Annotated in this window: 28 protein-coding genes (1 of these 28 only partly in view); 23 read left to right on the top strand and 5 right to left on the bottom strand. The window is 27.8% G+C overall.

Features of this window, described 5'->3' with window-relative positions:
• Both V2E24_RS01265 and lepA read right to left on the bottom strand, forming a co-directional pair.
• Window positions 1–321, bottom strand: partial view of a hypothetical protein gene (locus V2E24_RS01265; RefSeq protein ID WP_330500618.1) — the 5' portion only. 2,040 nt of this gene lie to the left of the window's left edge; only the first 321 of its 2,361 coding nucleotides appear in the window; it begins with the start codon at window positions 319–321; the stop codon falls past the left edge of the window.
• 128 nt (window positions 322–449) lie between these two features.
• Window positions 450–2,252, bottom strand: coding sequence for a translation elongation factor 4 (gene lepA, locus V2E24_RS01270; RefSeq protein WP_330500619.1), 1,803 nt, complete (start codon window positions 2,250–2,252; stop codon window positions 450–452).
• A 253-nt stretch (window positions 2,253–2,505) separates the two neighbouring features.
• Between lepA and V2E24_RS01275 the strand changes: the two genes are divergently transcribed.
• From V2E24_RS01275 to V2E24_RS01290, 4 genes are all read left to right on the top strand, one after another.
• A complete protein-coding gene (locus V2E24_RS01275; protein ID WP_330500620.1) occupies window positions 2,506–4,986 on the top strand; it encodes an MAG1360 family OppF-related protein in 2,481 nt (826 codons plus the stop codon).
• Window positions 4,987–5,051: 65 nt separating this feature from the next.
• Entirely contained in the window at window positions 5,052–6,029 is a 978-nt protein-coding gene (gene pfkA / locus V2E24_RS01280; protein ID WP_330500621.1) for a 6-phosphofructokinase, read from the top strand.
• A gap of 115 nt (window positions 6,030–6,144) precedes the next feature.
• The gene (locus V2E24_RS01285) at window positions 6,145–6,441 is read left to right on the top strand and encodes a hypothetical protein (RefSeq protein ID WP_330500622.1); all 297 of its coding nucleotides are present in this window, start codon (window positions 6,145–6,147) and stop codon (window positions 6,439–6,441) included.
• A 135-nt stretch (window positions 6,442–6,576) separates the two neighbouring features.
• Window positions 6,577–7,632, top strand: a complete 1,056-nt coding sequence (locus tag V2E24_RS01290) for a hypothetical protein (RefSeq protein ID WP_330500623.1) — start codon at window positions 6,577–6,579, stop codon at window positions 7,630–7,632.
• A 28-nt stretch (window positions 7,633–7,660) separates the two neighbouring features.
• On the opposite strand, the gene V2E24_RS01295 is transcribed toward V2E24_RS01290, so the two are convergent.
• On the bottom strand, window positions 7,661–9,781 hold the full coding sequence (locus tag V2E24_RS01295) for a lipoprotein 17-related variable surface protein (RefSeq protein ID WP_330500624.1): 2,121 nt from the start codon (window positions 9,779–9,781) through the stop codon (window positions 7,661–7,663).
• Between the two features lie 216 nt (window positions 9,782–9,997).
• Here V2E24_RS01295 and gmk point away from each other — a divergent pair, with 216 nt between their 5' ends.
• The 11 genes from gmk to V2E24_RS01350 all read left to right on the top strand — a co-directional run bounded on the left by gmk (window position 9,998) and on the right by V2E24_RS01350 (window position 34,460).
• Window positions 9,998–10,585, top strand: a complete 588-nt coding sequence (gene gmk, locus V2E24_RS01300) for a guanylate kinase (protein WP_330500625.1) — start codon at window positions 9,998–10,000, stop codon at window positions 10,583–10,585.
• The gene (locus tag V2E24_RS01305; protein ID WP_330500626.1) at window positions 10,585–11,331 is read left to right on the top strand and encodes a PP2C family protein-serine/threonine phosphatase; all 747 of its coding nucleotides are present in this window, start codon (window positions 10,585–10,587) and stop codon (window positions 11,329–11,331) included. Before gmk ends, V2E24_RS01305 begins: the two co-directional genes overlap by 1 nt.
• A complete protein-coding gene (locus V2E24_RS01310) occupies window positions 11,318–12,310 on the top strand; it encodes a serine/threonine-protein kinase (RefSeq protein ID WP_330500627.1) in 993 nt (330 codons plus the stop codon). The genes V2E24_RS01305 and V2E24_RS01310 overlap by 14 nt, the downstream gene beginning before the upstream one ends.
• A gap of 11 nt (window positions 12,311–12,321) precedes the next feature.
• Entirely contained in the window at window positions 12,322–13,161 is an 840-nt protein-coding gene (rsgA, locus tag V2E24_RS01315) for a ribosome small subunit-dependent GTPase A (RefSeq protein WP_330500628.1), read from the top strand.
• Between the two features lie 3 nt (window positions 13,162–13,164).
• A complete protein-coding gene (locus tag V2E24_RS01320) occupies window positions 13,165–13,830 on the top strand; it encodes a ribulose-phosphate 3-epimerase (protein ID WP_330500629.1) in 666 nt (221 codons plus the stop codon).
• A 147-nt stretch (window positions 13,831–13,977) separates the two neighbouring features.
• A complete protein-coding gene (gene gap, locus V2E24_RS01325) occupies window positions 13,978–14,979 on the top strand; it encodes a type I glyceraldehyde-3-phosphate dehydrogenase (protein WP_330500630.1) in 1,002 nt (333 codons plus the stop codon).
• 119 nt (window positions 14,980–15,098) lie between these two features.
• Entirely contained in the window at window positions 15,099–16,091 is a 993-nt protein-coding gene (locus tag V2E24_RS01330; RefSeq protein ID WP_330500631.1) for a folate family ECF transporter S component, read from the top strand.
• 173 nt (window positions 16,092–16,264) lie between these two features.
• On the top strand, window positions 16,265–16,969 hold the full coding sequence (gene deoD / locus V2E24_RS01335; RefSeq protein ID WP_330500632.1) for a purine-nucleoside phosphorylase: 705 nt from the start codon (window positions 16,265–16,267) through the stop codon (window positions 16,967–16,969).
• A gap of 5 nt (window positions 16,970–16,974) precedes the next feature.
• Window positions 16,975–18,270, top strand: coding sequence for a thymidine phosphorylase (locus V2E24_RS01340; protein ID WP_330500633.1), 1,296 nt, complete (start codon window positions 16,975–16,977; stop codon window positions 18,268–18,270).
• Between the two features lie 44 nt (window positions 18,271–18,314).
• The gene (gene deoC / locus V2E24_RS01345) at window positions 18,315–18,983 is read left to right on the top strand and encodes a deoxyribose-phosphate aldolase (RefSeq protein ID WP_330500634.1); all 669 of its coding nucleotides are present in this window, start codon (window positions 18,315–18,317) and stop codon (window positions 18,981–18,983) included.
• Between the two features lie 420 nt (window positions 18,984–19,403).
• Window positions 19,404–34,460: a hypothetical protein gene (locus V2E24_RS01350; RefSeq protein ID WP_330500635.1), complete on the top strand. Its 15,057-nt coding sequence runs from the start codon at window positions 19,404–19,406 to the stop codon at window positions 34,458–34,460.
• A 294-nt stretch (window positions 34,461–34,754) separates the two neighbouring features.
• Here the strand turns inward: V2E24_RS01350 and V2E24_RS01355 are convergent, their stop codons facing one another.
• The gene (locus V2E24_RS01355) at window positions 34,755–35,840 is read right to left on the bottom strand and encodes a M42 family metallopeptidase (RefSeq protein WP_330500636.1); all 1,086 of its coding nucleotides are present in this window, start codon (window positions 35,838–35,840) and stop codon (window positions 34,755–34,757) included.
• Window positions 35,841–36,145: 305 nt separating this feature from the next.
• Here V2E24_RS01355 and V2E24_RS01360 point away from each other — a divergent pair, with 305 nt between their 5' ends.
• Window positions 36,146–40,102, top strand: coding sequence for a transglutaminase domain-containing protein (locus tag V2E24_RS01360; protein ID WP_330500637.1), 3,957 nt, complete (start codon window positions 36,146–36,148; stop codon window positions 40,100–40,102).
• A 45-nt stretch (window positions 40,103–40,147) separates the two neighbouring features.
• On the opposite strand, the gene V2E24_RS01365 is transcribed toward V2E24_RS01360, so the two are convergent.
• Window positions 40,148–43,441, bottom strand: coding sequence for an AAA domain-containing protein (locus tag V2E24_RS01365; RefSeq protein WP_330500638.1), 3,294 nt, complete (start codon window positions 43,439–43,441; stop codon window positions 40,148–40,150).
• A 364-nt stretch (window positions 43,442–43,805) separates the two neighbouring features.
• Here V2E24_RS01365 and V2E24_RS01370 point away from each other — a divergent pair, with 364 nt between their 5' ends.
• From V2E24_RS01370 to V2E24_RS01400, 7 genes are all read left to right on the top strand, one after another.
• Complete coding sequence (locus V2E24_RS01370; RefSeq protein ID WP_330500639.1) at window positions 43,806–44,750, top strand: LacI family DNA-binding transcriptional regulator; 945 nt, start codon at window positions 43,806–43,808, stop codon at window positions 44,748–44,750.
• 41 nt (window positions 44,751–44,791) lie between these two features.
• Window positions 44,792–45,619: a deoxyribonuclease IV gene (locus tag V2E24_RS01375; RefSeq protein ID WP_330500640.1), complete on the top strand. Its 828-nt coding sequence runs from the start codon at window positions 44,792–44,794 to the stop codon at window positions 45,617–45,619.
• Complete coding sequence (locus tag V2E24_RS01380) at window positions 45,619–47,352, top strand: GIY-YIG nuclease family protein (protein ID WP_330500641.1); 1,734 nt, start codon at window positions 45,619–45,621, stop codon at window positions 47,350–47,352. Before V2E24_RS01375 ends, V2E24_RS01380 begins: the two co-directional genes overlap by 1 nt.
• A 127-nt stretch (window positions 47,353–47,479) precedes the next feature.
• Window positions 47,480–48,604 carry a pyruvate dehydrogenase (acetyl-transferring) E1 component subunit alpha gene (gene pdhA / locus V2E24_RS01385; protein ID WP_330500642.1) on the top strand — a complete coding sequence of 375 codons (1,125 nt, stop codon included), beginning with the start codon at window positions 47,480–47,482 and terminating at the stop codon, window positions 48,602–48,604.
• A gap of 2 nt (window positions 48,605–48,606) precedes the next feature.
• Window positions 48,607–49,605: an alpha-ketoacid dehydrogenase subunit beta gene (locus tag V2E24_RS01390; RefSeq protein ID WP_330500643.1), complete on the top strand. Its 999-nt coding sequence runs from the start codon at window positions 48,607–48,609 to the stop codon at window positions 49,603–49,605.
• A 26-nt stretch (window positions 49,606–49,631) separates the two neighbouring features.
• Complete coding sequence (locus tag V2E24_RS01395) at window positions 49,632–50,546, top strand: 2-oxo acid dehydrogenase subunit E2 (protein WP_330500644.1); 915 nt, start codon at window positions 49,632–49,634, stop codon at window positions 50,544–50,546.
• A 2-nt stretch (window positions 50,547–50,548) separates the two neighbouring features.
• On the top strand, window positions 50,549–50,924 hold a 376-nt coding region (locus V2E24_RS01400; protein WP_330500645.1), incomplete at its 3' end, for a biotin/lipoyl-containing protein.

Raw genomic sequence — 50,924 nt, forward strand, 5'->3', positions numbered from 1 at the left:
AATAAATTGATTTTTAATTTTAACTTCTTCTTCTAGATTAGATTTAGTTATTTCTAATTGATCTCTTTCTCTTTGAAGTGATTCATTAATAGTGGATAAATTATTATTTAAATTTAAAATATGGTTTTCTAAATTATTATTATTTGAAACCAAAGTGGAGTTAATTTTGCTTAGTTCGTTGTATTTATTTTTATATAAATCTCGATTATTTACGGCGTTATTTTTTTGCATATCTTGAACTACAATCGCGCTTGTAACAGCTGCGGCAGAAACAAATAAAGCTCCACCCATAAATATTATTTTCTTTTTGTTTTTCTGCATAATCCTCCTCGCTTATACTTGGGCTTGGAATAGGTGATAAAACTTTTTTGAGACTGTTGCTAAAATTATTTTTAATAGTTAAATTTTTATATGGCTACTTAAAAATAAAAAAATCAGCAGTGCTGATTTTAATTTTTTTTCGGATCAATATTTGTTTTTAAAATTGATAAAAATGCTTCTTGAGGAACTTCCACACTTCCTAGTGTTTTCATTCTTTTCTTACCTTCTTTTTGTTTTTTAAGAAGTTTTTGTCTTCTGGTAACGTCACCTCCATATAATTTTGCGGTAACGTCTTTTCTGAAGGCTTTAATAGTTTCTCTGGCGATTATTTTACCACCAATAGCCGCCTGAACAGGCACTTCGAAGTTCTGTCTTGGAATAGCGTCTTTTAATTTTTCACACAATTCTCTAGCAGCTGGATAAGCGTGATCTCTGTGGGAGATGATACTAAAGGCATCAACTTTTTCACCATTGAGTAAAATATCAACCTTTACTAAATCACTTTCTCTGTAACCTATTCACTCATACTCAAAACTAGCATAACCTTTTGTTGAACTTTTTAATCTGTCAAAAAAGTCAAAAATAGTTTCAGCTAAAGGTAATTCGTAAATTAATTGACTTCTATTGTTATCAATATAAACTAAATCTTTGTATATCCCTCTTTTGTTTTGGCACAATTCCATAGCATTACCTATGTATTCGTTAGGTAAATAAATATGTGCTTCAATATAAGGCTCTTCAATATGATCAATAAATGTTCTATCAGGTAAAAGTGAAGGGTTAGAAATTTTTTCAACACTTCCGTTTGTCATGTAAACATTATACTCAACACTAGGACTTGTGGCAATAACACCCACTTTATATTCACGATCCAATCTCTCTTGCAAGATTTCCATGTGTAACATTCCTAAAAAACCAACTCTAAAACCAAATCCTAGAGCTTTTGATGTTTCTTGTTCTCATGTTATTGATGAATCGCTTAAAGATATTTTTTCTAAACTTTCTTTTAATTCAGCATAATCTTTTGTGTCGATAGGATAAAATCCTGTATAAACAACAGGTTTCATTTTTTTATAACCTGGTAGAGGTGTGTCTGTTGGGTTGTCAACTAATGTAATAGTATCTCCAACACTAACTTCTTTAGCGTCTCTTATGGCCGCACTAACTCAACCAACTTCTCCAGCTTCTAAGTAATCTTTTTTAGTTTCATATGGGTTTCTTACCCCTAATTCAATGACATGGTATTCTTTGTTGTTTGACATGAATTTGAATTGATCGCCTGTTTTTAAGACTCCTTCGAAAATTCTTACAAGCATAACAACACCTCTGTAAGGATCAAAGTAACTATCAAAAATTAAAGCCTTAAGTGGTTTAGAGTCGTCTGCGTTTTTTGGACTAGGAATAAATTTTTCTATAGCCTCTAAAACATCAGGAACACCCACACCAGTTTTGGCGCTAACTAAAACAGCGTTTTCAGTAGAAATACCAATAACATCTTCAATTTCTTTTTTAACTCTTTCCACATCAGCACTAGGTAAGTCAATTTTATTAATAACCGGAATAATTTCAAGGTCGTTTTCAATAGCTAAATATACATTAGCTAAAGTTTGCGCTTCAATTCCTTGAGTTGCATCAACTACCAATAAAGCCCCTTCGCTAGCTTTAAGTGAACGAGAAACTTCATAATTAAAATCCACATGCCCAGGTGTGTCAATTAAATGAAAAGTGTAATCTTTATATTTAAGTTGAACAGCATTTAATTTGATTGTGATTCCTCTTTCTTTTTCAAGATCCATTGAATCTAAAAACTGTTCTTTTAAGTCTCTTTTGCTAACGGTATTAGTTAATTCTAAGATTCTGTCAGCTAAAGTACTTTTACCATGATCTATATGAGCTATGATCGAAAAATTCTTTATCTTATTTTTATCCATAATTGTTTTAAATTATATAAAAAACGCCAAAATATTGTTATGAAAATTATGCTTTTTGTCGATTATCAAAAATGTCTTTGTGCCGGTTTTATTAATGTATTTGCTTATTTATAGCTTTAAAAGTTCGCAGACTTAAATAATTTAACTTAACAAAAACAAAAACACGCAAATAGTCTAAATTTAGTTTTAAAATAGTTTGAGACTTTGGAGTAAATATTTATTTTTAAGCTAATTTCTAATAAAATATATTTATATGTCTAAAACAATCAAAAAAAGAATATTTGCTATTGAAAATTTTTTCGATTTATCCAAAAATAAAAATAACCAAAAAATAATAGTAAATATTCCATTACTACAAATTTATAAGAATAAAAAAAGCGCTATTTTAATTGACAAAGATAGTGATTTTTTTAGTGAGAAAAATTATCTTAATAAACTTGTAAACAACGATAATTGTGCTTATGTTTTAAATGATATTCAATTTTCAAATCAAGAATATGATGTTTATTTTGGTAAAAACAATCTTAAAAAGAAAATTGCTTTTTTTGATATTGAAGAAATTTATAATTCTGACAAAAATATTCCTATTTTTGAAATTTGAAAAAAATCATTAGATTTTGATGATTTTTATGAAGAAGAGCACAAACAATTTCATGAGGTTATTAAAAGAAATGAACTAACATTTAAGAGTTCAATTTTTAGATCGCTTAATTATTCATCAGAAAAAATAATCCCTTTAAATGACGAATTCACCAAAGAACTAGGTAAATACGCAACAATTTTTAAAGAAAAATGATTTGCTATGACCGAAGAAGAATTTCTTAAGTATATGGATGAGTTAGAAGAAATTTTTGAAGAATACAAAAAAGATTCTTTAAGTGAATTTTTTAAATTCTATAATGAAATTTTTGAAAATTATCGTCGTTTAAGTGACTTGTTAAAAAACAAAAATTCTGATGCGGACAGCGAAGAAATTCAAATGATTAAAACTAAACTTAAACATTTAAGAGAAATCAATAACACAAGCTTAAGAAGAGTTGAAAACAACTATAAAATAAGAGATTTAAAAAGCGAAATTAAGTTTTTTCAAGATTTAATGGTCGAACTTAAAAACAGAAGTGTCAAATATAAAAATTCCATTACTTATAAAATTGAAAAAGCAATCAAATCAACACAAGAAAAAATGAGTTTATTAAATAGTTTTTCTGAAGAATATTTACATCTGTACAAAATTTTACAAATCAAAAAACGTTCTTTAGCGCTTTGAAGACACCACTCACACAAAATTAAATATTTAAAAGTGTCTAAAATTTGAGATTTATATAACTCAATCCAAAATGAAGAACTTTTATTTATTAATAATAATTTAGCAGCTTTAAGTAATCCAATGATTTCATCAATCCTAACAAAAATCAAACGTAAAGTTAGAAGTGAATTTAAGTATGATTTTAGTACATATATTGATAATTCTCACAGTGTTTTTAACGAAATCACAAAAGAGATAACTTCTAGACAAACTCAAATATCACGACTTAAAAAACTAAAATTTGAAACAGTTAGTGACAGTAATAAATTTTTAGAACAACAAAAGTATGATTATTTAGTAAAAATGTATCAAGCTGAAGATAAGTGAAACAAAAAATCTAAAGATCGTCTTTTTAAAAATACACTTAAAAATTACTCACCTAAACTTAAACGTTTTGTTAGAAGTATTCGCAAAAACGAACAAATGCAAAGAGACGCGCTAAAAATCATTAAAGAAAGTATTATCAAAAAAGCTAAATCTCTAAATAAATTAAATGATTATTCTATTTATATTAATGAAAAACTTGATACTGTTTTAAATTACCAAAATTTCCCTTTAATTAACTCTTTTATAGTTGAATTAGTAGATTTTTGCTTAAATAAAAGTTTGAAAACTTTATCAAGTAAATTTATTAATATTTTTAATGCTGCCAACAAAATGGTTAGCGCAATGTCTTATATTAGCGTTAATTTTAGTAATTATTTAATCCCTTATGATGATATTCAAATAATAAATAAAATTAAATTGAAATTAATTAATGTGATTTTACAAAAACCAGTTATTTTATTTGTGCAAGATAACGTCGAAAACACATCTTTTAGTCAAAGAAATGAGTTTTTAAGAGTTTTAAATGTTTTAACAAAAGAAAATAATATTCATTTTGTGTTAGTAACTAGAGATTGAAATTTAGTTAGAACAATTTTTGATGCAGTTTATATTTTTTACCAAAACAACTTAATTGAAGGTGGATTAATCAGTGACATTATTGAAAATCCAATTCATGCATATACACAATTTTTAGTTGATCCTAAAAAAGTTCATAATATTTATTCTTTTGATAATAATTTACCTTGAGTTTATAACGAGGTAAATTATGTGGATGATTACAAAACTCACTATGTTTGTGCTAATTATGAAAATTTTCAAAAATGAACACAAAAAGATTTTCAGTGTAACACTAAAAAAGATACAGAATTGAGAAATATTGATTTAAAAGACGTGGATCGAGTTTTAAAACCTGTGATTAGAAAACATGAAGTAGCTATATCAAATTTTGATAAAGCATTACATTCAATTAATGTTAATTCTAATTTGTTTGTGGTTAATGATCGTGACTTATCACTTTTAAATGAACTAAAAGATGAACAAACCAAAAACACTGTCAATATAAATGATTCTGAAGTTGATATTTTTGATACAATAGAATAACAATAATTTAGAAACTTATAATTTAATAATTTTAATAATAAAACTTAATAATAAAAGGAGCAATAATGCGTAAAATAGCAGTTTTAACTTCAGGTGGTGATGCACCAGGAATGAATGCAGCCTTAAGAGCAATTATCAAAACAGCTAAAGCTAATGATATTGAAACTTACGTAGTTTATGAAGGTTATTATGGTTTATACCACGGTAACATTGTAAAAGCAGATAACTTAGATGTAGATTTTTATAGTAATTTAGGTGGAACTTTTATTTATTCAGCTCGTTTTCCTGAATTTAAAGATCCGCAAGTAAGACAAGTGGCAATTGATAACTTAAAACAAAAAGGAATTGAAGCGTTAGTAGTTATTGGTGGTGATGGAAGCTACATGGGTGCTCAATTACTTCATGAAGCAGGTGTAAAAACAGTAGGAATTCCAGGAACTATTGATAATGATATTGCCTCAAGTGATTTCACAATTGGTTACGATACAGCTTTAAATGTTGTTGTTGAAGCTATTGACAGAATCAGAGACACAGCAAATTCTCACAAAAGAATTATGGTTGTGGAAGTGATGGGAAACCAATGTGGTGATTTAGCTTTATGAGGTGGTTTTGCTACAGGTGCTGAAATTATTTCAACAAGTGAATATACAATGGATGTAGATCAGATTGTCGAAGAAGCTTATCAATTAAGTTTAGAAAAAAACCGTCGTTCAATTATGATTGTTGTTAGCGAAAAAAGATATAATGTCAAAGAATTGTGTGACAAAATTCAAGCTAAAACAAATTGAGAAACTCGTCCAACAACACTAGCTCACACTCAACGTGGTGGAAGACCAACAGCACAAGAGAGAATTTTAAGCCAACTTTTAGGTATGAAAGCTGTTGAGTTCTTAATGCAAGATTTAAGTGGTATTGCTGTAGGAATTATTAACAACAATATTGTTGCAACTCCTATTTTAGAAGCTTTAAATATGTATTCACCTTCAAAAGCTAAAGCAGTTGAAAGAGCTATTAAATTCAACAAAATAAACAAAGTTAAATAATTACTCAAAATAATGAAAAAATTCCATATTTTGCCTTATTTTTGTCAAAATATGGAATTTTTGTTTTTTTATTTTTTAAATTAATTTTTATAAAATATAATAAAAATGAGGAAAAATGAGAAAAATAAAAAATATAGAATCAAATAAAGCGATAATAGAAATTTTGCAAAATATCAATGAAATCTCTCAATTTGCCCTTGATATTAAATTAGTATGTCAAAGAATAAAAAACAACTCTTCAAACATACATAAAATTTATGATGCCAATCCTCAACAAATCGAAAATATCATTAACGCTTTGCAACAAAAAAGCGAAGATATTCAAGAATTTCTACATTCACTAGAAATTGAAACTGAAGATATTTGAACAGATGAGAGTTTAAGTCAAATTCGGTTTCTAGACGATTTTTAATTAAGACTTAATTATAACTAAGCAGCCAAATCTGCTTTTTATTTTCTAACAAAATCAACCAAAAATAAATATGGTTGATTTTTAAAATTTTCTTGTATTATAAAATATGTTATAAACTACAAAGAGGAAACATTTATGAATTTACTTTACAAAATCCAAAAACACTTTAAAATCACAAAGCGCAAAAAAGAATTCAAAAGTTCTTTTAAAGTTTTTGATAATCACTTAAAAAATGATTTTATTGAAGAATTTATCATTAAAACAATTGAAAAAGCAGTTTTTATTAATAAATCGACACTGGTTTTGAAAAATTTAAACAAACCTTCATATCAATTTAAAAAAGTGTGATTCAAAATCTTTTTTAAATTCTTAAAGTTTTTGGTTATACCAGCAATTATTATCATTGTTCTTTGAAACAATAATCATTTTTTAGAATATCTTAGTCATTTTTTAGAAAAACTAATACCTTTTATTTTTTCTTTATTAGAGTATTTATTCGTTATTTCAATTGTTATTTTGATTTTGTTTATTTTATTTAGTGTTTATTTAATCTTAAGAACTTACGTTTTTAAAAGTGTTAATGCCGATGATTTAAGCAAATATAACTATGTTGCAATTGCTAGATATTTATCAAGACACTCACTAAGACAAAATTACGAAATAATTTATGATATTTCTAATTTAAGTGTTCAAAACAAACAATTATTTAAATTTTGACTTGAAAGTGTTTTTCACTCAGATTCATTTTTTAAATTAAAAAACCTTAAATATACTCTGGTTGAAAATCAAGATTTTCAACCTAAAATTCTTGATTTAAAAAACGATAATAAAATAGAATTTATGGACAAAAACGTTGAATTTAAATTAATCAATAAAAACAAAAAAATAGTTGTTGAAATTTTTGAGAAATATCAACAAACTTCTTCAACACTAATTATTAATCTTAAGGCTTCGTTTATAAATAATAAATTAGTAATTCAAAGATTAGATTATCCACTTTATGAGTCATTTAACTTTATTGAAGTTCTTTTGGAAATTTTAGCCCAACAAGCTCAAAAAAACAATATTGAACAAATTGAAATTAATACTAACATCTTCAAAAGTTTTGAAACACAAATGTGATGAGCCAACTCCAAAGTATTTAAAAAAAACCTAAACAATGAAGAGATAATGACCAGCATTTTAAAATAAAAAAGAAAATCGTTAAGATTTTCTTTTTTTACTTGGTTATAGTTACATTAGTAAAATTAAAAGGTAGACTATAATCTTTAATTTGACCATTATTATTAGCCACAGATACAATTAATTCACTTTCTAAATCAAAAACAATTGAATTTTCATTTGCATTAATATTAAAAATTTTATTAACATTTAATTCGATTCTATAAGGCATAAATGCGTTTGGATCATTTAAAGTTTGTCTAATTAAATGAGTTCTAGGATCATAAAGATTTGTTATAGATGTGTTATCAAATTCAACTAAAAACATCTTAGGTAAGTCTAAAGTTTCTCTTGAATTATCAGCTAGGATAATTTTGCTAAAAAGATTTAGCAAATTAGGGTTGTTTTGAGCTGTTATAATGCTATCTTCTTTAGAAGCGGCATTTATATAATTAAATCATTTTGCATTATTTAATAAGCTATTTTGGTTTAATCTCACGTTGAATTTTTTCAAAATATTATCATTATTTAAATTTTTAAAACCATCAATTGTGTAACTTATTACACTTGAAGTGTAAGAATCATTATCGTATTTATTATTGTGCATTTGTAAAACAAATTTTAATATAAGCTCACCAGTAACATCATCAGCAATCATATTTTCACTAACTATAGCCACATCACTATAATCATTAGCTAATTTTGTATATTCATTATCTAAACTAACAAAATTATGACCTAAATCCACTTCATTTTTAAATCTACCTAAATAGTATGAAGGAAAGTGATTTTTAGCTTGAGTATTTTGCTTGATTGATGTTTTGTTTTCAGCGACTCAATTAATGTAATTTAACAATGAATAAGAAGTGTTGATGCTAACTTTTTTATTAATTAAATTAAAGTGTTTTTCGCTAACAATATTATTATCTAAAACTTTAAGTTTTAGATCTAAATTAAGAATTAACATCAATTGTTGATTTTCGATAATAAAATCAAATTCTTGAATAAAAATTTGGTCATTTAAAATTAAGTTTTTTATATCGTAAAATTCATTATCAAAAGAAGAACCATTTAAAGTTTTAAAATAAGCAAGAGTTTTTTGTGTATCATCAGCGCTTTGAATAACTAATGAGTGTTGATCTACTTTATTTTGATACATTAAATTTGTGTCAAATTCATAACCTATTGATCTTATACTTTGAGGTTTTTTAAATCCACTTATCACAAAAGAAAATTCTTTTGTGATGTTATTTTTTGTAACATTAGCGTTAAATTTTAAAATACCAGCTTGATCATCATAATAAGTTATGTTAATGTTATTAACTGTAAAATCTTCAAAATTATAAACTGAGGCAAAAGTTGTTTGTGAAGCAAAATTTTGATTTGATAAATTAAAATTAACTAAAAAACTTGCGGGCGCGTTGATTGTTAAATTATTATTGGTGTTTAAATTTTGATTTAATTGTCACTCTTGTGTAGTAGAAGTGGGATTTGAGTGTGAAGATTCTTGCGCTGGTTTTTGAGATTCTTCAGTAGCAGATTCTTGTGTTGACTCTTTTGCGCTTGAGTGTTCTTGTTGTTGAGTGTCTTGCTCAGGTTCTTGAGTTGCGCTTTCACTTTCTTTAGGAGTTTGAGGTTCTTCTGTTTGTTGAGTTGTAGTTTGTGACTCATGTGAAGAATCTTGTTCTGGTTGCTGCGGTTGAGCATCTTCTTTAGTTGTGGTTTGTGCTTCTTGCGAAGATTCTTGTTCTGGTTGCTGAGTTTGAGAATCTTGCGCATCTTCTTTAGTTTCTTGAGTTACGCTTTCACTTTCTTTAGGAGTTTGAGGTGTGTGCTCATCTATAATTTGAGATTCTTGTGTTTCTTGAGTTGTAGTTTGTGTCTCATGTGAAGGTTCTTGTTGTGGTTGTTGAGTTTGAGAATCTTGCGCATCTTCTTTAGTTTTTTGAGTTACGCTTTCACTTTCTTTTGAGGTTTCTTTTTCTTGTGCACTTTGAGAATGTTCATCTTCTTTAGTTGATTCTTCAAAAGTTTGTTCTTTAGTTTCATCAACTGTAGCTGAATGATCTTTTTGAGGATTAGAATCTTGAGTTTGAGTTACATTACAACCCACAAAAGTTAATGCACTAGCGGCACTTAAAATAGTAAAAATAATTTTAGATTTGTTTTTAAATTTCATAATAAGGAAATTGTAAATTAATTACCATATATAATAAATAAAAGATAAAGATTTTTTACTACTATATAGGAATATTACCAATTATGATTTTGTATTTTTGCTTAAAATTTTCATTTACCGCTCAAATATAACTACAAAATAATCATCGTTTTTGACAAATGTTGTTAATTAAAAAAACATTTGTTTTTTATATAAAGTGCATTATAATTTAAAAATATGAATAATAAAAAGAATCCCATCATAATTTTTACAGGACCTAGCGGAGTAGGTAAAGGAACAGTTGAGCGTTATTTATTTGAGTTCGAAGAGCTCAATTTATCTTTGTCATGCTCAGTTACAACCAGAAAACCTCGTAACGGAGAAATAAATGGGATTCATTATTATTTTTTAGACAAAGCAATTGTTCAGCAAATGATTAAAGGTCGTGAATTTATTGAATTTAGTTATCATTTTGATAATTATTACGGTACTTTATATAGTGAATTAGATAAGATTCACAAACGTAATAGAGTTCCAATTTTAGAAATTGAAACTAGAGGTGCTAGACAAATTATTGATAAATTATGTAGCGACGATAAATATAATGTAATAACTATCTTTCTTTTACCTCCTTCAATAGAAGAGTTAAAAGAGAGAATTATTAAGCGTGGTTCAGAAGATGATGACACCTTAAGACAAAGATTAGCTAAAGCTGAAAAAGAGATTGAGGAATCTCAAATTTTCAGATATAGAGTAGTTAATGATACTCCCGAAAGAGCAGCTGAAGAAATAAGAAATATACTACACAAAGAGTTAGGGCTTTAATGAAATTTGCTTACAAATCAATTAAAGGGAAAAGAAGCGAAAACCAAGATAAAATAGCGTTATTTGAAAAAGATAACGTTATTTTTGCTATTGTTTGTGACGGCATTGGTGGTCATCATGGTGGTTCATTAGCCTCAAGCACAACTATTAATAATTTTGGTAGCGATTTTATTGAAAAATTTGATGCTAAAACAACTGATATAGAAACATTTTTTAAATTGTCTTTTTATAATAACATTGACAAATTTGGTGAATTAGCCTCAAAAGATTCAAAATTAATTAAAATGGGAACAACTTTAACTAGTGTTTTTATTGATAAAAACACAAATCAGATAACTTGTTTTAATGTTGGTGATTCACGAACTTATGTTTTAAATACAAAAAATAAATTAGTACAAATAAGTGAAGATAATAATTTATATAACGAAATTGATCCTAACAAAAGGCATCTATACTCGCCTAATGAACTTAAAGAATTAACCAATTACATTGGTTTAAATTCTAAAAAAATGTACGATGTTTATAAAATTGATTCCCAAAGTTTTCAAAACATAAAAGTAATACTTTTATGTAGTGATGGTGTTTATGGATTTTTAAGCGATGAAACACTTAAAAATTTAATTTCTGAAGAAATATCTTTAAATTTAAAAGTAGACAAAATTATCAATAGCGCCTTAATTAATGGCTCAAACGATAATATTTCACTTATAGCTATTGATGTTAGAGGTGAAAATGAACATATCTAACCATAAAGTTTTTACTTCTAAAAATATAATTAATAAATACAAAGTCATTAAATTAATTGGTATAGGTGGTATGTCTAAGGTGTTTTTGGTGCAACAAATAGACACACAAAAAACGTATGCACTAAAATATCGCAATAACGATGATAATCAAAATAACAAAATTCGTTTTATTAGGGAATTAGAATTATTAAGAAAAATAAACTCCAAAAACATTCCTAAAATTTACTCTTGACACATTGATGAAGATGAACAGTTTTTTGTTATGGAATATATTGAAGGTGAAACGCTTAATAATATTATTAAGAAAAACGGTTTTTTACACGAGAGAATTGCGCTTAATTACATTAAGCAAATTTCTAGCGCTATAAAAGAGTTGCATGATTTGAATATAATTCACAGAGACATCAAAAGTCAAAATATTTTAGTGAGCAAAAATCAAGTAATTAAAGTTATTGACTTAGGTATAAGTATAACAAGTGATACATTAGATTTGAGATTAACACGCGAACAAAGTATTGTGGGTAGCGTTTATTATGTAGCTCCAGAATTAATCAAAAACAACAAAAACATCTCAGTTCAAAGTGATATTTATTCACTGGGGATATTATTTTTTGAAATGTTAAGCGGAAAATATCCTTTTGATAATGAAGATATTATTATGACTTTATATATGCACAAAAACAATCCCTTCCCACGTATTACAAAAATCAGAGAATTACCTTTTTCGCTTGAAAATGTAATATATAACGCAACTCACAAAAACCCAAATTATCGTTATGCTAGCGTTAGTGATTTTATTAAAGATTTATCTACATGTTTAGATAAAGCGCGCAGCAGTGAAAAATCGCTTTATGAAAAAGAAATTCAACAAAACACACAAATAGGTAGTTTTTTAAAATCAACTAAGTTTTTAGTGATTTTAAGCGTTAGTGTTTTTGTGATGTTAGTTGCTTTAATTGTGGCAATTTTAATTATTTAAAAAGGAGTAGAATGCAACAAGGAAAAATTTACTCAATCATCAGTGGTGTTTATCATGTTAAAGTTGAAGATAAAATTCTTAAAGTGCACGGTAGCGGAAAATTAAGATTTTTAAACTTAACACCTTTAGTGGGCGATTATGTAAGTATTCAAAATGATCAAATTAGTGATATTTTTGAACGTAAAAACTCATTTATTCGTCCGAAAGTGGCAAATGTTGATCAAGTTATTGTTGTTATGTCACTTAAAGAACCTGAGTTTCAGCCATTTTTAATGGATAAATATTTAAGTATTATTGAGTACAAAAACATTAAACCAGTGATTTTTTTAACTAAAAGTGACTTGTGCGATGATTTTTACTGATATGATCAATATAAAAAAATCGGCTATGAAGTTTATTTAATTGATAATAAAAATCAAAATTATCTTGAACACTTAAAACACATTTTCAAAGACAAAACTAACGTTTTCTTAGGCCAAAGTGGAGTGGGTAAAACCACAACAATTAACTATTTAAGTAATAATAGCTACCAAACTCAAGCCATATCCAAGGCGCTTAATCGTGGTAAGCACACTACAAGAGTATTAAGAATTATTGAATTTAACGAAGGTGAGTTAATTGACACTCCTGGTTTTAGTAGTTTAAATTTAGATTTGAGTGCATTGGAATTGGCCCAAAGTTATGATATCTTTAAAAAATATTATCCTTTATGCAAATATCGTTCATGCTTTCATATTAGCGAATTAACTAAAGATTGTGCGGTAAAATTAGCTTTAGAAAAAGGTGAAATTCCTAATTGAAGATACACAAATTATTTAAAATTAAATAGTGAAACAACAAAGAGGTTTTAAATCATGAAAAAATATGTTACACCAAGTTTATTAAATGTTGACTCTTGTGAGAGACTAAATATGGCCAACACACTAATAGATCAAGGTGTTGAGTGGATTCATTATGATGTAATGGATGGTAATTTTGTTGATAATACAGCCATTAGCTTTCAAGAAATTTTAAATATTAAAAACAACGCCAAAAAACATTTTAAAGATATTCATTTAATGGTTAGTGATCCTATTAGTTACGTTAATACTTTTGCTGAAGTAGGTGATATTTTAACTATTCACATTGAAGCTGTTGAAGATATGCAAGAGTTTCAAAGATGATTAGAAGATAATTATCATCTATATAAAATAGGTTTAGCACTTAAACCTTCAACTGATGTACATGTGTTAGACCCATTCTTAGCTTATATAAGTTTGGTTTTGGTTATGAGTGTAGAACCTGGTAAGGGTGGTCAAAAATTTATCACTAGCGCTTATGAAAAAATAGAATATTTTAAAAAGCAAAGAACTAAACACGCTTATACATATTTAATTCAAGTTGATGGAGGTATTAACGACACAACCGGACCTATGTGTCTTAAAAAGGGTGCTGATGCTGTTGTGGCTGGTACTTTTTTAGTTGCAAATCCAACTAAAGAAAACATTCAATCAATATTGGGAAAATATAGATTGAAATAGTAGATATCTTTTAAAAAAATTTGTTATTATTACCACATAAATTTTTAAAGGCAAAACCATAAATAACAAATGATATAAAAAAACTTTATAATTAATTACGTATAAAACACATAAACACAAACAATTTGAGAAAGGTGATTTATTTATATGAAAAAAATTGCAATTAACGGATTTGGAAGAATCGGTAGATTAGTATTACGTCGTCTATTCGAATTAAAATCTAAAGACTTAGAAATCGTTGCTGTTAACGACTTAACAGATGCTAAAACATTAGCTCACTTATTAAAATACGATACAGCTTTTGGGCCATTAAACGCTGAAGTTAAAGCTACAGAAAATTCAATTATTGTTGATGGAAAAGAAATTAAAGTTTTTGCTGAAACAGATCCTAGAAACTTACCATGAGGTGAATTAGACATTGATCTTGTTTTAGAATGTACAGGAAGATTTGTTAAAAAAGATTTAGCAAACTACCACATCGAAGCTGGAGCTAAAAAAGTTGTTGTTTCTGCTCCTGCAGGTAAAGACGTTAAAACAATCGTATACAACGTAAACCACAAAGAATTAAACGCTGAAGATACAATTATCTCAGGTGCTTCATGTACAACAAACTGTTTAGCACCAGTTGTTAAAGTTTTAGTTGATAACTTTGGATTAAAATCAGGATTCATGACAACAATCCACTCATACACAGGAGACCAAAGAATTCAAGATGCTCCTCACAAAGACTTACGTAGAGCTAGAGCAGCAGCTATGAACATGGTTCCTACAACAACAGGAGCAGCTAAAGCTATTGGATTAGTAGTTCCTGAAGCTGATGGAATTTTAGATGGTTCAGCAGTACGTGTTCCTACAATTACAGGATCAATGGTTGACTTAACAGTTCTTTTAGAAAAACAACCAACAGTAGCTGAATTAAACGCAGCATTCGAAAAAGCAGCAAACGAAACATTAAAATACGAAACAGATCCTATCGTTTCAAGTGATATCATCGGTTCAACATACGGTTCAATCTTTGACCCTGCCTTAACAGCTGTTAAAGAAACTAAAGATGGAAACTTATACAAATTATTCTCATGATACGACAATGAAATGTCATACGTTGCACAATTAGTTAGAACTGTAGAATATTTCTCAAAATTAAAATAATAAATAATTATTAAAAACAACGCTTAGTGGCGTTGTTTTTATTTTTTACTCTTGTTTATAGTTGTAAAAGTATTTAAAAAAATAACTGCTTTAGCTGCTTTATTGGTAAAATTGTAAGTATGAAAAGAAGAGCCCCAATTTTACCAACATCATCTGCTTTTAGCATTTTTGGCAAATGGTCAATTAGAAAAATGGTTTTTGTAGCGATATTAATTTCTATTTCAGTAGTTTTTACAATCGTTTCTACAAGTATTTTTCCGCCTGCGACTATCCCAACAATGAAATTTAGTTTTATTGGTTTACCAGTTAAAATCACCGGTTTTATTTTTGGGCCTGTTATTGGTTTTTTTGTTGGTTTAGTTAGTGATTTAATTTCAATGCTATATATTCCTCCGTCAGCCTATAATCCTTTATATACTTTAGCCACTAGTTTAAACGGATTAATAAGCGGAATAGTTGGTTGAATCTTTTTATCATTTTTAAAATTTTACTTTGGTGGTGATTTTAGAATTCAAACATACCAAGTAAAAATTATTAAATATTTCAAAAAATATCACAAAGCAATTGAACAATCAAAAATAGATAAAGCTGACAAGTACGTAGTTAAAATTATTTACTACCGTAATATGATTGATAAAATCAATAAATTTGGAACTATTAATCAATTACTTAATATTAATACTTTAGCATGCTTAAGTATATTATTAAGTATCATTGTTGTTTTAGCTACAATCTTTATTGTTCTACCTGAAACTTTTTTTATTAAAAGTCCAATAAAAAACAAATATATAGTTTTGGCGATGATGGCGCTAGGTTATGGAATGATGAGCGTTTTTGTGGTATTTGCAAGATTTAAACTAAGCCCCAATAGATTTTTAGTTATAGTACCTATTATTGTTTTTAGTGCGATTTTAGAATTTGTAAATGTGCCAATTTTAAGTTTAGCTGACAACAAAAGTATAGGGACTGGAAATATTAAAGATACTATTATTTGAATTATTACACACATAGTTATGTCTCCTGTTAAAGTTTGATTTAACTTGTTGGTAATTTATTATTCTTATTCAGTTATAGCCTCATTAATTTACAAAAACTCGAATTTAACATACTAAAACAGCTTTGGCTGTTTTTTGTTTGTTTTTAGCTTAAAAATAGGGAAAATATATTCCAAATATTGTCAAAAAATACCAATTTGGTACAATATTAATGGTCAGCTGTTTAAAACAGTTTATGCCCTTAATTAAATAGGTGCTACCAAAAATATAATGATAAATTAAGGAGAATTATGACACCACACATTAGTGCCAAAAAAGAAGATATTGCTAAAACAGTTATTATGCCAGGAGATCCACTTAGAGCAAAATTTATTGCCGAAACTTTTTTAGATCCTGGTTTTAAATTAGTAAATAGTGTAAGAAATATGTTTATGTATACAGGAACTTACAAAGGAAAACCAATTACAATAGCAGGTAGCGGAATGGGATGTCCTTCAATTGGGATATACTCATACGAATTATTCGATTTTTATGATGTAGATCAAATTATTAGAATTGGTTCAGCTGGTTCATATAAAGCCGATTTAGGTTTATATGAAGTAGTTTTAGCCGAAAGTTGTTATGCTGACTCTTCAGCTTATCGTCGTTTAGTATTACTAAAAGATGAACAAATAGCTTATCCTTCACAAGAGTTAAACCAAGAAATATCTAAAATTGCTAAAGATTTAGATATTAATTTAAATTTAGGAAGAATCCACTCTTCTGATGTGTTTTACTCATCAGTACCATTGCAACAAAGAATTGACGAATCTGAAAGTATTTGCGTTGAAATGGAAAGCTTTGCTTTATTTACTAATGCTGAAAAATTAAACAAAAAAGCCGCTTGTTTACTAACTATTAGTGACAATTTAATTACACATCAAGAAACAACAACACACGAAAGACAAACTGCTTTTACTAAAATGATGGAGATTGCTTTAAATCTAGCAAAATAATTTCTATGCGTGTAGTTGATATTATTGAGAAAAAAAGATTAAATAAAGAATTAAAAGATTCAGAAATTGAATTTTTAATTAATTCATATGTTAAGGGTGAAACTCCTGATTACCAAGTATCAGCATTTTTAATGGCTGTTATGTTTAATGGTATGACAAAAAGGGAAATAGCTACCTTTACTAAAGTTATGATGCACTCAGGTAAGGTAATGGATTTATCACAAATCCCAGGAATTAAAGTAGATAAACACTCTACAGGTGGAGTTGGAGATAAAACTACCTTAGCTGTTGCACCAATAGTAGCTGCTGCTGGTGCTCCTGTGGCAAAAATGTCAGGAAGAGGACTAGGCCACACAGGCGGAACTATCGATAAGTTAGAATCTATTCCTGGTTTTAGCGTAGAGATGAGTGAAGAACAATTTATTCAACAAGTAACCAAAAGTAAAATCGCCGTTATAGGTCAATCAAGCGAGTTAGTTCCTGCTGACAAAAAAATATACGCTTTAAGAGACGTTACTAGCACAGTTGAGTCTATTCCGCTTATAGCCTCAAGTATTATGTCTAAGAAATTAGCTACTGGTAGTGATGCTATTTTATTAGATGTTAAATGCGGTAATGGTGCTTTTATGAAAGATATAGATAAGGCTAGAGAATTAGCTACTACCATGATTAATATCGGTAAAGAGTTAAATGTTGATGTTAGAGCTGAAATCACAAACATGAACAGACCAATAGGAAGAATGATTGGTAATAAAAACGAAGTCTTAGAAGCTATTGAAACTCTTAAAGGAAACGGACCTAGCGACTTTACACAATTAGTTTATAGCTCTTGTGCTACTATTTTAGAGCAAGCTAAAATTGCTCAAAACCACACACAAGCTTTAGAGATGGTTAAAGAAGTTATTCAAAATAATAAAGCGCTAGATAAGTTTTATGAATTTGTAAGCTTGCAAGGTGGAGATGTAAACGCACTAAAAGATCCTCATTTTTGAAATCCAAAATATAACGTGGAACTCATAAGCGAACAAGAAGGATACATGGATATTTTTGATTCATTAGTTGTTGGGATTGTAGCGATGAAATTAGGTGCAGGTAGAAGAACCAAAGAAGAATCAATAGATAATGAAGCTGGTATTAGCATTGTCAAAAAAACAAATGAATATACTAAAAAAGGTGATGTTTTATTTGTTTTACACTCATCCAAACCTATTGATTTAGAATTGTTAGAAGAATTAAAAACATCATTTAGAATTAATGATAAACAAGTGGAAAATACAATTATTCTTGATAAATTAAAATAATTTAATTTATCATTTTATTCATTAAAATATAAAAAAGGAAAATTATGTCATTAAATTACAATAAAATGATTGATCATACATTTTTAAAACCTGAAGCAACAACAAAAGAAATTGATAAATTAATTTCTGAAGCTATTAAATACGGTTTTAAAACAGTTTGTGTTAACTCTTCATGAGTAAAATACGTTAAAGAGAAATTAGCAAATACAGATATAGAAATTACCGCTGTCGTAGGATTTCCTCTAGGAGCTATGATTACACAAGCTAAAGCTCATGAAGCTAAATTAGCTATTGATCATGGAGCTGATGAAATTGATATGGTTATCAATATTGGTCGTTTTAAACAAGGAGATGACGAATATGTTTTAAACGATATTAAAGCCGTTAAAGCAGCTTGTTCTAAGCATGTATTAAAAGTCATTATCGAAACAGCTCTTTTAAGTGAACAAGAAATAAAAAGAGCGACTGAAATTGTTATGAAATCTGGAGCTGAATTTATTAAAACTTCAACAGGTTTTTCATATAGAGGTGCTAGCTTAGATGATATTAAAATAATGAAGAGCGTTTGTGGTGATTCACTTTTAATTAAAGCAGCTGGTGGTATTAGCAACATGGATGATTTAATTGCTATGTATCAAGCGGGAGCCACACGTTTTGGTACAAGCAGAAGCGTAGCTATTGTTGAAGGTAAAGACTCTAAGGGCGGATACTAACAACCATAAAATAACAAAAAACTAAAACAAAAAACATATGAAATTACAACCGCCGTTGTTAAAATTTCATATGTTTTTTATATCCTCATTAATTTTAAAAAAACAGGCAAAATCTTAAATTATCTTTATTAAAGATTTAATTAATAAAAAAATATTTTAAGAGATGAAAAAAAATAAAGACCAACAAATAAAAAAACCAACCCAAAGCCCACGAAAAAAATAAAAAAACGCGTTTTTTTTTTTTTTTAGCGTAAAAATTATAAATAAAGTGGAATATTCTCATTTTTTTAACTTTTTTTGTTTTCTGGTTTAGTGAATAAAATCACTACACAAGAACGGTTTTTTATTTTCAATAATATTGATAAAATAAATGCATTACAACATAGTTGTAATAGAAAAGATAAAAAATAGGTAATTATTATGAATAAAAAACAATTTTTTAAAAAAATGAAGCCAATCATAAAGGCTGGTATTTTATTATCACCTTCTTTGAGTATCGCTTCAATTTTAACTATTTCTAATAATGGATCTTCTGAAGGGGCAGCCCAGGAAGATTTTGATAGAACATGAGTTCCTATTGATGTTCCTACAACTCCTCTTAATTTAAATAATCATGAAGATAAAGAACAACATTCACACAACGTATCATATCAAAGGTTTAATTGGTTTTTACAGGGAGCCGAATATTATGATGCCAAGGGATTAGCTTCTAGCTATCAGACAACATATCCTAATGGAGATCCAAGAAGAATATGAATTCCTTCTGGAAACTCCGATTTTTTGACAAATCAAAAAAACACTTATTTAAATGCTAATAACGGTTCATTTGATAAATCAATTGATTCGTCTGTTAAAGTTTATTCAAGTAAAACTTTGTACGAAAAATGATTAAGAGATAAAGAAAATTTTTATCAAATGCAAGTGGAAAGAAATAAAAAACTGCCTGATCAAAATAAAAAGCCAATTATTCCTTACCCTGTTCCACAACCACAAACAAACACACCTCAATACTATTGAGGTAAATTTCTTCCTAATGTGTTCGACCCTACTTCACAACAATGAGAAGTTGAATTAAATAGTTCTGCATATGTAAAATTTAACACAAATAGCGTTAATAGTTATGGGTCTTCTGATTCTGATATACCTGGATTTATTCCTAATAATATGAATTTTGGGATTGTTATAAGTCAAGATATGGAAATAGTTCCAAATAGTTTAATTATGGAATTTGATTATAATATAAAACAAAGTAATTGAGGTATTTCAGAAAGTTTTAGGAATCCAGAAAATTATCAAAATAGAGAAGGTAAGATCATTTGATTTGCTAATAAAACCGCTGTAGATTATCCTCAAAACAATCCTTGATACCTTAAAAATGAAAAAATAGGGTACAACCTTTCTGGTTCTCAAAATTATAATGCTAATAATTTACTCTCTACTTCTATTAGTTCTAACGCTGAATCAGTAAGAATAAACCAGTCTCTTACCACGCCTTTTGATATTGATTATATAAACAGTGATCAAAAGATGCCATTATTTAAAAGAGGTATAATAGAATATGGAAATCAAATAGAAGGAGGTGTTTACTTAAATAAACTTAATTTTTTTACTACAGCAAATCCTAATGGCGGAACCAAAACACAAAATGAATTTAAACAATTATTTTTGAAAAATTTAGGTATACCTACAAATAATAGTACAAATGATTTGGTTTTGAACAGTCTGAATAGAAATTCATCACAAATTCAAAATTTTGACGGAGATACTTCGCTTTTACAAACGGCCGGACATGCTCTAACAGGTCAAATTGGATTAGGGCCTCTTAATAATTGAGATTATGATGTAACAAAATGACAATTCACTATCCCTACAATAAAAATTAAGTTTTTAACAAGAAGAAACAGATCACCCTTCAATTGAATATGACCCGAAGACATAAAGAGGGGTTCATATGTAGGCGCTTATACGTACTTCCCTAAAAACGATAAAGGTAACGCGAAAATTTGACAAAACAATACAGAATACAGAAGTATTGAACCACAAAAAGAAGCTAGTTTCTTAAGATGGGACTTTAAAAGTGTTCCTGCTAGAAAAATAAGTGTTGAACAACCTAGAGAAGTTGATTTCAAAATTAAAAATAACAAATATACTTATAAAAACCCGTTTAATAAAAATGAAAATATTGAATCATACCCTTCTTTTGTACCTCAAATGGATTTAAGTGTTTTTGTTAAAAATAATAACGGAACAAAGCAATCTTTTTTAATTATTAAAAGTCCTAGAGATACTAATTTATTCAGCGAAATAAATTATAATTACAGATATTTAGGAATTAAAAGAGGTTTGACAACTAATGATAACGACCCAAACGCATATTGAAAGAGGGTTGATGGATCAGGTGAATTCGATGATAAGTACAAACCGTTTTTTAATGTTTCTAGAGAATCTTATAGCAATTCACAGCCTAGCGAAAACGAATTAAAAGCACTGTTCACTAACCCTAATCAAGGTAACGTATATTCACAGACAAATTTCTTTTTAAAAATACATAATGCATCTAATAAACTAACATTAAATATTAATTTAACAGATAAAGGTATTAGAAAAGAAGTTTTACTGACTTCAATATATCAAAATACGCTAATCGAAAACCCTAATTCAGAACAACTTAATTTATCAAAAAATATAATTAAAAATTATCCTGTTAAATTAGAAGAGCTTTCTAACGTTATAAAAAATGACTGAACAAATTCTCACTATGAAACAGAAAATATTCCTAAATGATATCAAGACATTTTTAACTTAAACAATATATATAAAACCACAGAGAATAATATCGCTGATGCATCTATTTATAAAAATCCTGTTTCTGAATTAAATTTAAATAGTTTCCAAGATTTAATTCAGAATTCGGATAGCAATCTGAATTTACAAAAAAGTCTAAATTATAAATTTTCATCAAATTCAAACAAAGAAGATTTTGACCAAAAAACAGATTCTTTAAATAATTCAATTCCAAATACACCTATTCAAAGAAATAATTCAACTGAATATATTGATCAATCTGTTTTTGATGCTTTAAATACTTCTAATAGTGATTACATCTCTTCTAGAAATCAACTTAACGGAATCGAAAACTTAAAATCATTAATGTCTCAAGTTGATCAGCTAAATAATTTAAATACAAACCTAAAAAACGCTATTAAAACAGGTATTATAAATTCAGAAAATTATCAATCTGCTCAAGCTATTTTAGAAAGTGCTCAAAATTTAAATAATCAATATAATAATTCGAAGTTGTTGTCAGACAAATATGTTTTACTAAAAAATTATTTACCAACAAATAACCAACAATTACCTTCACAAATAACATCTGAAGATATAATAAGGTATGGATATTCAACAAGCGAAAGAAAGTCTGTGTTTAATAATTCCGTTAATGTATTAAATAATGAATTACAACAACTTCAGAGCTATTCACACCCTAATTCTTTAAATAAAGACGAAATAGATAATATTATCACTCAAATTAGTTCTAAAACAACGGCCGCTACAAACGCTTATGATAATTTAGATGGTAAAACTAATAAACCTATAATAGAAGCGTTACAAAGACAATTAGTCGAAAAAATTAACGAAGCTAATAAGTGAAATCCAGGGCAAGGTAGTGCTCTTAAAGAATTAATCGATTCTTCAACACCACTAACAACAGCTACATTACCAGCTCAAAACGAAACATTTGAATCACTTAAACAAAAACTTGAAGAAGCAATCAAAAAATTTGATCCTTTAATTGAACAAGAAAAATCACTAAAAGCTAAAAAAGATAAAGCAATTAGCGATATTAACGCAATTTACCAATTGGTAAATCAAGAAATTCCGCAATTAGAAAAAGATAAAATTAATAATGCTAATTCAACCAATATAGATCAAGTTATAACTGAGGCTATAGCAACAGCTAAAGTTACATTAAATACTGAAATAGATAAAATTAATTCTCTAAATACTACACAAAAAGATAAACTTAAAAACACTTATAAACCCGTAACTATAAAAGAAGCTTCACAAATGCAACAAGCGTTTAATACAGCAATGCAAGAAATCAAGAGCGCTTCTGATAATTTAGTAAATGGTTTAACTTTTATTAGTGATTCACAAATTAAAACAAACTTAAAAAATGAGTTTAATAAATCCGGAGAACCACAAAATGTTGTTGTTTCAGCTCAAAACTTCTTAAAAGTTTTAGAAGCTGTTAAAACAAAAGAAAAAGAATTATCATCTACATTTACTCATTTATCATCTACTCAACAATCAAGCTTTGCTTCACAAGTACAAGCAATTAATTTAGATTCTACTAATGTAGCGACATTAACTAATAAATTAAACGAGGTGTATAATTCATTTAACGACTTAAATACAGCATATAAAAACTTAAATGATAAAATTCAACAATATACAAATCCTGATGTTAAACAAACAGCTAAATACAAATTAGCTGATGAGTTACTTAAGCAAGCTTATGATAGAGCTTTAAATGATGCTCAAACTTTAAACACAACCAAAAACAAAAATAATTCAAGTGAAGTTAACGCTATTACTTCAGCCCTTGAAAGAGCTTATAATGCGTTAAACGGTGATAATTTCAGTGTTGATTTATCTCAATTCCAACATATAACAAACAAAACTTCAATCGACACACTAGCTAAAGCACAAGATTCAAGAACTAAAGCAAACCAGATAGTAACTAATGCTAAAACCTTAGACACAAGTTTAGGTAATCTTAAACAAAAAGCTAACGACTTACAAGCTAATATAAACGCTTTTGAAACTAACAACACTGCTTTAGCTCCATATATTCAACAACAAATTACTTCAGCTAAAGAAAAACTTAACTCTGCTAACCAAACATATAATAATAACTCCGCAGCTAATTACACTTCTTTAGAACAAATAACACAAAACAATAACACAACCACAGCTAAAGCTAGTGAGTTAACTCCACTAATAACACAGTTGTCTCCGACTAAATTACCTAACTTGAATGAAATTGCAACTTACCCAGATATTCTTTTACCTAATGACAAGAAAACTGAGTATATTTCTAATATTATTAATTTAAACAACGCAAATACATTAGCAAATGATATGGCTGCGCAAATGACTAATGCTACAAACGCAGCTAAAACTAATGCCAAAGCACAAATACAAAACGCCAAAACTTTAAATAATTCTGAAAAAGAAACATTCAACACTAACATCTCTAATAACAGTGTAAATTCTTTAAGTGCGACAAAAACCACTTACGAAAATGCTGTTACATTAGCTAGAAATAATTTAGGTACTTTAATTGAAAAATCTAATATAGCTGACAAAAATAAATTTAAAACAGATAATAAGTTTGATCAAGCTGACACAATTCAAAAAATTAACGATATTTACGATAAATTAATTGAACAAGCTAGAAGTGAAGCAAACAAAACAATTAATTCATTAGAGAATTTATCTGATCAAGAAAAAAGAGATTTTGAAGCTAAAGTAAATCAAGCTGATAGTGTTGATGCAATTAATAAGTTAATTGAAGATGCTAAAGCACTAAATCAAAAAACACAAGCGATAAATAATCTAAAAGCAATATACCAATTAGTAAATCAATTAGCTCCAGAAGAGGAAATTAACAAGATACAAACTGCAAATGCAGATACAATTGCTAATGTAATAACTCAAACACTTAATACAGCTAAAGGTGTATTAACAAGAGAAATTGATAAATTAAATACTTTAACACAAAACCAAAAACAAACCTTAAAACAATCTTACGCCTCTGAAAATATAACAACTGCAACACAAATGCAGCAAGCGTTTAATAACGCTCAAAGCCAAATTCAAAGCAGCGCCAACGCTTTAGTAGATCAAGTTGATTTTTTAGATACATCTTTAAATAAACAAAATATTAAAGATATCTTTAACCAAGAAAACCAAACTACAAAAGCGCCAGCTAATGTAGTTATCTCAGAACAAAGATATAACAATGTTTTAAGTAATGTTAAAGAAAAACTACAAGCTTTAGGTGATACTTTTACAAGTTTAACAGCAGATCAAAGAGGAAGCTTTAAACAAGAAATAACCGCTGTAAATGTAAACTCAACTAATGTAGATGTTTCTAATAGTAACGCTTCAAACATCGCCAAAACTTTAAATGATATTGTTAAACGTTATAAAGCTTTAAACGATATTAAAAAACAAGCAATTGATAAATTAGTTACTTTATATGATTCTAATAATATAAATACATCTAAATTATCTAAGCAACAACATGATCAATTAAGAGCCTTAATTGATCAAGCTAATGATGTAGCTAGTGTTGAAGATGTTATTAGAAAAATGGATAGTATTGTAACTATAAATAACTACGAACATCTTTCAGTACCACAAAAAAATGCATACGAAGATCAAATTATCAATTTAACTAAAAAAGATAGTGCACAATCTTACAATGATGCATTTGCAAGCATTAATTCAAACGCTTCAAGCTTAAATGATTTAATGAAACAAACTAAAGATAAAATCGCTGAAATCAACGATGCTAATTCAAATGCTAAAGATTCGTTAAATAACAAATTAAGTACTTTAGGTATAGATACAGCAGCTGTAAATTTAGTTAAAGATAAAGCTACAAGTATTGCACAAATTCAAAAATTAAATCCTATCTCACAAAAACAAGAATTAATTAATCACTTTGTAGATATAGCTGTTAATGCTAACGACACAAACGCTGTAACTCAAAATCAAAGCAATGCAACTAATTTAAATGATGCTTATATTGCTTTAAACAACAAAATACAAGAATATACTACTTCAAATGTTACAGAAACTCAAAAGTACAAATTAGCTGACCAAAACTTAAAAGATGCTTTTGATAGTGCTTTTAACGCTTCTAAATTACTTAACACAAATAAAACAGTTAATGATGCTCAACAAGTACAACAAAACCTTCAAGCTCTTATTAGTGCATATGAAGCGTTAAATGGTGATGGATTTAGACCTGATTTAAGTAATATTAAATACTTAACTAACAAAGACTCTATTGCCAAGTTATCTAAAGAACAACAATCAATCGAAGAATCACAACAAATAATAACTATTGCTGAAAAATTAGATCGTGATTTAGGTGCTTTAATTGATAAAAACCAAGCTTTAACAAATAATTTAAATAGTTTTAACACAAACAACAATCCAAAACTTTCAGATCTTATCTCAAGTGAATTAGCTAAAGCAACAAGTGCTAACCAAGCAGCTACAAATGTTATTAATACTGTTAAAGATGCTGAATATAACAATAAAAATTTATTTAATACTAATAACGAACTTGTAAATTCTGAAACTACTAAAGTAGATCCATTAGTAACTAAATTTAGTTCTGAAAAATTAAATGATTTAAACCAAATTGTTAATGTTTCAGATATATTATTAACACCTGAGCAAAAAACTCAATTTGTTAATGGTATTTTAGACTTACAAAATCCTTCTACTTTAAGTGAAGATATTAGAACTAAAGCTACTGAAGCTTTAACTAGTGCTACAAATAACGCTAAAGCAGATATAGCTACAGCCAAAACACTTGATGAACAACAAAAACAAGACTTTAACACACAAGCAACACAACAAAGTGATTTAAATTCACTTCAAAGTGTTTTTGATGCTAAAGTTCAACAAGCTAAAACTAATTTAGGTAATTTAATTGATAAATCTAATTTAGCTGACAAAGAAGGCTTTAAAGCGCAACATGACTTTAATGGCGCTAATACAATTAAGAAAATTAATGATATTTATGATCAATTAATTTCTCAAGCTAAAAATGAAGCTAATAATACTATTAGTGACTTAAATAATCTAAATGAAAGTCAAAAACAAGATTTTAAAGATAAAGTAACTGCTGCTGAAACTATCGATCAAATTAATGAACAATTAGAAGCGGCTAAAATTTTAAGCCAAAAAACTGAAGCTATTGAAAACTTAAAAGCTATTTACCAATTAGTAAATCAAGAGCTTCCGCAAGGTGAAATAGATAAAATTGAACAAGCTACTTCACAAACAATAAACGAGGTTATTAGTCAAACTCTAGCTACAGCTAAAAATGTTTTAAATACTGAAGTAGATAAAATCACTTCACTAACACCTGAGCAAAAACAAACATTAAAAGACGCTTATAAAGATCAAAGTGTAACTAAAGCTACACAAATGAACGGCGCATTTAATGATTCAATGCAACAAATTCAAACTAATGCTGACACTTTAGTAGATAATGTAAACTTCTTAAAAGAATCTGTAGATAAAAACGCTATTAAAAATATTTTTAATACACCAAATCAACCTACAAATGTCGTTGTTTCAAATCAAAGATATAATGATGTATTAAACGATATCAAACAAAAAGCTAAAGAATTAGCTAATGATTTTACAAGTTTAACAACAACACAAATTCAAAACTTTAAAGATGCTATTGATGCTACTGTTGCAAATTCAAATAACATTAAAAACACAACAGCACAAAACAAAAATATTGCGCAAATTTTAAATGATATCGTTAAAAACTACAAAGATTTAAATGACATCAAAAAACAAGCGTTTGACAAACTTAGAGAAATTTATCAACCTACAAACTCAACAGCCTTAATTAATGAAGAACAAAATTCAAAACTTACACAATTAATTAATGACGCAAATGATGTTGAAAGTGTTGAAGATGTAATTAGAAAAATTGACAATATTATTCAATTGAATCAATATGAATATTTATCACTACCTCAAAAAGACAATTTTGAAAATCAAATCATTAATTTAGATAAAAACACTTCTCAAGAGTCTTACACTCAAGCGGCTCAAAACATTAACAATAACGCTTCTAGCTTAAATGATTTAATGAAACAAGCCAGAGACGAAGTTAACAAAATCAATGATAAAAATCAAGCTGCTAAAACTACTTTAACTAGTGAGATTGAAAAATTAGATGTAAATAATGATGCAGTTAATTTAATTAAAAATAAAGCTACAAGTATTATCAATATTCAAAACTTAAGTGAAGTTTCACAAAACCAAACATTGGTTGATAAATTTGTAGATGTTGCACTTAAGGCTACTTCTAATCCAGCTATTGAACAAAACCAAACAAATGCAACTAATTTAAATGATGCTTACACAAGATTAAACAACCAAATAAATCAATACACAGACCCTAATGTCAAAGATACTCAAAAATACAAATTAGCCGATGATGCTTTAAAGGCTACATTTGACAGCGCACTTGAATCTTCACAAATGCTTAAAACAAACAAAAATCTTGAAACAGCTCAAGAAGTTCAAGCTAACATTCAAGCTTTAATTGATGCTTATAATGCATTAAATGGTGATAATTTTACTGTAAATCTAGATAATATTCACCACTTAAACAATAAAGATTCAATTAAGCAATTAGCATTAGAGCAACCTTCAATTCAAGAATCAAATGAAGTTGTTGCTAAAGCACAAGAGTTAGATGATAATTTAGGTAAATTAATTGAGCAAAGTCAGCAACTAAACAATAATTTAAACGCTTTTGAAATGCCAGATTCACAGCCTAACCCTAACCAAAAGTTAAATGAGTTTATTCAAAGTAAAATTGATCAAGCTAAAGCTGATTTAGCGCATACAAATAATTTAATTAATGATGTAAAAAATCAAGCTTACACAACTAAAGAACTTATTAATGATAAAAACACATTAGTAGTTAATGACTCAACAAAAGTTGATCCAATTATTGTTAAATTTGATCCCGCTAAATTAGAAGATTTAAATGACATAGCAAATGTAAGTGATACACTTTTAAGTCAAGAAAATAAAGAAGAATATATCAATAACATTATTGATTTAACTAACAAAGATACTTTAAATGAAGATATTAAAAATCAATTCACTCAAGCATTAGATATAGCTAAAACAAACGCAAATAATGAAATATCTAAAGCTAAAACACTTAATCAACAAGAAAAACAAGAATTTAACACAAATGCAAACAGTCAAAATAAATTAAGTGATCTTGAAAATATTTTTGACAACCAAGTGCAAAAAGCTAAAGATAATTTAAATACATTAATTGAAAAATCTAATATTGCAAACAAAGAAGAATTTAAAACAACAAATCACTTTGATCAAGCTAATACAATTGACAAGATTAATGAAATTTATGATAAATTAGTTGAACAAGCTAAAAATGAAGCTCAACAAACTATAAATGATTTAACTAACTTATCTAAAGAACAAAAAGATGAATTAATCCAAAAAGTTAAAGATGCTAGTGATACACAACAAAACATCAATACAATTGATCAAATTAATGAAATTCTTGAAGAAGCTAACAATTTAAATGATCAAGAATTAGCTAACGCCAAAGCTAAAGCTATAGAAGAAATTAAGAAGATAAATAACTTAATCTCTAATGATGCTGATTACTCAAATAATGCAATAGAACACATTAATTCAGCTCAAAACATTGATGAAGTTAAGGTTAATTTTGAACAAGAAGTTAAAAATTCAATTAACGCAATTAAAGATTCAATTAACAACTCTGAATTAGATAAAGTTAATGACACTGAAAGCCAAAATACTTTTGAGCAAGTGTTAAACGACAAATTAGATCAGTTATTAGATCCACAAAATTCACAAAAAATTGATGTTGATAATGCGTTTAATAATATTAACCCAATAAACTCACAAGCTTTAGATGAGTTAAAACAATACATTAAAGATCAAATTAACGGATCAAATATTGCCGACAAAACAACTGAATTAAATAAAGTAGATGCGCCTGAAAACCAAAATATTAACGCTTTAAATGAACTTTACCAGCAAGTAGTTCAAAAAGCTAAAGATGAAGCACAAAATACTTTAGATAATTTAAGAAGTTTAACCGAAGAAGAAAAACAACAATATAACTTTAATAACAAAACTCCAATTGAAATTAAACAAGAGTTAGACAAAGCTATTGAAGCGGACAAAAACGCTAAACAAAAAGCTTTAGATGCTTTAAGAGAAAGTGTTGCTAATATTGAACAAAATTACAACACAAACAATGACCCTTCTTCAGATAAGCCGGCTTTAAATGAGCAATTATTGCAAGAATTTAAAGACTCTCAAACTCTAATTACAAACGCTACAAGCGAAAATAATGGAATTAGTAAATTTGAACTTGATAAGCAAAACTTAGATCTTAATTTAGCTGAATTAAAACAAGTTTTAGAAAAAGCTAAAAGTATAAACAACCCTATTGAAGATTTAACTCAAACAATCACAAAAGTGGATAACGCTTTAGAAAATCTTGAAAATACACCTTTAAGTGTTGAAGAAGTTAAAATCTTAAGAGATCAATTATTAATGAATATCTCAAAAGATAAATTAGCCAAAAGTATTAAAGATTCTGAGACTATTGTTCAGATGATTGAAAGTTTAATTGATGAAAATAACAACAGAAATTCACTTGTACAAAATCAAATTCAAAAAACAAATGAACAAATAGCTTTTGTTAGTGATTTAATTGAAAAATACAATCAAGAAATTTCAGCAGCACAACAAGCTACAAACCAAAATCCAAACAACTTAAACACTAACTTAACTCAATACTTAAATAATTTAGTTGACTCTAAAGAAACCTTAAAACAACAACTTAAAAACTTACAAGAAAAATTAAGTAATCTAGAACAACAACAAAGTTCAATTAACCAAAACATAAGTGATTTAACACAAGAGTTAAACACTCAAAAACAAACATACGAGTCTCAAATTCAAGCTTCTAAAGATCTTTTAAACGCTCCTATTAGCCAAGAAGATTTAAACAATAACGCTAAATTAAAAGAGTTACAAAACAATTTTGACGCGCAAGCAGCAACTCAAGATACTAATAACACTGCTAGCGATTCTCAAAATAAACAAACACTAAATTCTTGAATTAATCAACTTAAAGAGCAAGCTAATAACTTAAGTGTAAAATCAGTAACTATTAATAATCTTTTAGCTCAAGACATTCAAGATTATGATGCACATCAGTTATTAGATTATTACCAAAAACTTAAACAAGCTTTAAATGATGATAATCAATTCAATAACACAGTCGAATTTGCAAATAACTTACCAGATAAAAGTACTAATTTAGAAGATACTTTAGCTAATGTGTTGCAAAATATTGAAAACGTTACAATTTCTACTGTTGACAACACAAATGCATTACAAAATGCAATTAATTCTAATTTAGATCAATATCAAAATCAAATTAAGCAAAATATCAAACAAAACTTAATTAATAAAGTTACAACAGCTGAGAATTTTGACTTACAAATTAGTGACCCAGATCGTGTGTTTAATGAAATATCTGACGATTTAAAACAAGCTATTTCACAAACAAATGAATTGCTAGATAATCCTGATTATCAAAATAATTCAATTGTTGACTTAGAAAAAGCTTTAGATAATATTACAAACCAAATCAATAAAGAAAAATTACTTAACGCAATAAATGAAGCTAGTCATTGATTGCCTAAAATTGATTCAGATACTGCTGAAGATAAACAAAAACAAAAAGAATTGCAAGATGTTTTAAATGAAGCGCAAGAATTTATTAACTCAGCGCACAATGCAGTCGAATACAATGCTGAAGCTGAGAAATTAAATGCACAAATTGAAATAGCTATAAAATCATTTAATCAAGCTAAAGAATTGTTATTAAACAAAATTAACGAAGCTAAAGAAGTTGAACCAAAAACTCAATTACTAGAAGATTCAATTGCTTTATCTGAAAACACTTATGAAAACGCTCAAACAATTAAAGAGTTAATAGATCAAAAAGTAGATCTAAACAAATATATTAATAACCAAAAACTTGAAAACTTAATTAATCAAGTTACTCAAATACAGAATCCTTCTCAAGATTTAACACAAGCTTTAGAAGACGATAAACAATTATTAATCACTCCTCAAAACAAAGACACCAGCACAACAACTAACGCTCAGTTAGAAGAGGCTATTGAAAATACAGACTATAGAATCAAATCTAATAACTTACAAAATGTATTTGATTCAACTAAGGATGATTTCCCAAGAAGCCAAGAATATCAAAATGCAATTGATCAATCTGAACAAATCTTAAATGATCCTTTAATTAAAAAAGATGTTAACGCTCAAAATATTTATGATGAGCAAGCTGCTAAATTGCAATTAATTAAAGACAGAAACGAGTTAATTAACCTTATAAACAAGGCAAATAATGTTTTAGATCCTAGTGTTGAATTAAGTCAAGAGATTTTTGCTGCACAAAATGTTGTAAAAAATCCTGACTCAACAAATCAAGAAATTAAGGATGAAATTGTAAGATTAACAGTTGAGTTAAACTTGAATGATTTAATCAACCAATATAATAAATCTAGATATTGAGATAATTTACTTAACCCTACTACTCAAACTGATGCTTTAAGTGTAAAACAAAACTTAAACACTCAAACTCAAAAAGCACTAAATATTATCAATAACTACAGAAGAAATCCGCAAGATCCAAATATCTCTAAAGATGTTATTGATGCGCAAACACAAAACTTAAAAGATGCTAACCAAGCTAGTGAAGATATTATTGTTGAAGCTAAAAATAATTTAATTAACTTAATTAAAACTACAGAAAACTTAAGTGAATTTTCACAACAATTAACTCAAGCTTTAAAAGAAGCCAAAGAATTAGTAGCTAAAGAAGAACTTCAAAAATATCTTGATTACATTAAGATGTTTGAGTTATTAAATGACGCTATAAACAAAAATAATTTAGCACTTAAAGTTGTTGAAGCTAATGAATTAAATCCAAAAAATCAAGATTTAATTAATGCGATTGATTTTGCTAATGAAGTCTTAAACAAACCTAACGCTTCTAAAGAAGAAATTCAAGAAGCTTTAGATAAATTAGATCAAGCGCTAAAACAAAATATTAAAGAAAACAGAGATAACTCAGCACAAATTTTTAGTGACAAAATTGATCAGTTAAACAATCTTTCTCAACTTGAAAAAGATTCATTTAAAGAGCAAATTAAAAACGCTCCTTATATTGATGATATTGAACCTATTTACAATAAAGCTAAAGAGTTAGATCAAACTAAACAAAACATTATAAACACAACCTTAAATGACTTAAACCACTTAAACACAGATCAAAAAGAATTTGTAAAACAAGAAATTATTAATAGTGTATATGATGATAATAACTTAGTTGAGCCATTTGTAAATGAGCCACACACAAACACAGACAATGTAATTACACAAGCTAAAGAATTAGATGAATCAATGCTAAAATTAAGCGAAACTAAAGATATAGTTTCTAAGATTGATTTAGATAATTTAAACGCTTCAGATAAAATCAAAGAGCAAATTAAAAACGCTCTTGAAATTATTGATAACTTAAACAATAATAAAGTTTCACCTGAAGATAAATTTGACGGATTCACTTATGTTAATAAGCCAAACGCAAATTGAAACAAAGATGAAGTAGATAGATTTAACTCAGAAATTAAAAACAAAGTTAAAGATTTATACACTGATGTAATCGATAATTTAGAGTCATTGAGCGAACAAGAAAAACAAGACTTTAAAGATCAACTTAATAATCTTGATTTTGAAAATGACTTACAAAATTCAATTAATCAAGCTAACGATATTATCAAAAACGCTAACGCTAATAACCACACAAATGATTTAATGAATCAAGTTGTTGAAAAATTAGATAATTTAAACAATAACTACAATGAAAATGATGTAAATCAAACAAAAGAGTTACTAGAGCAAATTAGTGATGAGTCTAAAGATAAATTTAAAGAAGAAGCTAATAACTTACTTGAAACTTTAGACAAAACAGATAAATTAAATGATGCTTTAGAAGAATTTAAAAATACTGATGTTAGCGACGAAAAATTTGACGAAGTTAAACAAAACTTAATTGACGCTATAAATGAATTAGAAAATTCAATTAAACAAACAAGCGAAGATAAATTAAATGATGTCGCAAACAAAATTAATGACAAAGCTAATAATTTAATTGATGAGGCTAACAAATATAAAGATATAACTGATGCTATTATCAATAAAGACGCAGATAAATATCAAGAAATTATTGATAAAACAAAAGAAGATATCTTTAATACAATCAAGGAAGCAATTGACAACACCAAAGCTTTTGAAGAATTTTCAAAAGAATCAATAACAACTAAAGAAAAAGATAAAATTCTTGAAGAATTAGACAAATATGACTTGCCTACAGTTATTAAAAGTGCAATCATCGCTTCATTACCAATTGTTAGTGATGTAAATTATTGATGATTATTATTGTTATTATTAACTATACCTACAGGATTGTTAATCTGATGATTCATTATTTTAGCTAAACGCAAAAAAGAAGATGAAGAAGAACAACAAAACTAAAAAACCAAAAAACAAGCGAATTTTCGCTTGTTTTTTTGTTTGATTGCTTTGTAATAACTCCCTAAACGCAAAATCCTAAATTTCCAAGTTAGGGATTTTTTGGTCAGTTTCCAAGTTCTAAAAGGCTAAAAAAACGAAAAACCCTACAAATAAGATGTATTCGTCATTTTTGTTAAATTTATTACAAACATTAACCCAACATTTACCACCTTTACACTAAGCTGTTAAATTTAAAATCTATCCTTCAATCTATTAAATAAAACAAAAAAGCAAGAATAACTCTTGCTTTAGTGATTATTTGTATTTGATTTGTTCGTAGTCTTGTTTAGTAAAAGTTTTAACAAATTCTGTCATTAAATTAATTGTGGCTTCAATATCTACTAAACTTGCAACACCAATAGGTGAGTGTAAATATCTTTGAGGTATGCTTAAACAAATAGTTGCAGCTCCTCCAGGCACAAATTGCAATTCAGCTGCATCAGTTCCACCACCTTCGGCTATGTATTTGTATGCAGGAATGTTATTTTCACGTGAAATTTGCATAAGTTTTTCAACTAATAAAGGATCCATTAAAGTTCCGCTATCTTTTACTAAAACAGCCACACCTTTACCTAAAACAGGTGTTCCGCTGATACATCCGCTTGTGTCGTGACTAGCTCCTGTATCAACAGCAAAAGCTACATCAGGATTAATTAAACCAACACTTGTTTTGGCTCCTCTAGTTCCTACTTCTTCTTGAACTGTACCTACTATATATAAATCAACAGGTAAATCTAAATCTTTAACGTTGTTAGCAATAAAAGTAATTGCTGTAACACCAGCTCTATTATCCATAGCCTTACCACCAACTAAATTGTTAGGCATTTTGATAGTTTCACCACTTAAATATACTCTATCACCAATTTCAATACCATGTTCTTTAACTTCTTTGTCTGAATTAAATCCTAAATCTACGTATAATTCTTGATTTGTGATTGCTTTTTGTACTTTTTCTCTTTCTAAAATATGAATTGAAGTGTGTCCAAATACTCCAACAAATTCTTTATTGTCTTTGTTTGTGACAACTTTAGCTTTTGTACCTATAACAACACTAGGTCACACTCCACCTACGGGTGAGACTAATAAATTACCATTTTCTTTGATAATTCTAACTAAATACCCAACTTCGTCCATATGTGCAGCAATCATAACCTTAGGAGCGTTAGCAACTTTTGATTTTTTGTGTAAAATCAAACTTCCTAACTTATCTCTTGAAACTTCAAAGTTGCTTAAATCTACATTTTGTTTAATAGCTTCTACAACGGGATCTTCATATCTACTCATAGCTTCAATATTCATATATTGATCTAATACTTCATAAATTTTTGAATATTTTTCCATAATACCTCTTTGTATTTTTGTCTAATAATTTATATATAAATTTTAAACTTTTAATTGTTTTTTAAAAACGATATTAGATAAAAATCACTTAAGTTCTTAAAAGTGAAATTATTCAACAACGCACACTTATTTAAAAACGCAATAAAAAATGTTTTTGACTTTCTAAAAAAGCAGCAAAAAAACTAAAAAAAGACTTTTTCTTAATTTTTTTAGCTTAAAAAATAATTTTTTTGTGTTTGTGTGAAAAAAACGAAAATTAAAGTGTATAAATTAAATATATTTAATTTAACTTTTATAAGGACAATATGAAAAAGAAATTTCGTGCTATTGGTACATTACTTGTAAGTTCCACTTCTATATTAGCTAGCTCATGTAGCTTATTTTTAGGTGATCCAAAAGAAAAACCAGAAGAACCGACTTTAAAAGAAAAAGAAGCTGAAATATTAGCTAGCAAACCCGTTATTAAATTAGATGATAAAGTTAACGATAAAGAAAATTATAAAAATGAGAATAAATTAGAAAATTCTAATCCAAAAGAAAATAAAGATACAAATCAAAATATAGAAAATGAAAGTTCGATATCAACTGACGCTGAAGAAGTACAAAATTCAGATAAACCAACACAAGAATTAAAAGAAACACAAAATTCAGAAATCTCTGAATCTTTTGAAACACAAAATAGTGACAGTAATATAGAGAATAATAGTGATTTAACCTCTAATTCAACACCAGATCACCAAAATTCCAAACCAAATGGAAATGAATCTAAATTTGAAGAAACCCAATCAACTCAAAATCCAACTCAAACTAATTATGATGAGCAAACCCAAACTCAAGAAAAGCTCGAATCTAAAGATGAAAATCACTCTAACAACAACACAAACACACAAAATACCGATCAATCACAAACACAAAATAGTTCAAATGAAGAAAATTTATCTGAAGTTAATCAAAATGATACTTCTGAAGTAAAAAATTCTCAAACAAATATAGAAGTAACCTTAACACCTGATCAAAACACACAAACCCTAGAGACTTCTGATTTATCAGAAAATCATACAAATATAGAAAATGAAATTTCTAATGAAAATGATACTAATAATTCAAATCAAGAAGTTACTTTGGAAGATTCAAGTACTCAAAATAATTTAGATAATCAAGAGCAAGCTAAAGTCGTTATTCCTTCAATTACACTAAATCCAGCAATCACCAAAACTAAAAGAGAATTAATCGAAGAATTTGTATTTAATAGTCTCGCAAACAAATATAGCACAGCCCAAATACAAGAATTAATTAATAGTGAATATTTTGAAATTCTATATTCTCAGTTAAAAGATTTAAATTTAGAAAATGTTGAATTGGATATAGAATTGTCTTCTGATTATTCTGCAACAAATGAGGAAAAACACCAAAGTAGCAAGCAAGTCTTTTCGCAAAAATATCACGAATCATTTGAATACTTCAAACATAAACAATGAGTTGCAAGTAACAATAACCTTTATAGATATATTTTGTATTCATTGGATGTTGAAAAAATACACGATAAATTCTTTTATTTATTCAATAAATTTGATAATTTAAACGTTAAATCTTTCATTCCTAATTACGACCTTGAACACGAAATTATTAGATTATTAAATAATGATTCACCAGCTAACACTCAAAAGTTAGAAGCGTATATAAATAATGGCAAGATCTATAATCAACCAATTTATAAAAATCCATCTATTGTAAAAGAATTAAACGATTCTTATGGTTTTGTTTCTATTCCTGCGCAAAAATTACAAGAATTTAAGAATCTTTATAACGACAAAGAACTTTATGTTATTGATTTTTACTTAAGTTTAGTTAAAATACACAATTCTAAAAATTTAGATCTATTTATAAATGCATATTTAAATAATGACCCAAATGTTGTTCAAAAAATAAAAGAGAGTAATTTAAGTATTTACAAGTACTACAGAAATAATATATTCTTGCAAGGAGTTAAGGATAAAGAAATAAAAGAAGAAATATCTAAAGTATTTTTTAAAGATTCTTTAGCGACAAACCTAAAGATTTTGCTTGATGAAAATGTTGATTATGCTCTTAACAATATTTATTTTAATAAACACTTGTTAGTTTTGAACGATTTAAAATCCAATCAAACAAAAATGTTTGACTTTACATATTTAAATAATTTAAAAGAAAATAATTATCAAATTTATGAATCATTTATGACTTTAGCTTTTGATGAACTTTTTTATCTAAAACATTTAAATAACTTTAGTACATATTTAGATATTCAAAAAGAAAGTTTAAAAACTAATGTCAAACAAATTAAAAATAATTTTATTAATTGGTTTGGTGATAACTTAGATGAAGAACTTTTAGATAGCATTATTAACGATGATAATGTTTTTGATGATGCGCTTGAGCAAAAAGACTTTAACTTCAGAAGTTCTAACGCCTACAAATATGTCGAAACTATATTAGGTTATGATATAAAAACAATTTTTTCAAAAATTGAAAAACGCTACTTAATAAATGACTTAAAAAATATCTTGAAACATTTTCAACAACGCAGCGGAATGTATAGACAAGTAGAAAAAAGAATTGAGTTCTTTATCGAAAATCTAGAAAAAAATAACACTGAAAATGTAATTTTCCAGTGAGGTGTTGATGATAATGATTCAATTAGTTTAAAACCTACTAAATACTTCGCCAAAAAAACTTTTGTTTTAAAAAATATAGATTTAACTACATTGGTTTCATACATTAATTTCTACAAAAAATATAAATGGGTTATTGTTGATCCTCAAAACGCGATTCAACCTATAGATGAGCAAAATTTAGAGTTATTTAATCAAACTAACAAATTCAAAAATAATCCGCAGCTTAAGGAGTATATTGATCACGTTGAAGGGTTTCACTTTGTTAGAGCTACAGGTGATTTTATCCCTAACAAAGAATTAGATAAATATAACCCCGAATATAAAAACGAATCACTTGCTTTTATACAAAATGATGACTCAAGTTTTACATTAGAAAATTACTTTAATTACGCTGATTCATGAAGAAAAAAACCTGCTTCTGATGTAAATGTTCAATATAAAAACCCTTGAGATAAGTATAATGAGTATGATGAATTGTCATATATTGAAAACTTTAGTGGTAAATACGATAAACCTATTTATAAAAACTTTGAAACACCATTTGAGATGTATGATTCACAAGCTGAATTTGAATATAAGGAAAATATCGGAACCAGATTTATTAAGGATAACCCTAACAAAAACTACTTTAGTAGTTCATTACCAATTAAAAATTTGGATTTCAAGGCATACGAAAAATATAATCCGACTGTTTCAAATGATCAAAAAGATTATTATGGATTTTACCAATCCAATATATGAAATGAACTTATTTTTGAAAAACCACAATTTTTAAGTGATTTTAGTATCAGTAATCAATATTTATACAAAAAAACAATTGATAGATTTGAAAATTACGAATATAGATGGTATTATGACGAAAATAATAATAAAAAATATGTTTACGCTAGTGATTATGTAGCATTGGATGATATTTACCAAAATACTTCAAATTACTTTTACAGAGTAATAAATGATAAAGTTAATTATCACAAAAATGTTAAAGAATTTAACCAAAACAATAACTTTAGTGAATTTTTCTACAAATGAAAAGACGAATGAAAAAAAGTTTTAGAAAAAATTATTGACAAAAACTGAAGTGTTAGACAAAAAATTGAAGCAGTTATTTTTTATATCACAACAAATGTTTATTATTTAGATATTGAGCGTTCATACAATTATGAAGGTTATTCAATAAGTACACCTTTTAGTATTTTTACAGCCAGTCGTGAAATTCAATGTATGGGATATACAGCTAATTTTAGTATGGCTTTATCACTTTTAGATATTCCAGTAAGACAAATAGGTGCAACAGTTTTAGAAAATGACTCTTCTAAAAATTTCGAATCACTTGTAGCTGACGGAGGTCACGCGTATAACGAGGCATTGGTGGATGGTGAGTGATTAGTATTTGATTTAACTAATGCTGATAATTCCGAAAGAGATGGAACAGGATATGAGTCATTTGAATTTGATATTAAAAAAACATTTATGCGCAGAGATGATAAGTGATTAACAGACAACTATAGATTAGATCCAAATTCATACATTGCTACAATTTGAAAATACCAAAATCCTAGTGGCGTAACATACGCTGGTCTGCCTACAACATTTTTAAAGACTTCTTAAGAATATTTAAACCAAAAAAAACACGCATAAGCGTGTTTTTTAGTTTTAATAACGGTTAATAATCATACTTAAGTAACGATTAATAGCATTTTTTTCTTCTCTGAATCTGAAGTTACTGATTCTATAAATTGGATAGTCTTTAGATAAAATAAAATCATCTTTTAATCTTACTTCTAACATTTCATTAATTGAAGAATTTTCGCCTGTATCATCTAAAGAGATTCCAACTAAGAATTTATTATCTAAACTTAAAATCGCAATATCAATTGTATATGAACCAATTCTATAATTTGTTTTTAGTTTAAACTCTTGATTAAATGATAAAGTTTTTAATCAATTTAACACATCTAATTCAAAATAAGAAGTAGAGTGCATTAGTGTTGATTTGTCAACTGAAGTGTAAGATTTTTGTTCTAATAAAGGTAATTCTAAAAATTCTAATCATCTTTTGAAGGTTTGAATATTTAAGCTTGAAGATGAATCGATTAACAAATCTTCTGCTTTTAGTGATTTAACCACGATCATTTTACTTTTGGCACGGGTGATAGCAACATTTAAGGCGTTTCTTCCACCTTTGGTTCCTATATATGTACTGCTAAGTGTTGCTTCTTTAGTGTATCCTACACTACAGATAACAATGTCAGCTTCGTCCCCTTGAATATTTTCTAAATTTCTTAAAATCACTTTATTTTCTAAAGCTTGATAAAGTTTAGGCGATCTTAAAGAAATAATTTCTCTAATGCAATCTTGCTGTTTTCTATTAAAAGCTAAAATAATCATAGATTCGTGTTGATCTAAATTTTTCTCAGCTAAATCAACAACAAATTCAGCTTCAATTGTGTTTTTGTTGTCTTTTCACTTACCATTTACATCATAAACTTCAAAGGATTTACCTGTATCAAAGTTGTAACGGTCAATTCCTTTAAGTTTTGATTCGTAAAACTCTTTAGAAGAGAATAAAATAAGCTCAGAAGCGTTACTTCTATAATTCATTTCTAAATAATATTTTGGAATATTGTAATTTGAAGCTCAATCTAAAAGAGAAACAACTTCATCATTTGTGTAAATATCATCACTTTCATCTCTTTTGTTAAATCAGTTAGTTGGTTGCATTTGCTGTGGATCACCAGCGATAATAAAGTTTTTAGATATTGATAAATAAGGTAGAGCTTTTTCGATAAAAATTTGTGAGGATTCATCAAAAATTACATAATCATATTTCTCAAGATTAAAATCAACGAAATTACTTAAAATTTCAGGTGTACCAACAAAAACATTGTAAACACGTTTGATTAAATCTTTGTATTCGTAAATTAATGATTGCGGTGAAACTAAACCTCTTTGAACTTTACCTAAGAAAGTATTTAAAAGTAATTCCCCATCAGCTACTTCCGAAACGTAAGTGCTTAGATTATTTTTAGATCTGCGAGCAACTTCTAAATATAATGTTTCTAGTTGTTCCTTAGTTACGTTTGAAACATTTCTATTGTCAACAAATAACTTATATTGACTTTCTATTTCATCAAAATCTAAGAATGAGTTTAATTTCATAATTGTACCCATTCTAATTAAATCTTCAACATAAACTCCTGGTAATTCTTTGTCCATGTATTTTTTAATTTTTTTGGCGTTTTTGTAGTCTCTGATAAATTTCTTATCGTATTTTTTAGAATCGTAGAATTTTAAATTCTTTTTAATTGTTTCGTAATTATCTTGTTCAGGTAAAAAGTATTTTAATTCTTTAGCTACACGCTTACGCATTTTTGTTGAAGAGACTTTACCTTTAAGTTCGCTTCATTTATTTAGAATTTTAAGTAAGTCACTTTTAATTCTAAAATCATTCAAATATTTTAAAACTTTAGAGATTTTATCTTTTTTCTCATCGATGTTAATTGATTTTTTAATTCTAAAAAATGCATCTAAATCTTGATTGAGAATAACTCCTAAATCATTTTTAGCATCGTGATATTCATATTCAATGTTACTTAAGAATTTTTCAGGAACTTTCGGAATATCTTTTGTGATATCTAAGTCTAAAATTTGTTGGTAAAAACGTTTAATAGGTTCGTAAAAATAACCTTTTTCAAATTTATTAGCTTTTGATGATTCATTAAATTGGAAAACTAAGTCAGAATATTTACCCATTCTCTTTAAAACAACATCTAAAGCTACTTTCTTTTGAGAAATAAATAAGGCTTTTTTGTTGTTTTTAAGAACGTTGACTAAAATATTAGCAATAGTTTGACTTTTTCCAGTTCCTGGAGGACCCACAATTACACATGAACTTTTTAAGGCACCAATGATAGCTTTTTCTTGAGTGATATCACTTTGGGCTACCCTAACAATTTTTGATTTTTCTACTAAATCCTTAGAAACTGAGGCGTTATAGTTTTCAAAATTATCTGTTTTGATAATATTATCAATTTGGTCATTGATAATTAAACTTGTTAAGGCTTCTCTAAGTTTTGTACCTATAGGATGGGTTAAAGTTAAAACCATTCCTTCACATAAATTTAAAGTTGAGTTTGTTACATCTTCTCTTTGTAATTCTTTGTATGGCAGTGTTAAATTAATTTCATTAGCTAAGTCATCAACTAATTTACCATCCATCTTAACACGTAAGTCATTTACAACTTCTTTTAAAGAAGATTCATCTTTAATTCTAAGTTCAGGAATTTTAATTTGAAAGCTAGCATCTAAAGTATATTTAAGCTTTTCGTTTATGATAACTGATGAGTCACGAGAAGTTAAAATGATTTTTCCATCATTTATACTTAAATCTACTGCTTTAAGAAGTAAAGGTGCATTTACAGCACTTTCACCACGAGAAACTTTTAAAAAGTATGTACCAACATATAAAGGTCAAACACCAGTTTCAGCGTAAATTTCTTGAATCTTGTTAATGTTGAATTTTCACTCTTTTAAAAAGTTATTATGTTTAGAAGATATTTTGTCAATTACTTCAGAAATATTATTAGCAAAAGATCTTGTTAAGTCTTTTTCCATCTTAGCAGATGGTTTAAAATTAGAATCTTTAGCTCATTGACTAAACTCTTCTAAAGTTTTTACTGAGTAAAGTTTTTGGATTTGTGTATCTGTGAAATTACTTGAAATTTCTACTCTAAAATCACTTTTATTAAATATTTCATTTAACTCTTGTTTTTTAACTATTTTCGATAAATCTTGATTTATTTTCGAAATATGATAAAAAATCGCATTATCCCCTTGCGGACGAATATCAAGCAAATTGTTAACTAGTTTTTTATGCTTACTTTTGTTGACTTTTTCAAGTTGTTCATATCTTGAATAATTATTATTAATCACAGTAGTTTTAGCCATTTTTCTCCTTTTTTAGTTACTTCAAAAATATACATTTAAATTATATTTAAAACGAAAAAATTATTAAAAAAATTGTAAATATATATTTTAATTTCTTAAAATTCACCAATAAAAACACAAGTTATTTTTACCTTCTAATAAATTATGATTTTTGCTGTTTTATTTAACGCTAACTTTAAAATTTTGTTAGATTAAATCTTGTTAAAACCAAAAAACCAATTTCGTCCTCAAAAGATAACTCAAAACAAAACATTTTGTTTCTAAATGGCTAAATTTGTATTTTAAACTCGTTTTTAAAATATAAAAATGAAAATTTTTTTCAGTTTTTATGAAAAATTTACACTCAATTTGATAACATTAAAACATGAAGACAATTTCTTATAAAGATATATCAAAAATAGCAAATGTTTCTATTTCTACCGTTAGCCGTTACTATAATAATGGTTATGTTTCAAAAAAGACAAAGGAGAAAATCGAACAAGTTGTTCAGCAATTTGAATATTACCCAAATCATGGAGCTAGATTAATTAGAGGAAGAGATAATTCTGTGTTTGTAATTATCCCTGAATGACCTCAAGGTATCTATATGTCTATTGCCAACGGGATTGTTCAATCAGCTAAAATTCACAACAAAAAAGTTAATACAACTTTTACCGAAACTACAACCAAAGAATATATTGACACAATTAGATATGTTTTAAGTTGAAGACCTACTTCAATTGTTTTATTTGTGCCTGAATATGATGAAGAATTATTCAATTTCTTAAGAACTATTGAAGACACAACAATTGTTGTTTATGGTCACGAAGTTTTAGGTTTAAACTGAATTAAAATTGACGAATATAACGCTTTTTATCAATTAACAAAAGCCTTTCACCAAACAATTATCGATAACGAAAAAATGTTATTCGTTGTTGATACAAAATTAAATTCAACTCAAGTTAAAGATCGTCGTGATGGTTTTATCAACGCATGTAATGAGTTAGGAATTGAATACGAAATTTACGAACTACATGGAAAAAGTAAAAATGGTGTTAATGAATTTAACCGTTACACACGTAAAAATGGATTCAGCAACATCGTTTGTTCAACTCACGAAATTTTCATTTCACTTAATGTTTTAGGAGATAAATCACTACGTTTAACTGATATAGGTTATCAATCAGTTTATGATTATATAAGAACATACAAAGCTAAGGTCTTTGTTGATTATCCAAATATTGGATTAGAAATTGAAAATATTATTTGAGCAAAAAATGCCGATTTTGTTTTAAAATCAAAATTAATTAAAACAAGAATTATTACTTAAGCACTATTTAGGTGCTTTATTTTATTTATTGAGGAGTTTTTATGATTAAAATTGGAAGTCATATTTCTTTTAAATCACCCGGTTATTTAGTTAGCGCTGTACAAGAGTCTTTAGATAACAAAGCAAATTGCATGATGATTTATTTAGGTGCGCCCCAAACTACTAAAAGAGTTGATGTGGCTAAATTTAACATCGACCAATATAATTTATTTTTTAAAGATTTAATTAAACCAGAAGATATTATAGTGCACGCGCCCTATATTACAAATGCAGCAAATCCTGAAAAATATCCCTTTGCATGTAATTTTTTAATTCAAGAGATAAAAAGAATGAATCACATAGGCGCTAAATATTTAGTATTGCACCCAGGAGCCTATACGGCTTTTAGTCCAGAAAAGGCACTAAAAACACTTGCTAACAGCCTTAAATACATTTTAAGCGAAACTAAAGATGTTGTAATTTGTATTGAAACTATGTCAGGTAAAGGAACTGAAATAGGAATTAATTACGAACAAATTATGTACTTAATTAACGAAGTTAATGATCCTCGAATCCAAGTTTGTTTAGACACATGTCACATATGAGACGCTGGTTACAATATTCAAGATTACGAAAACTTTAAAAAAGAACTTAAAGAAAGCGGTGTGTATCAACACATTAAAGTTATTCACCTTAACGACTCTAAAAACCCACTAAACTCTCATAAAGACAGACACGAAAATTTAGGAAAGGGTTATATTGGAACACAAACACTTAAGAAAATAGTACACGATCCTGATTTTGATAATATTCCAATAATTTTAGAAACCCCTTGAGTTGATAATAAACCTATATACAAGGAAGAAATAGCTATTTTAATGGATAAATAATGAATGATTTTTTAAAAGAAAAATTAGATAATGTCACAACTAGTCCCGGCGTTTATTTATGAAAAGATATTGACGGCAATGTTTTGTATGTAGGAAAAGCAAAAAATCTTAAAAAAAGAATGAGTCAGTATTTTCAAGGTAGATTAAATAGCTACAAAACAAGTAAATTGGTGACTCAAATACACGATTTTGAAGTTTATGTAGTCAAAAGCGAAAAAGATGCCTTGATTTTAGAAAAAAATATGATTGATAAGTATCAACCACATTATAATGTTCTGCTTTTAGACGATAAAAAATATCCATATATTAAGTTGTCGCTAAATAAAAAACTAGAAATTTCCTTAAATAGATATATCAAAAAATGAAATTATAAAGATACTTATTTTTACGGACCCTTTCCAAATAATTTTGGGGCAAAATACATCAAAAAAATTCTTGAAAGGGAACTTTTATACGAAAATGGCTTACAAATAGTTAATAACGACAAATCATTTTGAAAAAAACAATATGATCGAGCCATTGATATTCTAATGCTTAAAGATAAAAAATTTTTACAAGAGCTAAGTATAAAAATGGATCAATTTGCACAAAATTTAGACTTTGAGCAATCTATTGAGTATAGAGAAATAATTAAACACTTTGAACAACTAAAAAATAAACAAATTGTCGAATTAAAAAATGATAAAAATATCGATGTTTTTGATTTTGTTTTTGCTGATAAAAAAATATTTGTTTCGGTACTGTTTTATAGATATGGAAGTTTAATTTCACAAAACTTTTATACACTTAATTATGATATTGTTGAATCGGAAATAATTGAAAATTTCTTTAGCGATTTATATTCTAAAAATGAAAAACCTGATTTGATTTTAGCAAGCGAAAATTTAGAAAATATTATTGATAACATTGATTTAAAAATTAAAATCCCTAAAAAAGGTGCACTAAAAGAAATTGTCTCAACGGCACATTTAAATAACCTAGAAAACATAAAAAATTACACTAAAAAATACCCTTTAAGTGTTGAGCAAGATTCTAATAAAAAAATTGCTGTTGTGCAAAAATTAGCCACATTATTAAATATTGATAAAATCAACAAAATTATTCTTTTTGATAATTCTAATTTAGCCAATACTAATATAGTTGGTGTTGCTGTGGTTTATCTTTTAGGTGTTAAACAACCATCTTTATATAGAAAAATCAATCTCTCAAAAGATACAGTACACTTAAATAATTTAAGCGATGTTGAATATATGTATAAAAATGTTGAGAATTATTTGTATCATAATCAAATCAATTCTGATGATTTGATTATAGTAGATGGTTCAACACAACAGATAAAAGCAGCGCAAAGAGCATTTAAAAAAAATAACATAAACAACTATAATATAATTGGATTGGTAAAAAACTCTAAACACCAAACTAGAGCCATAGTAACTAAAGATTACAAAGAAATAAGAAAAATGGATGAGCAAGTTTTTTTATTTTTAAAAGAAATGCAAATTGAAGTGGATCGTTATGCTAAAAGCTATTTTAATAAGAAACATGTAAAAATGACGCTTGAAGGATCTTTAGCTAAAATTAAAGGTATAGGCCCTAAAACAGAACAAAAGCTACTTGAGCATTTTAAAACATATGCAAATATCTATAATGCATCAGCTGAAGAACTGGAAAAAGTTGTTCCACACAATATTGTGGAACTTATCATTCATAAAAAAGAAAAAAACACCTTTTAAAATAAAGGTGTAAAAATTACCATATACTTAATTTAAAAGATGAGTAAACGCGTGTTTTTACTTATCTTTTTATTTTAATTTTTTATAATATAAACATTATATAAATTAATGCCGAAAGGGAAGAAAAATGAATTACAGATACGTAAAAGTTGGTGACAAAATTAATGTCATGGACGACCCTAATTACATGGTTCAATACCTTGATATTGATGGGAATTTGATTGACAAAAACTTTAAACCAAACTATGAATTAACAAACGAACAATTAGTTGCTGCGTACACATTAATGGTACGTTCAAGACAACAAGATACTTACATGTTGCAATTACAACGTCAAGGACGTATGTTAACTTTTGCTCCTAACTTAGGAGAGGAAGCTTTACAAGCTGCAACTGCATTTGCTTTAGACAAGAAAAAAGACTGATTTTTACCAGCCTTTCGTTCAAACGCTGTGATGTTAGGTTTAGGTGTTCCAATGATTAACCAATTCTTATACTGAAACGGTAATGAAATGGGAGCCAAAACACCTGAAGACTCAAATGTTATGCCAGTTAATATCGTTATAGCTTCACAAATTTCACATGCTGCTGGAGTTGCATATGCACTTAAAATGCAAAAAACAGGTGGAGTTGCTTTAACTTTCATTGGAAATGGTGGAACAACTGAGGGGGAATTTGCTGAAGGAATTAACTTCGCAGCAGTTCAACAATATCCAGCTGTATTTTGTGTAAACAACAACCAATGAGCTATTTCAACACCTAACTGACACGAATCAATTTCATCAACAATCGCAGCTAAAGCTCACGCTTTTGGATGTGCTGGAGTTAGAGTTGATGGAAATGACTTGTTAGCTAGCTATGACGTAGTTAAAGAAGCAATTGAATATGCTAGAAATGAATCTAAACCAGTTATTGTTGAGTTCTACACATGAAGACAAGGTCCTCACACCACAAGTGATAACCCAAGATTATACCGTACAGAAGTTCAAGAAAAAGAAGAAGAAAAATGAGAACCAATGCACCGTATTGAAAAATACATGCTTGATAGAGGTATCATTACTGAAGAACAAAAACAAAAAATTTGAGATGATGCATTAGCTGAAGTTAAGGGTGTTTATGAAGAACACTTATCAAAAATTAAAGTAAATATTGATGATATTTTTGATTACACTTTTGAAAAATTAACACCAGAATTAGAAGAACAAAAAGCAGAAGCTAAAAAATACTGAGCTAAAGTTGAAGGAGGAAAATAATCATGGCTGAAAAATTAGTTTTAAATAATATTCAAGCATTAACTCACGCAATCGACTTAGCAATGGAAAAAGACGAAAGAGTTGTTTTATTTGGTGAAGATGCTGGTAATGAAGGTGGAGTTTTTAGAGCTACTGAAGGATTACAAAAAAAATACGGAATAGATAGAGTATTTGATACACCTATTTCAGAAGCTGCTATTGCCGGAGTTGCTTTTGGTGCTGCAGTTGCTGGATTAAGACCTATTGGTGAAATTCAATTCCAAGGTTTTTCTTATCCTGCTATGCAACAAATTATGACTCAAGCTGCAAGAATTAGAAACCGTTCAAGAGGACGTTTCCACTGTCCTATGGTTATAAGAATGCCTATGGGTGGAGGAATTAGAGCTTTAGAACACCACTCAGAAGCTATTGAAGCTATTTATGCACACGTGCCTGGACTTAAGGTTGTTATGCCTGCGTTCCCATATGATACAAAAGGTTTAATGTTAGCTGCTTTAGCAGATCCAGATCCTGTTATTTTCTTAGAACCTAAGAAAATTTACAGAGCCGGAAAACAAGAAATTCCTGCTGATTACTACACAGTAGAAATCGGAAAAGCAAATGTTTTAGTACCTGGAAACGACATAACAGTAGTTACATATGGTGCTCAAGTACATGATTGTTTAGCTGCTATTAAAAAAATGAGAGCAGCTGGTGATAACACATCAATTGAATTGATAGATTTAAGAACTATTCGTCCTATTGATATGGAAACTATTTTAAATTCTGTTAAAAAAACAGGTCGTTTATTAGTTGTTCATGAAGCTGTTAAAACATTATCTCTTTCAGCAGAAATTATGGCAGGTGTAAACGAAAAAGCTTTTGAATACTTAAAAGCGCCTATGACACGTTTAACAGGTTATGACATTACAGTTCCTTTAGCTAAAGGGGAATACTACCACGCTATTAATGAAGACAAAATTATTGAGTCAATTAAAAAAGTGATGGAATTTAAATTTTAATTAAGCAAAAGGAGAATGAAAAAATAATGACTATAAAATCAACACCAATTGCAAGAGCATTGGCTGCAAAATTAGGGATTAATTTAGCTGATGTTAAAGGTAGTGGTATGGACGGAAGAATTTTAATGGAAGATATTAAAAACTTTAAAGCCGCTCCTAAAGTTGAAGCTGTTGTTGCTAACGCTAGTGCTAAAGTTGAAACTAGTGCTAGTGTTGCTAGTGTTAAAAGACCTTCAACACTTGAAGCTCACAGCGAAGCTATTGCACCAATTAGAAAAGCTATTGCTAAAGCCATGACAAACTCATGATCAAATGTAGCTTATACAAACTTAAAACATGAAATTGACATGACAAATCTTTGAGATTTACGTTCAAGAATTAAAGATATCGTATTAAAAAATGAAGGTGTTAAATTAACATTTTTACCTTACATTATTAAAGCTGTTGCAGTTGCATTAAAAGAATTTCCAATCTTTTTAGCTAAATACAACGAAGCAAATCAAACTCTTGATTACCCAGGTCAAATGAATATTGGTATCGCTGTTGATACTGAATTTGGTTTAATGGTTCCTGTTGTTAAAAACGCTGATCAATTAAACTTACTAGAAATTGCTGCGGAAGTTTCTAGATTAGCTACAGCTGCTAGAAAACGTACAATTAAACCTGATGAAATGAAAGGTGCTTCATTCACAATTACTAATTATGGTTCAGTAGGTGCTTTATTTGGGGTTCCTGTTATCAATTACCCAGAATTAGCTATTGCTGGAGTAGGTGCTATTATTGATAGACCAGTTGTAAAAAATGGTGCAGTAGTACCTGGAAAAGTTATGTATTTAACAACAGCTGCAGACCACCGTTGAATCGATGGGGCTGAAATTGGTCGTTTTAATTCACGTGTTAAAGAATTATTAGAAAATCCTGAAATTTTAGGAGTGTATTAATTATGTATAAATTTAAATTTGCTGATATAGGTGAAGGATTACACGAAGGTACAGTTGCTGAAATTTATGTAAAAGATGGACAAAGCGTAAAAGAAGGTGATAACTTATTTAGTGTTGAAACAGATAAAGTTACTTCAGATATTCCTAGTCCTGTTACTGGAGTGATTAAAAAAATTATGATGGCTACGGGTGATGTTATTCACGTAGGTCAAGAAATCTTTGTTATTGATGATGGTTCTTCAAGTGATGAAGTACAAGAAACAAAACAAGAAACTCCTGCAGCTACAGCTTCAACATCAACTGATGCTAATAGTTTTTATGTGTTTAAATTTGCTGATATAGGTGAAGGATTACACGAAGGTACAGTTGCTGAAATTT

The organism is Mycoplasmopsis ciconiae (assembly GCF_036350065.1).
GTDB lineage: Bacteria > Bacillota_I > Bacilli_A > Mycoplasmatales > Metamycoplasmataceae > Mycoplasmopsis > Mycoplasmopsis ciconiae.